This is a genomic window from Ensifer sp. Root423 (assembly GCF_001426275.1).
Lineage (GTDB): Bacteria > Pseudomonadota > Alphaproteobacteria > Rhizobiales > Rhizobiaceae > Ensifer > Ensifer adhaerens.
In genome coordinates, this window is the sequence record NZ_LMEG01000010.1 from 55,090 (window position 1) to 109,108 (window position 54,019).

Consider the following 54,019-nt stretch of genomic DNA (forward strand, 5'->3'; position numbering starts at 1 on the left):
AGCGCTGGCCGCATGTCGATCTGAAGCTCATCCCAATGGACCGGGACGTGCAAGTGGAGGCAATCGCCGCCGGTACGGTCGATATCGGCATCATTCCCGCCCCCTCCCATCTTGCTGCGGCCGTCAAGACGGAGGTGCTGATATCCGCGCCGCTCATGGTCGCGCTACCATCCGCGAACGTGCTGGCATTGAGGTCCAAGGTCGAGATGGCGGAGCTGGCAGCGGAACCCTTCGTGACCTTTCCCTGCAAATGAACAGCCGCATTCTCGATCTGCTGAAGACGGCCTGTGCGGGTGCGGGTTTTGCCCCGCGCGTGACGCAAGAGGGCGGACAATTGCACACGCTGCTCTCGCTCGTCAGCGCCGGACTTGGCGTGACGCTGGTGCCGAAATGGGTGGCGAAGCTTCCCCAGCCAGGCGTCGTGTTTCGCGATCTTGCGGATTTTTCCACGCCCTATGAACTGCTGCTCGCCTGGAAGGACGACGAACCGAACCCGTCGGCCGTCACATTCCGCGAGGGGCACATGATATCGTGCACATGGCACTCAGCGGCACGCCGCGCGCCGGCAGGCTCTGATCTCGAATCCCGATCACGAGGTCATTAATCATCGCCTGCAGACATGCATAGGGGTTGCGGCGGCGGCAATGTCGGGAAGGACGGTAACAATGTGGTTGAGTGCTCCGGCAGGGGCTTCCCCCGTCGATTCCTCAGACGGCCCTCGAGGTCGAGCACGGCGCGGCCGGCATCGATGACATTTGTGCCGGGACCAACGAACCGCCGGATTTCTGGCAATATGTACCGAGCATCAGGGATGAGGCCTTTTTCGGACACCGGCCGACGACGCGGGAATGATCCGAGTCATAGCCGCGATGGGTAGCGAGATCGAAGTCGACCAGGCCGACAACAGCACCAAGCACCACAGCGGCACGCGTTTCAATTCGTCCGCTTTGGCGCCTGTCCGCTGTGGAACGGGCACCAGGCCTTCGAAAATCCCGGCCGAATTTTCGGCCAGCTCGCCGAAACGCCGGACGGGGTGCGTTACTCTGCCTTTCCACGCATGTTTCGCGCGGCGGTCGCCAACACTATGTGCTGGCACTCAGCTGTGAGGTTTCCTGCGCAGACAGTTTCCACGGTTTGAAATTCGACCGCTATTTCCTGGCGCATCTGCGAGCGCACCCAATGCGGCAGCCGCGCCGTGCCACCCTTGAAAGGGCGGCTGGTAATGGAGCACAACAAGCGCCGAGCTATCCCTGCTCAATCCGCCCAGCGGGCGAAAAACTGTCGTCCTTCGTGCTTCCCGAACATTTGCTTCGAGCTACCACGACGGGAGAAAACAATTCGTGCTTGGATTTCAGCGGTCAGCCAGTCGTTTGTGCCCCTAAAGCGAACCGCGCTCATAAAAGCGCAAGAGCCCGATGATGGTAGCAAGCGTGCGAGAGCAGCATTTGTTCGAGGCCCCTAGTCTGGCTGTGTCCGATAAAGGACATTCCAACCAGGAGAGCGAAAATGACTGTGAATCAAGTAAATGAAGTCGAAGGCAAGGTGGCTATCGTAACGGGTGCCGCGAGCGGAATCGGCAAGGCAACTGTCGAACTGCTGCGTGCGCGCGGCGCGAAAGTCATCGCCGAAGATGTCGATCCCGACGTGAGATCGCTAAAAGCGGACGGAATCGTGCCTTTGGTGGCCGATATTTCCAGGGATGGCAGCGCCGAGGAGGCTGTCGCGCTTGCTCTGGAGCATTTCGGAAAGCTCGACTTGCTGGTCAATAATGCGGCCCGCATCGTCTACAAGCCCGTCGTGGAGATGACTCGCCATGATTGGGATTATGTGATGGAGACGAACGTTACCGGTGCTTTCCTTCACTCCCGCGAAGCGGCGAAGGTGATGATCAAGCAGAAGAGCGGAGCGATCGTGAATATCGCGTCCTATGCCTCCTACTTCGCCTTTCCGACAATCGCCGCCTACACGTCGTCCAAAGGCGCGTTGGCACAGTTGACCCGGACGTTGGCGCTGGAGCTTGCCGAGCATGGCATCCGCGTCAATGCGATCGGCTCGGGTGATGTCGTCACCAACTTGCTGAACAGCTTCATGGAAGACGGTCCCGGCTTTCTCACGGAGCATGGCAAGGGTGCGCCGATCGGCCGTGCCGCCCAGCCGTCGGAGATCGCGGAAATTGTGGCGTTCCTCGCGTCCGACCGCGCAAGCTTCATCGTTGGCTCCGTCGTGATGGCCGATGGCGGCTATAGCGTCCAGATCAAGTAAGGAAGGGGCCATTGCCCGAAAATTGTTAGTGGTCCGTAAATTTCGGGGCCTTCGGCAGCTATTTGCCGATGGCCCCGGAAACCTTATGCCTCACGCCACAGACGTGGTGTCCGCTCTGGTTCGGTGTTCCCGTCGAAAGCGCTGAACATGCGCGATAAGCGCCCGCAGCTTGGGCGCCATGTTGCGCCGGCTGGGGAAATAGAGAAAGAGCCCCGGAAAGGGCGGCAGAAAATCCTTCAGCACTGAAATCAATTCGCCCCGTTCGAGATAGGGTCGAAACGTCTCCTCCAGCGCAAATGTGATACCGCCGCCGGAGAGCGCCGTCCGCATCATCAGGCGCAGGTCATTGGTCGTTATCTGGGGTTCGACGGAAACATCGAAGGCTTCTCCCTCCTGCACGAATTCCCACCGATATGGTGCAGTGTCCGGCGCTGGGCGCCACCCGATGCAACGATGATGAATCAAATCCCTTGGGTGGGTCGGCAATCCATTGGCTTCGAAATAGGCCGGGCTCGCCACGACGACTTCCCTTTGTTCGCCCGATAGCGGAATGGCCACCATATCCTGTTCAATGATGTCCCCCAGACGTACCCCCGCATCGAAACCGGCGGAGACGATGTCAAACGTGTCGTCCGTCACCGTCACATCCAAGACAATATTGGGGTAAGCCTCGGCAAACGACGCAATGAGCGGGCCAGAGAGAAATTCTTCGGCAATCGAGGTCGCCGCGATGCGAAGCACGCCGTGGGGGTTGACGTTGCCGCCGACGTCTTCAAGCGCGGACAGGACCTCGGCCAGGGGGCGAGAAAGCGTGTCGCGAAGGCGCTCGCCCGCTTCAGTGAGCCTGACGCTGCGCGTCGTGCGCGTGACGAGCGCGATCCCACAGCCATCTTCCAACCGCCGGATGCCCTGACTGACGGCCGAGCGCGTAACACCGAGGCGAGCAGCGGCGGCCACGAAGTTCGCCTCCTCGGCCACCGCGAGGAAGAGGGGTAACAGGTTTAAGTCGATTGTCATTGTCGCGTCCTGCTAACCAATATGGTTATGTATAATGGGATACCGACGACAATCAACGCCGTCTATCCTTCTTTCATCCCACAACGCACAAGGCGAGTGGAGATCGAAACCCACCCAGGATGAAAGGAAGAACGATGACCTCTTTGAAGCTTATGCTGGCTGCAGCCGCCATTGCTGGCGCATTCACAGCTCCGGCCGCCGCCCGGGACGCCGCTTGCCCCCAGCAGGGCGACAAAGCTCCCTTGTCGCTCCACAAGAGCTGGATCATGACGGGATGGGAACGGCATGAGGGTGATCCCCGCTTCGTATTCGCCGAGAAAATGCGCGCATATTACGACCTGGAGAACACCACCGGCGTTTTCTACGATAATTTTGCGCCCGGTGAGAAACAGCTCTTCCGCAATGCGGCCCGCTACGGTGCAAACTGGGAAGACCTGCAGAATGCGGCACGGTCCGTTGCCCACGGCCTGACCGACGGGCACGATGAGATCATCGGAGACAGCGTTGCCTCGACCACTCTGGGCTTTGTCGGCCGGATCGAACGCCTCGACGGAAAAGTGATTGCTTTCGACGGTCGTTCGCAGTTGGGTTGGCAATGCGTGAAGGGGGCATGGAAGATCCGCCATGAGCTGAACTACGCCTGGACGGTCGAGCCCAAAACAATCGAAAACTTCCTGGGGAAGGCACAATGACCGGGAAAACCTCACCACACCCCTATGCCGGCATGTGGGTCACGGCCGATGGCAACATCCGGCACGCGCTTCTGCCGAACGGCCGCTACGACGAGGCGCGCGGGCAGCGCGAAAGCGCCTATCAGGGGCGCTATGAAGTGACCGGCGACCATATCGAATACTGGGATGATACCGGGTTCACGGCGGATGGCGATTTTGTCGATGGCGTGCTCTATCATGCGGGCATGGTGCTGTATCGCAAACCGTGAAGCATCCCCACGATCAGAAGGCAGCTTCAGCGGGCCGCCTTCTTCGTGCCCGATCCGGGCGTGCGTCAGGGCCTGTTCGGAGCAATCGGCTGGGCCAATGATCAACTTGGATCGGCGCCCATGACTAGTCCCTCGATGTCGTGCTTTTGCGTAATCGGCACGAGCTCGTCCACCACGCGGCAGACGAGGTGCTTCTTGCCGATTTCCGGCAGGGCATCATACCAATCCCGCGTGACCATCATGTCGTGCAACTCTGCATGCCCAGCGCCCGGCCTGTCCACACCCAGCACCATGACGGGTCGTGCAATAGGGGACTGATGCTCCGTGCCTCGGTGCACCGTCAGCGCCGAGCGGCAGGAAATGTCGCCGCGCTGCGGATACTTGCGTGTCGCACGCTCTTGAAACCGGCCCCAGAGCGCCTTGTCCGGGAACATTTCGTGCTTCCATTCCCGGCCATCGTCATATTGCGTTCCCGGCGCCACTTCGAACGGCCCCATATCCTCGGTGACGTCAACGCCGGTGAGGTTGAAGGCAAGCGAGGTAATCTGGTGGTCTCGATAGGTATCTACAGGCGAGGGGAAGTCGCGGTGCCACGGCTGGTATTTCGCGCCCTGGAACGGCACGTCGAGGCCTATCTCCACGATCTGGTAGTCCGATCCAAGCACGTTGGTGCAGACATCCACCACCCATGGATGGGTGATGAGATCGACGAAGCCGCGGAAGGCCTGGGGATGGATTTCGACATACCAGCGGCGCGGTCCCCGGCTGACCGCGCCGCCGGGCCTTTGAATGGCCGACCAGAAGGCCGTCATCATGTCCTCGTGCATATCGTCGGCCCATGCCAGACTGAAAGCACCCTTCAGCCCGATGATGCCGTCTGCCGCCAGCTGCGCCATCTGCGCAGCAATATCGTAGTCGGGTGCTGGCTTCGTTTTCATCCGGTTCTCCTCCCAATTTTCAACAAGGCTACTGCGACTAATAAATATTAGTCAATGGCCGATTTTTATTAGTTGGTGTAGAGAGGGCAAAACGGGGGCGACATGAGCGGTGGAAAAACGAAGACGCGCGTAACCATGATGGATGTGGCCAAGGCGGCCGGCTGTTCGCAGGCGACGGTCTCGGTGGTTCTCAACAATGTCACGGACATCAAGATATCCCCTGAGCTTCGGGCGCGCGTGCTGGATGTCGCGCATAGGCTTGGCTACGGGCTTGCAAGCCCCATCCGTCGCGCGGGCCTTGAGGATCTTCGCGGCGGCTGTATTGGCTTCATCGTTGATCAGCTCGCGACGACCCCGGAAGCCGTCAACGCCATCGAGGGCGCGCGGCACGCTTCCTGGGAGAACGATGTTACAATTCTCGTGGCGCAGACGCAGGGACGGGCCACGCACGAGCGCAAAGCGGTGGCCAGCCTTCTGCAGGCCGGTGCGCAGGGGATCGTCTACATGTCCGTTTTCACCCGCCGCATATCGCTCGACCCGGTCTTCGAGGACCTACCCGTTCCGCTCGTGCTGCTCAACTGCTATACCAGTGATAACCGTTTTCCCGCTGTGGTTCCCGATGAGGTGACCGGCGGGCGCATGGCGACGGCGACCCTTATCAGGAAGGGGCATACACGCATCGCAACGATCGTCGGGGAGAGCTTCATGGAGGCGGCGCAGGATCGCCTCGCGGGCTATCGTGAGGCGCTGGCGGAGGCGGGGCTGCCCTATGATGACGGCCTGGTGGCTGAAGGAAACTGGACACCGACATCCGGTTTCGACGCTACCCAAAAACTCCTGTCGCTTCGAGAGCCGCCTACGGCGATCTTCTGCCAGAACGACAAGATGGCGATGGGCTGCCTAATGGCAATTGGCGAAGCAGGTCTGCGCGTTCCGCGGGACATCTCTGTCGTCGGCTACGATGACGACGAAGTGTCGCGCCATCTGCGACCGCAACTGACTACCCTGGAGCTTCCGCACCGGCCGATGGGCGCCTGGGCGATTGAGCACCTTGCAAAGAAGCCGCGCTCAACGCATCACAGCCTAAAAAAGCTTGGCTGCACGTTGGTCGTCCGGGGCTCGGTCAGTCGTAAATCGGCCTGACAAGATCAAGGCGATGGGTAATTATTTCAGCGGACGAAAATCTTGGAAATTGCGCTCCAAGAGCGCGCGTGTTGCTCACCCGCGTAAGACGGAAATGGCCAAGAGAAATGCATCGCCCCCGAAACCTTACCAGCTATCCCACTCCGAGCCATCGGCGCGCGTCGCCGGTCTTGACGCCTGATCCGGCGGCGCGTGACGTCACGACGTGGCTCTTGTCTATTGCGGTAATCGGAAATGGTCGTCGATGAGACGGCGGTGGCGAGTGTCCTTGTGCCAGCCGATTGCCTTTCGGTAGCTGCCGAAAAGCTGCCTTTCATGCACGCCTTCGACGGTCAGGCCGTGGACGGCCTCAGCATCCGGTTCAACATACAGCGCATCGACGGGGCAGTAGAGTTCGCACATGAAGCAGGTCTGACATGCATCCTGACGCTTGATGAGCGGCGGTCCTTCGCGCTGTGCTTGGAACACGTTGGTGGGGCAGACCTGGACGCAAAGATTGCAGTCGGTGCATGTGTTGGTGTCTAGAACTTCAATCATTATTCTGCTGCTTGCTTGTATACGCCGGGATCGACCGCTTCCTGCCGAACGGCGATGTGGTCGAGGCCGCTGAGGATGAGCCTGTGGTGTTGGGCGGGGTTCTGCGTCGGATAATCCTCCCGTCTGTGCATACCGCGCGTTTCGGTACGAGAAAGCGCCGCGCGATACATGAAACGCGCCGTTGCCAGCATGGCCTGCGCCTGCCGTAGCTTGAGGGAATGATCCTCGTTGAGAGCGGTTGCCCGTCCGACGTTTTCCCAAAGCGCGTCCAGCCGCTTCAGAGATGCCGAAAGGGCCGAATGCGTGCGGAAGTAATTGATGTCGAGGGGGAATACCTCGTTCTGGACAGCCTTGATGATCTCTGCCGGGTCGATGCCCTTCGTGTCAGAGAGCGCGATGCATGCCGGGTCGAAATCGGTAGCGCTTACCCGCTGCAATGAATAGGACGCGGCAGCCGCGCCAGCAAAGGCACCTGTGGCGATCGCCCAGGCCGCGTTGTGGCTGCCACCGCCGGTGAACCCGCCGCAGATCGGCTCGCGGGTGGCGTTGTCGCCAGCGGCGTAAAGCCCCGGAACAGTCGTTGAACAGTCGAGGCCGGTCAGCCTCAATCCACCTGTACCACGGACCGTACCTTCAAGCCTCAGCTTGACTTCGAAGAAATCGGTAAAGGGATTTATGCCGCGCCTATCGAACGGAACGAAGAAGTTCGGCTGCGCGCGCCTGAGGATCGCCTTGACCTCATCAGTCCCGGCAAGGTCCAGCCGCGCAAACACCGGCTCCGAAAGCAAGGTGCGGGCGATGATCGAGCGCCCACGGGCCGAACCCGCTCCCTCGATCAGGCTGTGGTCCTTCCGGTAGAACTGCGCAAAGCGGTAAAGCGCCGTCTTGGTGATCGAGGCGAAGGCGGGCGAAATCGCGTAGGCGGAGGAAAATTCCATGCCCGAGAGTTCGGCGCCAACCTCCGCGCCCATCAGATAGCCGTCTCCGGTCAAGACGTCGCAGCCGAGTGCCTTGCTCATGAAGGCACAGCCGCCAGCGGCAAGAACGACGGCGCCGGCGTTCACCACCCAATGACCGCCGGCCTGGCGCCGCAGGCCGCTTGCGCCGACGACGCGTCCTTCCAGTGTCAGCAGTTGCGTCGCCGGATGATGATCGAGAATGGTGATCCCGGCATTCCTTACCCGGCGCCGCATCAGCCGCATGTATTCCGGCCCCTGGACCGAGATACGCTGCTCTTCCCCGTCGTCGTTACGGGGGAAGGGGTAGCCCCAGTCCGCCAACCGATTAACACTCTCGAACGTCTTGTCGAGGACGGGCACCATCCAGGAACGTTCGGACAGATAACCGCCCATCGCCTCGCGGCTGGCCATGGCTGCCTCCCGTTCCGCCGGGTCCGGCGGCACATACCAGATCTGGGTGCCGGCCGAAGCCGTGGCACCGGAGCTGCCGCAATATCCCTTGTCGACCAGCACGACCTTAGCGTTGCTGGATGCAGCTTCGATGGCGGCCCAGCACCCGGCGGGTCCACCGCCAATCACGAGCACGTCGCAACCGATTTCGACGGCGGCGACGCTTGCCTCACCTGACTGTTGCAATGGCACACTCATGACAGGGATCCTCTCGACCAAGAAATATCGTTGCGATTTAAATCTATGCAATGCATAGATTTTTGAGTCGTTTTTGCCGGAGCCCGCCCATGCCTCTCGCCAGCCTCGCCATGTATGTAAGTCCGCCGCCGATCGAGGAGGCGACGCGGCTTTTCTGGAAAGCATTGGGGGACCGATTGCGTGGGTATGGCCTTGATGCGCCCGGGGCGCTTGACGAGACCGTCGCCTACAACGAGGCGTGGTTTCGTCCGGACCTGCTGTTCGGCCAGACCTGCGGATATCCCTATGTCCAGCACCTTCGCGGGAGGGTTCAACTGGTGGCGACGCCCGTTTACGACTTGCCTGGCTGCGACGGCCCGCACAAATGCAGTTTCATCATCGTCAATGCCCGGTCGTCGGCCAGCTCGCTCGGCGATCTGCGCGGGATGCGTGCGGCGATCAATGAACCGGGCAGCAATTCCGGCTACAACCTGTTTCGAGCTGCGGTGGCGCCACATGCGGTCGACGGCCGCTTTTTCTCGTCGGTCATCGAGACGGGCGGGCACCGAGCAAGCATCGATGCCGTAGCGACTGGCGCGGCCGACGTCGCGGCAATCGACTGCGTTACGTTCGGCAACACACTGCGCTTCGATCCCGATCGCGTGGCCGCGGTCCGTGTTCTTGCTGAGACGACGAAAGGACCCGGACTGCCCTTCATCACATCCGCCTTGACCTCGGCCAAAGACCTCATGATCCTGCGTCGTACACTGGCGGAGACGATCGGCGATCCTGAACTCGGCGGCGTCTGCGACACGCTCTCGCTCAAAGGTATCAGCCTCCTGGGCGATTCCGACTACGAGGCACTGGCCGAGCTTGATCGGGACGCTGCACGCCATGGTTACCCTGCTATCGTCTGAGGGATGACGGCCGGCCTTGCGGCCAGCGGAAAGTGACAGGCGACAGCGCGTCCGTCTTCGCCCGCCCGAAGGGCAGGGGCTTCTGCTGCGCAAATCGGCTGCACCAAGGGACAGCGGCTATGGAACCGGCATCCGGCCGGCGGATGGGCGGGACTCGGCAATTCTCCGGAAAGAACGATTCGTTCGTGTCGGCGGCTGGGATCGAGCGTCAGATTGGCCGAAAGAAGCGCTTGGGTATAGGGATGCGCGGGGCCGCGAAACAAAGCGGCGGTCGGCCCGCTCTCGACGATGCGTCCGAGATACATGACGGCAACCCGGTCCGCGACCCGCCCGACGACATTGAGATTGTGGGAGATCAGCAGATAGCTGAGGCCCAGGTGATCCTTGAGCCCTCGCAGAAGGTTCAAAAGATCGCCTTGTACCGAGATGTCGAGGCCGGCGGTCGGTTCGTCGGCGACGACGATCGACGGTTCGGCTGCAAGCACGCGGATCAGAGCCACGCGCCGCGCCTGCCCGCCACTGAGCTGATGGGGATAGCGAGAGAGAAGCTGCTCGCCAAGCCCGATCCTTTCGGCCAGCCGCATGATCCGCCCCCAGTTCTCGGCCGTGAAGGCGTTGCGGATCTTCAGGGGCTCGCTAAGCAAGGCTCGGACCGTCAGACGAGGCGAAAGGGACGCGACGGGATCCTGAAACAGGAGCTGGATCCGGCGCTGCAGGATGAGGCGGTGTTGCCTGGAGGCATCCTTTAGTGTCTCGCCCTCCACGGCAAGCGTGCCTTCGGAAAGCGGCTGCAGCCCGACGATCGCGCGGGCGATCGAGGACTTGCCGCAACCGCTTTCACCAATGAGTCCCAGGGTTTCGCCACGCCGCAGTTCAAGCGAGACGTTGTCGACCGCGGTGAGCCGATCGTAGCGTACCATCGCGTTATCGAGGGTTAGAATGGGGCGGGCCATTACACAGCCTCCTGCCAGCAGGAATAGGTTCGCCCCTCTCCCGTCTGCCGCCGGGGCGGCCTTTCATTGCAGCGGTCGTGGCGGGCAGGACAACGGCTGGCAAAAATGCAGCCTTGGGGACGGCGTGCAGGATCGGGCACGGTGCCGGGAATGGTTGCCAGATCCTGCGAGGGATCGAAGGCCGCATAGGGATCGATCTCGCAGGCGAGCAGCGCGCGGGTGTAAGGATGGCGCGGGCGGCTGAAGACGACGCGCACGGGTCCGTGTTCCACCACCGTGCCTGCATACATGACGATTACGCTGTCGCAGAGTTCGGCGATCAGGCCCATGCTATGGCTGATCACCAGCATGGAGGCGGACGTGCGCTGTCGTAGCCGGTCCAGCACCTCGACCACTTGCGCTTCGATCGTCGCGTCGAGCGCGGTTGTCGGCTCGTCGGCAATCAACAGCTTCGGTTCAACCAGGAGTGCCATGGCGATCACCACGCGTTGGCGCATGCCGCCGGAGAACTCGTGCGGATAGCGGTGCATGCGCGCTGCCGCATCCGGCACGCCGACATCGACAAGCATTGCTTGCGCGCGGCCCCAGAGCCTGTTGCGGCTCTCCCGGGGGAAGCGCCGCCGCTGGATATCGACGAGCTGCGTTCCGATGGTAAACATCGGATTGAGCGCGGTCATGGGATCCTGGAAGATCATTGCGATGTCGGTCCCTCGCAACGCCCTGGTTTCGTCTACGCCAAAGCGCATTTCGCGCCCATCGAAGGCGGCCCGACGCGTGGAAACCTGCGCGTTGCCGTCAAGCAGCCCGAGCAGGGCGAAGGCGACCGTTGACTTGCCGCTGCCGCTTTCGCCAACGAGACCGACGGACTGTCCGCGACCAATGGTTATATCGACGCCGTCGAGGATGTGAGCCGTGCTTTCGTGACCCCGGTAGGACACGTGCAGGTCTTCGATGGTGAGAAGGGCGTCAGTCAAAGGGCTTTCCTCAGCTTCGGGTCGAGCGTGTCGCGCAAGGCCTCGCCGAGAAGCGCGAAGCCGAGGGTCGCAAGGACGAGCGCCAGTCCGGAAAAGGTCGCGAGCCAAACCGACTGGTCCAGATAGGTATAGCCGTCATTCAAGAGGTTGCCCCAGCTTGCCAGCGGCGGACGCACGCCAAGCCCGAGAAAACTCAGGCCCGCCTCGATGGTGATGACAACAGGGATATCCATGCAGGCCAGCACGAAGATCGGACCAATGATGTTCGGGGTTACGTGATGCAGCACGACCCGCCAGGTCTCTGCCCCAAGCACTTTTTCGGCCTCGATGAAGGGACTGTTGCGAATGGCGATCGTCTGGGCGCGGGCAACTCGGCCGAAATGGGGAATGAAAACAATGCTGACAAGCAGCACGACATTACCGAGGCCAGGGCCGAACACGGCCACCAATGCCAAGGCCAGTATAATGCTGGGAAACGAAGTGACGATGTCGAAGACGCCGACCACGGCGAGATCGATTGCACGCGGCGAAAGGGCGGCCGCAATCCCGAAAGTGACGCCGGCGCTCAAGGAAATGGCAATGACCGAGAGTGAAATGCCGAGCGCCACCCGTGCTCCATAGATCAGCCGGCTGAGGATGTCGCGACCGAGATGGTCCGTTCCAAGCAGGTGCTGCCACGACGGCTCCATCAACCGGTTCGCCGGCGCTATTGCGTTCGGGCCATAGGGCGCAATCACCGGTGCGGCGATCGCCACCAGACAGAGAAGCGTCACCGCAAGCATTGCAAACGTGCCACCCGGGCGACGGGAAAGAGCGATGAAGGCTTGCATCTCAGTGTCCCTGACCAGATGTAAGGCGGGCGCGCTCGCGTGGATCGATCAGGCTCTGGGAGAGGTCGGCGATCAGATTGGTCAGCACATAGAGCATGACGATGACGAAGACGCCGCCCTGGACGACCGGATAGTTGCGTGTGCGAATGGCGTCGTAGATCAGCGAGCCGAGGCCCGGGCGGTTGAAGATCACTTCGGCAAAGACGGCGCCGCCGAGGAGTTCGCCGAAACCCATGCCAAGCACCGCCAGGGTCGGCAGGATTGCCGGCTTGAGTGCGTATTTCATCATGATCTTGGTTTGGCTGACACCATAGGCACGCAACGTGCGAACGTGGTTTTCCCCGAGGACCTCGAGCAGCGATGAGCGCAGGAGCCGGGCGATGTAGCCGGCCCAGCCGGCCGCGAGCGCCGCCGTCGGCAATACGAGGTGCCAAAGCTGGTCGCCGAGGTTGCCGCTTTCCCCGGCGCCCAGCACCGGAAACGAGCGCAGATGCACGGAAAACACCATCAGCAGGAAGACCGATACGACGAAACTCGGCGTCGAAATGAATCCGACACTCAGGAACGCGACCATTCGATCTGTCTTGCCGCCCGGCCAGCGGGCGCTGAAAAGCGCCAACGGCACGCCGAGGGCTACGGCGCACAGCATTGATGCGACCGCAAGCGCGGCCGTGTTCGGCAGCGCATTCAGAACCAGGCTGAGGACCGGCCGCCCGTTGAAGACATCCTCTCCGAGATCGCCGGAGGCGAGCCTGCCGAAGAAGGTGAAAACCCGTTCGATCAGCGGCTTGTCGAGGCCGATGCGGGCATTGAGTGTCGCGACCGCTTCAGGCGTTGCGCGCGACCCAAGGATCACGGTCGCGGGATCCCCGGGGATTAGCCGCGTCAGGGCCATCAGGAGCACGACTGAACCGGCCACGGCAAGTGCCGCCGTCGCCAGCTTGAAGCCAAGATGGATTTGAAGGGACGCGCTCCTCATTGCAGCGCATCCTCTTCTGTCGCAACGCAGGCTGCCATCAGGTCAAGCCGTCGCTTGCGTAAAGGCGGTGTAAAGCCAGTTATTGCCGTTCGGCAGGACGCCGGGCTTCAGCCACTTTCGCGAAGCGAACGCGTTGAGGTTGTGGGTGATCCAGATAAAGGCAGCCGATTCGTCGAGCAGCTTCTGCGCTTCGATGTAGATCTTCTCGCGCTCGGCCGGATCGACCGTGACGCCGCCTTTCTCGTGCAAGGCATCGAAATCGGCATTCTTCCAGCGTTGCCAGTTCCACTGACCGACTTGTGCCGAGGTGAACCATTGTGTCTGGAAGCCGGGGTCGAACTTGCCGTTGAATTTGATGAGCGAAAGTTCGAGGTCCTTGCTGGCGTCGTTTTCGCCGAGCGCCCAGTAGGCGGCCGATTCTAACGCCTCGATCTCGACCTCGATACCCACTTCGGCAAAGTTTGCCTGGATGATCTGGGCGATCGCCTCATAGCGGGCATTGGCCTCGATGGTGAGCTTCGTCTTGAAACCGTCGGCGTGACCCGCCTCTCTAAGCAGCGCCTGCGCCTTATCGAGGTCACGGGCATGGACCGGCGCGTCCTTCCAGTAGCCCAGCAGGCTCGGGGCAAGCAGAGCGTTAGCGCGCGGATAAAGGCCGGAATAGGCGCCTTGCAGGATGGCATCGATATCGACGGCATAGCGGATGGCCTGACGCACGCGGATATCGTCGAACGGCGCCTTCTCGATGTTCGGGCCGAACCAGACATAGTCGATCGCCGGGATCTCGGTGATGCTTGCATCCGGCAGCGCCGCCATCGACTTTCCGTTTTCGGGATCGATCGCGGTGAAGTCGATCTCGCCGGACTTAAAGGCGATTTCGGCGGTGTTCTGCTCGCCGATCGGCTTGCCGACGATCTGATGGAAATGCGCCTTGATCGGTCCCTTGTAGTCCGGGTTGATCTCAAGCACGAACTGTTCACGCGGCGTCCATTCCTTGAGCACGTAGGGTCCACTTCCGACGAGCTTGGTGGCGATATCCTTGCCGAGCGCCTCGAAAGCCTTCTTCGAGACGATGCGGCCGGAACCGTCGGCGAGCGCGATCGTATAGAGCGCCGGCGCCGGATTCTTGAGGATGATCCGACCCTCGAGCGGCGCGGTTACCTCCACGCGATCGAGCGCTGACCAGTCCTTCGCGTAGGTGACGGGCTTGCCTTCCGCGTCTGGCGTGATGAAGCGTTCGAAAGAGAACTTCACGTCTTCCGCTGTCAGGTCGCCGTAGCCGCCGGTGAAGGCGAGGCCACTGCGCAGCTTGAAGCGGATTTCAGTATCACTCACCTGTTCCAGTTCTTCGGCCGCATCCAATTCCCATTCGGTCGAGCCGGGCTTGAAGGAGATCAGCCCCTGCTGCACCGACCAGATGACGTTGAGGTCGATCGGACCGGATCGATTGGCCGGATCGAGGTTCGAGAGATCCTTTTCGACGCGCACGGTGATCTTGGTGCGATCGGCGCCGGCAAAGGCCGGATGGACGCCACCAAGCGCAACGATCGTCGCGAGGGAAGCGCCGCCGACAAGTACCTGCCGTCGCGTGGGGTTGAATGTCATGGCATGTCCTCCAGGATTGGCGCTCCCCAGGGCAGGGCAGCGCGTCAATTCGATGGGCGCATTAGAGCTAATAATACATCAATTACATAGAATAAATATTTTACGTTTCGTTCTTCTGACGCAACCAGTTTTCCGTTTTTCAGCGCCGTCTTGCAAAGACATGCGGCGCGGGTTCCGGTGCAGCGCGATTATATTGGCGGTTGAATTCTATTGCTTTTTTCGCTTTCCGGGTAACACGACATGTCCAATTCTCGGTCTTCAGAAGACCTTCCGTCACAATCGTCCCTCTCCAGCATCACCCGTATTGAGTGGCAGACCGTCGTTCTCGCGCTCGTCATTTATGGCGGCTTTCTTGGGCTTACCTGGTTTTGGCAATCGCTCCCCCTTGCGGTTGTCATCGCGCTCGGCGGATGGCTGATTGCCTGGCATGGATCGCTGCAACACGAGGTCATCCATGGCCATCCAACCCGAAATCGGAGCATCAACGACGCCATCGGCTGGCCGCCGCTGTCGCTTTGGCTGCCCTACGCGATCTACCGCGAGGGACACTTGACCCATCACCGCGATGAACATCTGACGGATCCCATAGAGGACCCGGAGTCATCCTATCTCACCCAGGCAGGCTGGGATCGGCTGGGTCTCGTCGGGCGGTCTCTGGCCAGGTGGAACAGCACCCTGTTCGGGCGCTTGATCCTGGGTCCGCTGGTGATGATCGTCAGTTTCTTGGCGCAGGAGGCAGCACTCCTCCTCGAAGGGGACCGAGCCCGCAGCAACTTCTGGATCCGTCACGCGATCGGCGTAGCCGCCGTTCTGGTCTGGGTCATCGCCGTCTGCGGCATGCCTCTGTGGCTCTACCTCTTCGGCTTTGTCTATGTCGGCGCGGCCCTGACCCGGTTGCGCTCCTATGCGGAGCACCGTTACGCCGATCATCACGACGAGCGCACAGCGATCGTCGAAAACAGCACGCTCTTTGGTTTGTTGTTTCTCTACAACAACCTGCATGTCCTCCACCACCAGCGGCCGGGTGTTCCCTGGTACCGGATCCCGGCGCTTTACCAACGGCACAAGCAGACGCTTGTGTTGATCAATGGCGGGCTCATCTATGACGGCTATCTCGACGTGGCGCGCCGCTACTTCTTCCGGCCGCATGACGACCTGCGTCATCCCCTTCACAGAAGCTCGTCGTCAATGATCTCTAGCGAGTATCTGTAGAGGAGAGGATTGCACGAGAGATCTTCGGCGGCGGGATTCCAGTGTGCACGGCCGGAATGCTGGTGGGTATTTCCGATGCGCAGAGCATTCTATATCGCTTAAATATTGGTGGTTTCGCAGAAACCGCATGCCGGCAGGGTTTCAACCTTCACGGCCGTTGCCGACAAAGCCTCAGCGAGCGGCCGTCGCGCATAGGGCTTTGCAAGTGGCCGGAAACGTGACGTGGCGCCGATGCGTTCGACGTCCGCGTAGCCGGTCGCCAGGACAACCGGGAGGTTCGGATACGGCGCCATGATCGTGGTCGCCAATCCTCGGTTCAGCCGTAGGTGTCATGCGTATGGTGACGACTCGCCTGTTGCCTTCGCTCCGCTCGACACTAGTTACCTGTGATCAACGGAGGGCAAAAATGGACACAAGCGTTATGTCGAAGGCCAAAACAGGTGTCGAAGGGCTGGACGACATCCTTTCGGGCGGTTTGTCACGTCGACACGTATTCCTTCTCGAGGGGGCGCCGGGCACGGGGAAGACCACGATCGCCATGCAGTTTGTTCAGCAGGGCGCCGCGCTCGGTGAGAAATGTCTCTATATCACGTTGTCCGAGACCGAGGATGAGCTACGCGACAGTGCGCTCTCGCACGGGATGGAAATCCATAGAAATATCGAAATATTCGAGCTCGTTCCGCCTGAGAGCCTGTTGAACGCCGAACAACAGCAGAGCTTGCTCTACTCGTCGGATCTGGAACTCGGCGAGACCACCAAAATGATATTTGAGGTTTTCGAAAGGGTTCAGCCGAACCGCGTCGTGCTCGACAGCCTGTCGGAAATCAGGCTGCTTGCCCAAAGCTCCCTTCGCTATCGCCGGCAAATTCTGGCTTTGAAGCACTTCTTTTCGTCTACAGGCGCCACGGTCTTGCTTCTCGACGACATGACCTCCGACAGTCTCGACAAGACGGTTCACAGCGTAGTGCACGGGGTTATTCACCTTGAACAACTGGCGCCGAGCTATGGTTCGGAAAGACGCCGCCTGAGGATTACCAAGTACCGCGGTCAGGCATTCCGCGGTGGTTATCACGACTTCATCATCAAGACTGGAGGTGTTTCCGTCTTTCCGCGATTGCGAGCGATCGAGCACCGCACGGAGTTCGAGCGCTCTACGTTAAAGAGCGGGATCGCTGAACTTGACGCGTTGCTGGGTGGCGGCATCGAGCGGGGATCGAGCACGCTGTTGATCGGTCCTGCGGGCATGGGTAAAAGTCTCTTTGCGCTTCAATTCGTCGAAGCGGCCGTCAAGCGTGGCGAAAAGGCCGCCCTCTTCATCTTCGATGAAGAACTGGGGCTGCTGTTCCGGCGCATGAAAGACCTTGGCTTTGACTTGGAAAACTACCAGCGGGACGGCTCGATTCACATCGAGCAGTTGGATGCAGCTGAGGTTTCACCTGGCGAGTTCGCCCAGCGTGTGCGCGAGCACGTTACCAGATTTGACGCAAAGACGGTCGTCATAGACAGCATCAACGGCTATCAGGCCTCCATGCCGGAGGAAAGCGCGCTCGTCCTCCACATCCACGAGCTGCTGCAGTATCTGAACCGCCAGGGCGCAAACACCTTCGTAACGGTGGCGCAGCATGGGCTGGTCGGTGACATGAAGTCGCCGGTAGACGTGACCTATCTCGCCGACACCGTCGTTCTGCTGCGCTACTTCGAGGCGGTCGGCAAGGTCAGGAGGGCGATCTCCGTCGTGAAAAAGCGGACCGGCAAACACGAGGACACGATAAGGGAGTTTACGATCGGCCAGGGCGGCCTTTCGCTTGGAGATCCTCTTTCGGATTTCCAGGGCGTGTTACGCGGCGTCCCGACCTTTGTCGGTGAAAACCAACCGCTGCTGAAGTCAAGTGAGGGCGAGGACGATTCCAAATAGAGACGCCATTGCTCTGATCCATGCCCCTTTGGGAAGGGACGCGCAGATCGCGGCCGCGCTTTTGTCGGAAGCCGGCATTCGGCCGAAAATCGGCAAGGACGTTGCCGCTTTCGTCTCGGCTCTGGATGAGGATGTTGCTTTTGCTGTCGTGACGGAGGAGGCCTTGCGCTCGGCCGACCTTCGCCCACTTTCGGCGTGGATCAAATCGCAACCGAGCTGGTCCGACCTTCCCTTTATCATCTTGACCCATCGAGGAGGTGGGCCTGAGCGTAACCCTTCCGCGAGCCGCCTGTTGGAGGTGCTGGGGAACGTCAGCTTTGTAGAACGACCATTTCATGCCACGACGTTCATCAGCGTTGCGAGGTCGGCGCTGCGGGGCCGCCGACGCCAGTACGAAGCTCGACTCCGGATCGAGGCGCTGGACGAGGGGGAACGGCGGCTAAAGACGGCGCTTGAGGCAGGCCATCTGGGTGCGTGGGAACTCGACCTCACCACCTATGCTCTCACCACATCGATCACCTGTCGGGGGGTGTTCGGCAGGAGCGCTGGCGGGGCATTCACCTATGGCGACCTCCTTGCCGCTACTCATCCTGACGATGTGGAGAGGATGAAAACGGCGATGCAGGCCACCATCGAGAGCGGGGCCGACTATGCAATCGAATATCGTACCGTCTGGCCCGACAGGTCCATTCATTGGGCGGAAATGCGCGCGCAGCTCTATCGCGACCGGAGAGGGAACGCGGTCAAGTTGGTTGGCGTCTCTTCTGATATCACCGCCAGGGTATCGTCCGAAGAGCAGCAAAAGCGATTGAACGAGATCCTTGAAGAGCGTGTCGCCGAGCGGACGGCTGAACTGCACAAGGCTCACGGAACCGTCATGGCGGAAGTGGCCCAGCGCGAGCGTGCCGAGGCGCAGCTTCGGCAGGCCCAGAAGATGGAAGCTATCGGTCAGCTGACAGGTGGAGTCGCTCACGATTTCAACAATCTTTTGATGGCGGTGCTAGGAAACCTGGAGCTCCTGCGCAAACACACTGGTGGTGACGCGAAAGCCGAGCGTTTGATCGATGGTGCGCTTCAGGGCGCAAAGCGCGGTGCGTCGCTAACACAGCGGCTTTTGGCATTCGCGCGCCGGCAGGACCTCAGTGTAGATCCAGTAGATCTGGGCGAGTTGGTGAGGGAGATGACGGATCTCCTTAATCGATCAGTCGGCACGGGCATTGTGATCGAAATTCGCATTCCCGATCGAATGGATCCGGTACTTGCTGACTCCAACCAGTTGGAGCTCGCCCTTCTCAACCTCGTGGTGAATGCCCGAGATGCTATGCCGAACGGCGGGACGATCTGCATATCGCTTCAGGTGGAGAATGTGGCGAAGCCGGAGGGCGAGCTCGCGGCGGGTCGGTACGGCGTGCTCTCCGTTGCCGACGAGGGCCACGGCATGGATGACAACACGCTGCAAAAGGCGATAGAGCCGTTCTTCTCGACCAAGGAACTTGGCAAGGGGACGGGTTTGGGCTTGTCGATGATTCATGGCCTCGCCCTTCAGTTGCAAGGAGCGCTGCGGCTCACTAGCACGCCAGGGAAAGGCACCAGAGCCGAGCTCTGGATTCCGGTTTCGGACGAAAGCCCAGTTGTGTCAAAGGACACAGAGGTTTCGGAACCGGACCAAAGGGTAAAACCGCTACGCGTTCTTCTGGTGGACGATGATTTCCTGATCGCCATGAGTTCGGTCGACATGCTCGTCGATCTGGGCCACGAGGTCGTCGAGGCGCATTCTGGAAAGGAGGCACTCGCTCATCTTAAGGACGATGGCCGCTTCGACCTGCTCATCACGGATTATTCTATGCCGGAAATGACGGGGGGAGACCTCGCAAATGCCGCGCGGGACCTATTTCCGGATCTTCCGATTCTCATTGCATCGGGATATGCCGAGCTGCCACCCGGCATCGATTTCGACGTGGCGAGGCTCGCAAAGCCCTACAGTCAGCAACAACTCGCCGTGGAGATCGAGAGTGTCCTCAGGGGTCTAAGTTAGACCAACGCGATAGGTTATGAATGGCTTTGGCACGGTGCCGATCGTCACGTCCTCTTGTTAGACGCCACCCCAGCTTGGGTGGCGCGCCATTGCTTCTAGTTGATCAAGCTCAAGCGACTGCGGGCGGTTTGACAACGAACGGATGCCGGCCGTGGCGGACACCCTCACGCGCCATCGCTTCTTCAAATAGCTCCGCCTCGTCGCTGACGCCGCCACGAAACTCATCCATCAGAAAGCCCGCAAAGGGATCGGCAAGCGAAGCAGCTGAGTGCTCTGTGTTTTGCTGCAGGACCTTACCCAGCGCCGAAGCAAGAGGCCGCTGGCGGCGGCGTTTAGAACTGCCTTATTGATCCGGTCGTACCTCATTGTCATCGCTGTTACCCCGCGCGCATCCATCGCGCTGGGAAGGTTGAGCCTGCGCGGACCGGCCTTCCTGCTCGGAGTGCGTGCCTCGCGCCACAAGGGTCAAACCAACGCCTGGGCGCCCGAGAACTTGGACGGGTGGTTGGGCAAGGACTGGCAGCGATTGAGGATCTACACACGTTTCTGGCCGGCCGCGAACAAAGAGGCATTGTCAAAGGCAGTACGATTGCCGGAAACTTGAAATCCGAAAGCAGAAAACCAGAATTCCGCTCAATATGTCAAAGTTACTTTCAATTGAGCCTTCAGAGGCGCACAATGTGATCATCGCTGGACTTTAAGAAGGGCTCCGGCGGCTGGAAGATCAAAAAGCGCTTTCGCCCCAACTGGAGGAGATTGCGCCATGTTTGTTCCGCAACAATCCGGATACATACTTCCTGAAGATTTCACTGTAATTGCCACGGTCTATGAGAAGATCGTGAGTGCTCGCGCGATAAACCGCCAAAGCGACGAGGGAGAGTGGCTGGCCCGATACACCCTTGAATTGTTCATGAGCGGCACGCGTGATGCGCGGGAACTCGAAACGCGTTTGGAGGAGTTCAGCCTCCCCATGAGCGGCGACGGGAACTCCCGCGTAGTAGATTTGTTGCCTGATTTGTCAGCATGGGCGCGGAGCCTGACTGCCTCGCCGAGTGAGGCGACTGCCCTGACTGAACAAACGCTCGATTACGCGATCGAACATGTAGAAGAATTTATTGCGACCTCGGATGTCAGAAGATGGTTGGTGCGTCTAATGGTGGAGCTCCGCCTGGGGCGTCGACCGCGGTAGAGATCGATTGAGCTGGTAAACGTATCGTTTCGCTCGCCGACCCTCTTAAATGACGGATGACGCAGGTTGCGGTCATGGGGCCATGCTTCAGCGACAGCTATAGGTAGCAGAAATGGCGCGCCCCTTCGTTTCAGCACAACTGGCGGGCGGATCGCCGGCATGATGTCGAGAGGCTCGCGAAGCTGCACGGATTCCTTGTTCCATCCGGCACCGTACAAGTTCCGCGCCCTTCTTCGCCGCCAGCAGCAGTCGGTCAATGGCGCCAGTTACTGTCGCGCCCCCATAACCTCCGATCACAAAGGTGTCGCGAGGCACGCATTTAATCTTCTGACGCTCCGGCCAGCGCCCCGATCGATAGGGCGGGTCCCCCTGCTTGGCTTGATCCCTTCGTGCCCGTGTTCGCACGCGGCGCGGAAGAACTCGGCGCCGTAAGCGTGCATTTCCTTGCAGAAGCGGATCGCGCCAGTCCTGCCAGAGACGATCGGTTATGAGCAGTTGCTGTTGTTCGGCAAGTGGCATCATCCCGAGATAGATGCGGAACAACGAAGGCAAAGAAGATGATTTCGGCGGCATCGTGCAGGCTCGGATGCCTGCCAACCGCTGCGCTGAAGCAGGCCGAAGTCGGACCCTGGTCGTCGAGAACAACCGCCTCGCCAGATGGCCGTACTCGCGAGGCTCGGCGACCCGAACTTTTCGTCGTCGTGACCGCCACGGGTGATTGCCCTCACGTTGCCCGCTTCAGCATGGTGAGGCGATAGCCGTGCCACCTCGAAGGCCATTCAGGACCTCGCGGCGGCCCGTTGCACCGCGGCGTTGCAGGGTCAAAAGAGGAGGAGGAGGGAACTGCTTGGGCCTCGTTGAACCGATTCAAGCCAGACTATGGTCTGGGCGGGGGCAAGACCTAAGTCGAAGTGCGTGCGACTGAAGTCTGACCCTGGAACGCTAATTGCCCAAGAACGTTTGCAAAGTGTTCCCGCTTTGAGAGCAGGGAATTCAAAACAGATGGAGACGTACATGAAGAAGGTTGTCAGTTCTGCCCTTGCAGGTTTGTTTCTGCTCGGGGCTTCCGGCTTTGGTTTTGCTCAAACGGTCCTAGTCACGCCAGAGCAGGAAACGGTCGTTCGCGAATACGTGAAGAAGAAACCCCTCGCTTCCATCAATCTTCCGGGCGTTGAGCTGAATGTGGGCTCCGCACTCCCCGAGACGGTGGAATTGCACACCATTGATGCGCCGGACATCAAATACCGCTATGTGGTCATCGATAATCGCACCGTGCTGGTAGATCCAGGCACTCGCAAGATCGTTCGCGTTATCGAATGACTGAAGACACGTCCCTTCCTTTCGGGGAAGGGACGTCTTCGCGAGCTACGCGAGGAAGAACGGCGATTGGACTTTAGTCCCATGATCTGGCCGCAAAGGTCCTAATCCGTAGCGGTCCCATATCGTCGCGTTATTTTAGCTTTAGCCTGTGGACAATCCATCCAGTGCTCCATAGCGACAACGACGCCGAGGCAGCCTACCCGCCCTTCGGTTCGTTCTGGTGTCGTTGCCGACAGGAGGATCGAGAATGTACGAACCATACTGCTGCGGCGAGCCACCGCGCAAATTGTCTAGAGGGTTGCCGATCGGCATCACGCTCTTGGCGATAGTTGTCATCGGAGCCTATCTCTTCGTGGGCAGCGCGCTCTCGAACGATCCTCACCAAACCAGTGCCATCCTTCCCCCCCCCCGCCCCAACGTCAAAATAGCCTTGAGCTTTAGCGAGGGAGCAACCATGAGATTGATGCATTTAGGTCGAGCCCGTCTGGGGATGGCTTTACCTCGGTATCGCCCTCAGCTGCGCCAAGCCAGAGAACCTTGCCTCCTAGATTTTTTCGAGGCGTACGGGCTCGCCGCGACGACTCTCGACGACCTGATGCAGGAGTACCCGGCGCGCGTAGAGGCTCGGACTTGCAGGCAGAGGTCGTGGTCCTCCTCACGCTCACAGATGAGCGACTATTTTCATGAGATTGAGGGCGCTCGGCTCTTGCAACCCTTTTTTCGACTAGAATGTGGATTCAATTGTCTTTAGCGAACGAGAAGCGCCGATGAAGTTCCGCCTCTCCGCCGGTGAGAGTTTCTTCTTGCTTGGGGAACGGAAGACTATCTTTGACGAAGCGTCCCAGCAGATTTTCCAACTGGATGAGTTGAGCGCCTTTCTTACCTGCCTCCTCGCCGAGGCCGCGCCGGCGCATCAGTTGGAAGGCGCCCTGGTGGCCCGGGGCGTAAGCCGAGCGCGTGCGCACGCGTCGGTGCAAGACTATCTGGCCCATTTGTCACGATGGAATCTGCTGGAGATCATGTTTGATGAGAACGAGGGCACTGCGTTAGACACCAGACATTTGATTTCGAAGGTACCGCCGTATCGCTCGCCTTTTATGATCGAGAGCTTCGCGACCTCGTTGTCCCGATTTTCGCCCACAATGGGGCTGCTGCCGCTACGTCACACACGGCTGCGTACGACGTGGCGCGTTTTGGCGAGCGCGTATGCATCAGCCGACATCGTTCCTCGGGTATGATTCTCGCTGACTTGGAGGTTGCCCCAGCGATCAAGGCGCTTGTGGCAGACGACATTCTTGCCAACCTTGGCCTGAATGTCGCACTTCACGCGGCATTGCTCGTCAAGAACGGAAAAGGCCTCCTGATATGTGGCGCGGCGGGGGCCGGCAAGACGACACTCGCCGTGGCATTGCTCGCGGCAGGCTTCACCTACGGCGGAGATGATATCGCGCTGATGGATGAGGATGGACTGCTTGTGGGAGTGCCCTTCTCGCCCGCATTGAAGCAGGGGTCTTGGGGGCTGCTCGGCCACATGTCAGATGCAATTCTGGCAGCGCCAATCCATAGTCGGCTCGACAATAAGCGTGTGCGCTATCCGACAGGGCTGCCCTATGCTGCACGCGTGCGGGTTCAGCCTGAAGCTGTCGTGCTGATCCGCCGTCGTCGCACCGGGCCAGTCTTTTGCGACGTTGAGCCCATGCGTGCCCTTTCGGAACTACTGGCCGGTGCGCACACGCCAGAGCGTCGCCTCGCCTTGCCGCAGTTTCAGCGGCTCCTCGATATGGTTTCACAGGCGCGCACCGTCGAGCTTACCTACTCTTCCCTCGACAGAGCCGTAGAGACATTGAGGCGCCTTCATGACAGGCAATAGTTGGCGCGATCTGGTTACGCTCGCCTCCTGCCTCAACGGGCACATACCGAAAGAGGCGAACTGGGACGGGATCGTAGCCCTTGCGAACAGAAGCCTGACGATCACCTCACTTGCAGGCGCGGTGAAGGAAGCCAACCCGCACTTGCCGGAGGATCTCTCCAACTATCTATCGATGATATATCGGCGGAACACTGACCGAAATTGCAGACTGAAAGCTCAGCTGGGCGAGGCGGCCGCATCGCTGAACGAGATCGGTATAGAGCCCATCGTGCTGAAGGGGACAGCCATCCTTGCGAGTGCTGTCCCTGAAGCGCTTGGTGCACGGCTTCTGACCGATTTGGACATTCTTGTCCGCCCCCAGGATATGCGAGAGGCATCAAACGCACTGTGCCGTCAGGGATATGAGGTTGCGCTATCTTCCGGTGAAGGTTCCTGGCCAGGGAATGCGGAATACCATCTCCCAGTCGTCCTGATCCGTCCAACGGATGTCGGAAGCATTGATCTTCAGTGTCGACCGAAAGGGCCGGCCTCCTTCGGAGACGCGGAATGGCTTTATGGCGATAGTTGCGTGGTCGATATTGGCGGAGGCCGTGTACGCGTTCCAACGGCCTTTGCGCAGATCATTCTTTTCATTCTTCACGATCAGTTTCAAGATGGTGACTATTGGCGCGGGCTACTCGACCTGCGCCATCTGCTGGACATAGCAACGCTCGCCCGCGCGTCCTCGGTCGACTGGAACGGACTTAGAGCGCTTTTTGCGAGCGGCTATGAGAGGAACGCGGTCGAGACCCAAATCGTAACAGCTGCCGCGCTTCTCGGCCTAGACCGAACGGCGATTAGGGGAGTGGGATCGACGGCCAGGATCCAGTTTGCCCGGCGGCGACTTCAGCTCGGCTGTGACTACCTGCGGGCTCCGCTCACGCTCCTGACTCTCATCTCGGAAGTTGCCCACTATCGCTCCTGGGATCGTTTTGGGGGCGAGCCTTATCCTTCTAAGCGCCGGGAGCTTGTGCGAAAGGCTCGCGAATTGCGGCGGAACTTCCGCGCCAAGCCTCCCGGAAAACTGTAGCCGATTGGGAAGCCTTCGAGTTTGCAACCGAGCATTGACCTCGGGCGCATATGCGGAGGGCACCCCAGCTACATCTAAAGATATATGGATAACTCGTAGCTTTTAATGTAAAAGTAGTTAGTGCTAATATATCTAACATCCGTTGGACGGGTGGGAGGGCAGATGGCCGAAGAATTCAACCAATCACGAAGCGACCATGATCGGCGCGAGTTTCTGAAGAGCTGCGGTCGATTTGCGGTCGTAACCCACCAGTCGTCACAATGCTTCTGTCAACCAGCCTGACGTCGCAAGCGATTGCCTCTTCCGGTGGTGGCGGTGGCGGCAGCAAAGGAAACAATGGTTGGGGTAACGGGCCGAGTTCGACAAATAGAGGAAGTAGCCACGGGCGTGGTGTTTCGCGCGGAGGACCGGGTGCCGGTCAATCGCAGAGCAGCAGCAAAATGAACGGACGCCCTTAGACCACATTTGGCTCGTCGCCCAGTGGCTCACCACATGAGAAGCAGCCGAAACTCAATGGAAGCTCCGGGAGCTCACCTTGAACGGATCTATGTCCAAGTCCTGTTTGTAGATATCCGCACGGCGGCCTTGCGATTGTCGCGCCGCTGACGAGAATCAAGCTGCTGCCCCCCGACAGTCGCGTTCACCCTTGGCCTCCGCGCGCGAAACGGTCCGCTTCGCGTTAGGTCTGCACGGAGGAGCGACAGCGGAGCGCCCTAAGCGTCAGCCGGTACGGGAATAGGTCCTCGACGACCCGACCTCGCCTGCGGCATGGATTCCAGCGCGACCTCGGGCTCTTGCATTTCGCAGACTCAGCGGGCTGTCAAACGAAGTGAGGATCTGACCCCGCCTATTGCCTCACCCAGGAATGTTACTGACGCTGAGGGCAATGAGACGGCCCGTATCTCCTCCCGCCGTTAGCGTGAGGAGATACGGGCGCGCGCTTCATCCAGTACAGAGCCACCAGTCCTTCCCGAACCTAGAGACCATACCGGACAGCATATTGCCAAGTGCAAGGCGGCGTCAGAGCCTGTCACAGCCTTAAGCGTGGACGTCGCCTTAGGGGGCGGACAGACCGGGCTCCCACGAGCCGGCTACGGCTTGTTGCTGTAAATTTACGTTTTGGGTTTCCAAATCGCATGATGTATCGACTGGAAGCGGATCTTTGCGGGTTTCGGTAATTCGCGGATAGGGTTTCCATTAAATCCCGGACAGTCTTTCGGCGATTAAAACATCGACTTTCGCACGCGCCGTTTTGCCATTCTGGACCCCGATTTGAGAGGGGTGCGGGGAATGGCGAGACGGAAGCAGGCGAGACTTACTGACGTGAAGGACATTCGATCGATATTGCGACTGACGCACGAACAGGGGCTTTCGGTTCGTGCGATATCGGAACGGCTGAAGATCAGCAAAACGACCATTTCGACCTACCTGCTGCGGGCGCGTGAGGCCGGGCTGACGGGCTGGCCGTTGCCGCCTGGGCTTGACGAGGACGCTGTGTTGCAGCGTCGCCTGTTCCATCGTCGCGGCCGCCCGCCCCAGGATATGCACGCGCCCGACTGGAGCCAGATCGCCAGTGAACTGAAGCGAAAGGGCGTGACGCTGACGCTGTTGTGGCAGGAATATCGCGAGCGGCACCCGAACGGTTATGGATACACTTGGTTCTGTGAGCGCTTCGCCGCTTTCGAACAGCGCGCCAGCGCCACTTTCCGCAATCGCCACACCGCTGGCGCGGCGATGCAGACCGACTATGCTGGTCACACCGTCCCCGTCATTGATCCGGCGACGGGCGAGATCCGGCCGGCGCAGATCTTCGTCGCGGTTCTGCCGGCCTCTTTGTACACCTTCGCCTATGCGAGCTTCACTCAACGGCTGCCAGACTGGATCGAGGGTCAGCAACGGGCTTTGAGCTTCTTCGGGGGCGTAACGAAAGCGATCGTCTGCGACAACCTCAAGGCCGGCGTTGCCAAGCCCTTGTGGTTCGAGCCGACCATCAACGCCACTTTTGCGGCATTCGCCGAACATTACGACACGACGATCCTGCCGACCCGCCCAAAACGGCCGAAGGACAAAGCCAAGGTCGAAGGCAGCGTTCTGATCGTTGAGCGCTGGATCCTGGCGCGACTGAGGAATGAGCGCTTCTTCAGCCTCGTTGATCTCAACGTGCGGATCAACCAGCTCCTCGGCGATCTCAATAACCGGCCGATGCGGCGTGTTGGCAAATCCCGACATCAACTCTTCGAGGCGATCGAACGCGAAGCGCTCGCCCCCTTGCCAGCAACGCCATTCGAATATTCCGAATGGAAATCGGCAAAGGTTCATCCCGACTATCATGTCGAGGTCAATAAGGCCGTCTACTCCGTGCCGCACCGCCTGATTGGCCGCCAGGTCGATGTCCGGCTCACAAGCCGGATCGTCGAGGTCTTCCATGATCACCAACGCGTCGCCAGTCACCGCCGGACGTCGCAGCGGGCTGGTCACGTCACCGTCAACGAACACATGCCGAAGACGCATCAGCACTATGCCAACACCACCCCGGCGAGCCTGATCAAGCAGGCCGCAAAGATTGGCCGCAACGCTGCGATCCTGATCGAACGGCTGATGCGCGACAGGCCCCATCCCCAGCAGGGATACCGCGCCGCTCAAGGCGTTCTATCACTCGCGCGCCGGTACGGACCTGAGCGTCTTGAAGCCGCGTGCGATCGGGCGCTGATGATCAATGCGACCAGCTATTCCTCCGTCAGCACCATCCTCAAATCCGGCCTCGATCAAGCTCCACCAGCCGCCGAGCCGGTCAAGCCAGCCCCGCCGCATGGCAACATCCGCGGCAGTTCCTATTACCAGTGAAGAAAGGAAGACACTTGAATGCTCACAACAGATGCTGAATGTCGCGATGGAAATCGTCCGCAATCAGGGTGCGGATGAACTGACGCTCGGGACCTTGGCCGGAAAAGCAGGGGTCAGTCGCCCAATTGCTTACGAACACTTTTCTACCCGGGCCGGCCTCTTGGTGGCGCTGTTCAAGCGGTTGGAGGACAACTATTGTCCACTGGCTCCGCTCTGCTCTCCGTGAAGCGCCAACTGACCTCACCGCCGTAGCTGACGTCATCAGCGATGCGTATTTCAAGTGCCTTGCCCAGTTTGGTCCAGAAGCTCTCGCAATCTCCGCCGCACTAAAAGGGACAGAGGAGATGGCCGCATAGCAACGGCTCATGCTCAACGTATACGTCGAGCTGATGTGTGACGCGCTTCGGCCGTTCTCCGGCCTAGAAGATGAGCACTTGCGCCCCGTGTGCGTCGGTCTTCTAGGCGCAGCGGAGGCCCTTGCCTCCGAGGCACAAGCCGGGGCGATATCCCAGCAAATCGCCACGTCCGTATTAACGTCACTCATCGTAAAGGCTGTGGCTGATGGCCCCCACAAAGCTGGGTAACGTTCCTGTCGCAAAGCCCGGGAAAGGACGATGAACTTTGACAAGGTTCTCAGGAGGGCACGCAGGGTGCGCCCGATCCCTGGCGCGGCCGGGCAGGTGAGACGTAGGCGCTGCATGAAGGCCGCACGACCAGTCCGCAGCGCCGTCTCCTAAGACAGCATTTCGAGACCGTGTTTCCGGACGATCGAGAGCAGCTTCAATGCGGGGCCGCTCGGCCGCTTGGCGCCGGTTTCCCACTTTTGTACGGTGGACCCGCTGGTATTGAGATAGCGCGCGAAGACTGGCTGGCTGACATGATTGTTCTCGCGTAATGCCTTGATCTCAGCCGGCGTCATTTCCTGGGGGATGGACAGGCAAGTCTCATCGAAGGTCCTCATGGTTTCCTTGTCGATGGTACCTGCCGCAGACATGTCTTCGACGGCGCTATGGATCGCATCAAAGACATCGCTCTTGAACTTGCGCTTGGTCGCCATTGCAAATCTCCTCTAGGGCGCCGGTCCCGATTTCGGCATCAAGCTCCGCCTGCGTCTTGCGCCGCTAGAGTTCGGCGAGCTTCCGAAAAGCCAGGAGCTTGTCGTCATCGATGTTTGCGCGGTCCTTCTTCGCGAACAGATAGGCGAACAACCTTCACCGGGTTTCGCCAGAACGAACGAACGGTGCAGGTTATCGTTGAGCGCTTCTTGAACACGCCGCCACCGAGATCGTCAGCCTGTGCGCGCGGCCTGCTCAATCGCCTTGCGGAGGGCCTTGTCTGAGATCCGCGCTTTCTTCGCTGCCTTGAAAAATCATGCTGTTCTGAAAGTCCGTCTGCATCGCTTCATATAGCACTAGGTGCTACACCTATCAAGTTGTCGGGAAAAATCGCGGAGACTTGCCGCCTCCCACCCTTGGTTCAAGATCCTGGCAGCAAGCGCCGCGTCGTCCTGCGGCAAGGAACGGCCGTAGTGGTTCGCAACCATCTCCCGTGTGTCCTACTCTCAAGCAACGTCGGCCCTTGAAACGCGCGCTTTTCTCACCTACCTCATTTTTGCCGGATGCCCTCTCGGATCCTGGCACGGGAACGATGGTCCATTTATGCGTTGGACTGGTTCGGTTCATATCTCTTCGCAAGGAGGATATGGTCCGGCGTCTGCCCGACCCCCTTGCGTAGCTGTTGTGCGATCGACCGTCTCGGTCTTCTGATCGTCAGTTCCGTCCGTCTCCGATCCTGCGGCCTCCGGCATGCACGTACTTGGCGCGTTTTAAGCAACAACAACGGCTGATTATGAAACGAAGGAGGATGCACATGCTGATATCGGATTTTGGCCGCATGGGATTCGACCCATTTCTGGAAATGCGGCGAATGCAGCAGGAAATGAATCAGCGTTTGTCCGACATGACTGCCAAAGCCGCCCACGAGTTTCCACCCGTCAACCTCTGGATGGGTGAGGGCAGCGTAGCGGTGACTGCTGAATTGCCTGGGATCGCGCCTGAAGAGGTCGATCTGACGGTTCGCGAGAACACGTTGACATTGAGGGGCGAACGCGGATCCCCGACGGAGGACGAGAGATCCGTCTGGCACCGGCGCGAACGAGTGCACGGAAACTTCTCTCGAACGGTGCAATTGCCTTTCCGCGTCGATCCGGAACAGGTCGAGGCGCGTTTCGCAAACGGGCTTCTTGAAGTCGAACTACACCGGCCCGAGACGGATCGACCGAAGAAGATCCAGATCAAAGGATAGGAGGCCAAAATGGCTCAGGAACTGAAAACGACTGAACGCCGGGCTCCAAGCAAGCTTGACGGTGGCGAACCGACCCGTTCGCGCCCGGTGTTTGCCCCGCGCACCGATATCTATGAGACAGAGGACAATGTCGTTGTTCTCGTGGACATGCCGGGCGTCGCTTCAGAGGGTGTCGACATCACACTCGAGAAGCGGACGCTGGCGATTCGGGGCTACGCGACGGACGAACAGCACGACAACTATCGCCAAATCTATGCCGAATACGGCGCGGGCAATTATGAGCGCGTCTTCACCCTGTCCGAAGATATCGATCGGGACAGTATCGAGGCATCGCAGAAGAACGGCGTCCTGCGGTTGGTCCTGCCCAAGGTCGCGCCGGCAAAGGCGAGAAAGATCAAGCTGAAGATGGCGTAATTCGTGCGGAGAAAGGAGGTTGACCATGCAGATTAGAGATCTGATCCCCTGGGGCAGTAACAAGGGAAGCGAAATTGCGAAGTCAGACCAGGGAAATCCCGTCTTTTCCTTGCAGCGCGACGTGAACCGTATTTTCGAAGATTTCTGGAAGCGGCTCGATCAACCGTTCGGTGCCTTCGGGCGCTGGGATACCGGCGGGCCGCGAATGGACGTCACCGAAACCGAGAGTGCGATTGAGGTTTCGGTGGAGCTTCCTGGAATCGACCAGAAGGACGTCGATGTCTCCCTGACGGACAGCGCGCTCACGATCAAAGGAGAAAAGAAAAGTGAGCAGGAAGAGAGCAAGAAGGGGTATCACTTGTTGGAACGCTCCTACGGGTCGTTCTACCGCTCGATCCCGTTACCATCGGGCGTCGACGCGGACAAAGCCGCCGCCCAGTTCAAGAACGGCGTCCTGACCGTGACGCTTCCAAAAACGGAGGAAGCGTTGTCGCGTGTTAGGAAGATCGAGGTGAAGGCGAGTTGACATCGACTTCACGGTCGTGACATGCGGCGGGCGAAACCGCCGCATATGTTAGCGATTACTGCAGAGGTCTCGTCCGTGGATAGGCCATCAAAGAAGCGCGGGCGCGGGCGAGATCTGCTCGGGCGACGGTCAGCATCTCGTCTGCCCTATCCAGAGCGCCGAAAGCAGCGGCAGTCGGATTGGGCCGTTCCGCAGTGATGCGAACCCAAGCGCGATCGATTTCAACAAGAGCCGCGCGAACATTCGCGATCGCTCGTTCGATGGCATCGTAGAGAGCGATCTCCTCTTCGGAGACGATTGGCGAATTGTCACCGCTCATCGATCTCTTCCGGTCACACGGGTCCCTGGTGCAGGCTCGAATTGCAAAATACCACGAAGAGTACCCTTCTTAAACAGTCAGCGTGGCGCCGTTGGGATGGCAATCGCCAGAACCCGTGGGCATCGATGTGCTAAAGGCATCAAGGGGTGAAGTCGCGACCATTGAAACGCCTGATGAACGCGAGTTCAACTGCCAATTCTTCCCTCTGTCTCCAACATCCGTTTTCCTGAACGGGCACACCATTCTGATGAAACCAAAATGCAGCGTCGGCCGGCTTCGTTTCCTCCCGATAGATGTATGCGCCGATGATTACGGCGACAATCACGCCGCCGATGATCAGGTCAGGGTGTTGAGTCGGGATGGTGGCAGCATCGTCAAATCAGCAGTCGCTGTGTATGGCACGCTTGCGGATCTCTGGCCCAGCCAGGTCGTTTTCCACGCTAAGTTTCGGATTCGATTTCCCTCCCGTTATGAGTTAGCATCTCGCCGCTAATACACATCCTGTTCGGAGGGGAACATGAATATTTCGCGTCGGGCATTTACGACATCGACCTGTGCGGGACTAGCCATGGGGATGATTGCGGGACCCGCTGTTGCGCAGGACGGATCGATTGGCGACGAGTTGCTAGGACGGACAGACTTCTGGACAGCACTTGAAGCTTACATTTATGCCTATCCGTTAGTCACCATGGAGTACACGCGGCGCGTGATCACGAACGTCGCCGAACCCCAAGGCACGAAGGCGCCGATGGGCCAGATTGGTCGACTGCGCGCCTACCCCGACGCATCGTTTCGCGACGTGACCGCTCCTAATGCCGATACTCTCTACACCTATGCTTTCTTTGATGTCGCCAAGGAACCCTATGTCTTGAGCCTTCCAGATCTTGGCGATCGTTATGCGCTTTTCCCGATGCTCGATGGTTGGACCAACGTCTTTGAAGTACCCGGAAAGAGAACTACGGGACCGGGTGCGCAGACATATGCGATCACCGGCCCGGGCTGGACGGGGGCGCTGCCTGAAGGCGTGACTGAATACAAATCACCCACCAGCATGGTGTGGCTGCTCGGGCGTATCTATTGCACCGGAACGCCTGAGGACTATGCCGAAGTCCACAGGCTTCAGGATGAGGTGAAGCTCGTTCCCTTGAGTGGCTTCGGGACGGACTACACCCCACCTGCCGGCAAGACCGATCCAGCTATTGACATGAAGACTGCAGTTCGTGAGCAGGTCAACGCGCTGGATGCGGTCGCCTACTTCAAACTGTTCTGCGACCTGCTGAAGACTAATCCCCCCGCCGCGGCCGATGCTCCATTGTTGGAGCAGTTGGCCACCATAGGGATTGTTCCTGGCAAGGATTTCGACGAGAGCAAACTCGATGTCGTCCTCCAGAAGCGGCTTCCACAGATTGCGTACGCGCGAATTATGTTGCACTTCAAGGATAGCGGGGGCGACGTCGAGGACATCAACGGGTGGGCATACACGACAAAAACCGGTCTCTATGGTACGGATTATCTGCAACGCGCTCTGATCACCGCCATCGGACTTGGCGCCAATCGCCCTCAGGATGCGATTTATCCAACGAGTACGAAGTCGGGCAGTGGCCTTTTTACTCGCGACTATAACGGCTCGGAAAACTATGTAATCAACTTTGCCAAGGGACATCTGCCTCCGGTAAACGGGTTCTGGTCGATAACGATGTATGACGCGGGATACTTCTTCGTGGACAACCCGCTGAACCGCTATTCAATTAGCGCCCGTCAGGAGCTCAAAGCCAATGCTGACGGGACGACCGATATCTACATCCAGTACGAATCTCCTGGCGCAGACAAGGAGTCAAACTGGCTGCCTTCCCCGAAGGGTAAGTTTATCCTGATGATGCGGCTGTACTGGCCGAAGGAAGGAAACCCGTCGATCCTCGACGGATCGTGGGTTCTGCCGGCGGCGACGAAGACGGGTTGACGTCCAAGGCCATAGTGAATCGGCCGTAACCGGGGATCTGGCAGTTGCAGCCTCAACGGGCGCAGCTTTGAAAAAGCACGGTGTTTATCTCGGCCGCGACTCGTTCACCACCGACAGCGATTTCCACAAAGCGGTCCACTCGCCCGTTGGTGTTGGAATCGTTGCTGTCCATGGCCTTCCTGAGTCGATTGTTGCGCTGAAGTTAAATCGCACCGTCTCTTAATAAACGAAACGGAAGTTTTGTTTATTACCGTACTCGCTTAATAAACGGTGGGCACAAAAGTTCGCTCGATTCTCATCAAGGCGAAGAGTCCGCAGCCGACTTACCGCCGTGCGGCTTGGGCAAGCGGTAAATGTGAAGAGCGGGCATTAATTACAACCGTGCCAAACGACGGCACTGCGACAAAACAGGACAAGGGAAAGTCCAGCGCCTGCTTGCCCAGTCGGGTCCGATCGCGATGGTCTTGACCTGCTCCTCGGCCATGACAGCAGCGTGGCATCCGATAGAGTTGCTGAGCGCAGATCGAAACTCTTGCTACGCAGACGACGGATCTCGTCGCTCGGATTGAAGCCCTCGAGGCTCTCATAGCGCCGGGCGGCGTGGGCCAACCCGCATAACGGTTACAGCGATCGGGTCACCACCTCGGTCGCGACGGACACCAGCAGGGCCGCTAGCGCGACGGCCGTTCCAATTCGCGCGATCTTCATGCGGCGCCCGCGAGCGCCATCCCAATCATAGCCTATCGTGTTCCCCCAGCCGGCATCATGCCGTGCGTGGATGGTGGCGCGTTTTCCTGACAAAGAGGTAAATCCGATGAGCGCCATCGCCGCTAGCGGGTTCGCGATGCCTCGTCGGGCAACCGGAATGTCGTGAAACCCCATTCGTGCTCGCGCGTTATCCCCCCGACCAAGCGGTGAGGAATCAAATGTCTATTCATATGCGAGATCTCGGCGAGGCCGTTCTTGATTTGCTCTATTGGCGTCCGACAGAGCAGGCGCCTGAATTGAACGACGATCGGCATTTGCTCATTCAGGCATACCGAACGAACCAGGCCCCTGAGGCCGCTCGGCAAGAGCATCTAACGATTGACCCTGAGCTTGCAGTCTATGGGCGATCAAACCCCTGACACTGACCGAGCGTACCGATTGCGTCCCAACTGGTTGGCGGCGTAAAATGTTGTGTCTGTAGAAGTCGAACGCTCAGACGGAAAGGCCCCGGATCACCCTCGTGGGACTCTGGGGCCTTTTTGCGTCTCGGAGCGATGCAACAGGAATGGTGGTGTTCGCGGCATTGCCCTGGATAGCAGTCAGGAGGCGGGATACCTCCTCTTGTATCCCTCTGCTTGCCACCTCGTACTCGAATACAAGACGTTGATCTGGCTGTTCTGCTTCTCGGAATTCTTCTAACCGTTCGGCTGCGAGTGCATACGCCTCGAAAAGGTCATCCAGCTCCGCCGGACAGACATCACCTTCGAGCGCCCGTCGGAATTTCGGTAGTCTCACCGATAAACGGCGCCGTCCTAGTTCTCTGAGTTTCTGCATTTTCTCCCCCATTTCAGGGCAATCTAAGATGGCGCAGCCAAGGAAGGGTTAAATCGAAATTTCAATTGCGAGCGACCTCGCTAAAGCGACGAGCTCTCCTGCCGATTTTTCCCCGCGCCCAACGGCAAAACCGCAACCCCGAGGTCGGTGGCTGCGGTTCTGAGTGCCAGTTGTAACGTGCAGGGACAATGGCAACCGACCGTAGATTGCGCGGGAGCGGGTTAATTTAGTGTTTCCACACGGACGTGATCATGGGGGCGTTTCAAGCCGTTGCCGCGTCTTTCGCTGACAAGGCTACGAGACAAAAAAAGGGTGAAGCGCCCAGAACTCTTTCGCTTCACCCTACAGGTCCAGCTTATCGCATCGTGAATACAACATATCAACTGCCTCCGGTCGCATGCAAATCACCATAGCGCGAGCGCCTTTCGGCTCTGCTTCACGTCAATGTGGGCGCCGGTTACTCCCGCGGCCAAAGCGACGCTCCATCATCAGCCGGACGAGCCACTCTCGTAGATCGGGGTTTTTGCGAAACTCGTCGAAATGCTCGATGGCGTAACCGAGTGTCTGTTCGGCGAGAGCGTCCGCCTCAACCGGTGAGGTCGTTAGGCTGCGCGCCCATGCCAGTAGCTCAGGCAGAAAAGCCGAGAACTCGTCGTCGCGAGGGGCAGGTTGCGGCGGACGATTGACGAACACACAAACGGTCTTGAGCCTCTGTTCAAGTTCCCACGCATCCCCCGTGCCGTTCATGCAAAACTTGAGCGCATATCGCGCCAGGCACTCACTTTCCTTACTGTGCCGAGAAATATGTCGGCTGTCAGAGGCTGTTTTACAGTCCGGCGATGGGCTGAGTATGCACCTCTGGAGGCGGGCTGGCTATCCTTCAAAACCTCGGGTTCGGGATTGAGGTGCCGCTAGCTCAATTTGCTTCAGCAGCGCGATGACTTCGGCCTGCATGTCCAGGCACAGCGCCTGATACTCGTTGATCAATTCCTCGCGGCGGCGGTGCTCCGTCAGCAGTCTGTCGAGGGTCTGCGCGGCCAACGCGTAGGACTCGAACAGATCGTACAGAGTCGGATTCCTGGCTGCTCGCAACTGTTCACGGTGATAAGGCAATACCAAGGAGAGCCGCGCCCGTCCGAGCTTGACCAACGACATTTGTCACAGCCTTTGTCGCGTCATATTTGCCGCGTCACGACAGATTTCCAGAATGTCTTCTTTTTGCATGCTGCGGGCAGCGCCGCAATGGGTGCGCTGAACCCGCTCCCTGGTCTCCATCTGAGCGAAAGTGAACCTCTCCCGCCCACTGCCCGTCAGGCACTGAATATCGAAGGTGTCTGAGCAATCCACGGCTGCCTCCGCGCATACACCACAACTATTTATCACTCTCCCAACCGAAGGAAAACCCGATGAACAGAACGACGTTGCTCGCCTATGCGAGGCGCGCGCCTTTTAGTGAGCGCCTGAACAGAGCCAAATCGACGGCATCAATGCCCTAACGCTTCTTAGCATTATCGAACGCGGTCGCTCGGCGATCGGCGGCTCCGGATAGAAGCTCATCAATACGGTTATGGTTCTCGTCGTGCAAATCGGAGAACGCCGCGTCGATCATCAGCCGGTCCCATACCACACAACCATCGATGCGCTTCGGCCTCGGCATTCGCCGGTCCGAAACCATCTGGTCGAACTTTGTCACACTCACGTCGGCATTCGGGCCCTTCACTGTCAAATCGTGAAAAATAGCAAGGCGCCAGCAACGCGCCACTGTTCACGACAACGATCAATACCAGATCCAGATCCCAGGTTCGCTTCGGCAATGGAGCGCCGGCGCCTATCGAGCATCCGATCTCGACAAGGAGCATTACTACTTCATCGTCGAGGGCTCCGGCAACGTGGTCCGCGGTGATCACACGATCGCCGACAACGTGAGCACTGCCGATGACGACTACGCCGCCCATACGCGGGGCTGCAACACCGGTTCGATCGGCGTCTCGCTGGCCTGCATGGCCGGCGCGATCGAAAGTCCATCCCATGCGGGCAAATATCCCATGACGGAAACGCAGTGGCATTGCGCCATGGACGTCATCGCGCACCTGGCCGAGTTCTACAAAATCCCGGTCACCTCGAAGACGATCCTTTCCCATGCCGAGGTTCAAACGAATCTGGGCATCAAACAGGCCGGGAAGTAGGATTTCACCCGGCTCCCGTTCGCGACGAACGTCATCGGCGCCAAAGCATGCGGCGATAAGATGCGCGCCGACGTCAAAGCACGCCTCTAACCCTCTCCAACATCGAAGGAAACGAACATGCGTTCGCTGATCATCGTATCGGCGGCGGCCCTTGTGCTGTCCGCTTGCACCGCCACTGGTTCGATCGACACTGCGATCAAGACCAGCGTTCCGAAGACCTGCGCTCTGCTCGAGACGGCGCACGCCGCGTTCATCGCGGCCTCGGTCTCGGGCAACATCAAGGCTTCGACCATCGCCAAGGAAAAGGCCGCCTACGACGGCGTTCGCGTCAGCTGCGCCGATCCGGGAAGCGTCACGGCTGCCAACGCGCTCGTCGTCGCTGCGACCGCATACGCGACCATATCTCTCGCACTGAAGGAAGCACAATAATGGGTAGCATCTCGAAAGCTCTTGGCGTTCATGCCCGAGGGCACGCCCTGGTACGGCTATCTGGCGCTCTACGCGCTCACGATCGGCCTGCCGGGGTCCTGACCTATCTGGCCCGAAGAACCAGCAGAAAGCATCATCTTGGCCGTCTCTCATCCTCGGGAGCCGGCTCGACCAAGCTACCGACGCCTCCGGCAACAGCGCCAATCAGCCCGACAAGTTCCGTTCCCAGTTCGGGCATACCCATGCCGGCGCCGAAGCCAGTGAGATAACCCACAATTGCGCCGGATAGTAGGCCGAGGCAGCACGCCCACGTTGGCTTGAACGGCAACTCTCCCTCCCCACGGATGCCCTTCTCGTAGTGACCGTACCGCAACCACTGCTCGATTTCACTTACTCCAAATTGAGTAGGGAAGCCTGTTACGGGGGCTTTATAACTGGTTCCCGCAGGGGCGACGTTTATGAACCGTCCGATCGACAGAGATAGGCGACGATCTCCAGCTTCAGCGGATCACGGTCGCCGTACTTCTCCCTGATCCGCTCAAGCTCCTCGATCGCGGCATGTTGCTCGTCTATATCCCCGAGCACGTAGCTTTCATGCCCGACTGCGCAGATGTTGCACCCGGCTTCGATCACGTCGACGACGAATGCGGGGGTCTCGCTGGCGTTCATTTGGCGGCGGTCATTCTCCGTCATGTCAGGTCCTCCGTTGACGTTATGACGAGACCTGCCATGGCCGACAGGAGCAAGAATACTCCCCGGAAATTTTGGGGGCTTGAAAAGAAATGGCCCCGTCGGGCGGCGACGAGGCCATCGGCACTGAGCAAGCTTCACTTCCGGAGGGATTGTGAAGGTGTCACCCTGATCGGGGAAAGGGTTCCACAAAGCCAGAAACGCAAACGGCGGTACTGAGTTCCGTCTCTGCAAAAAAATGGCCCCAAATTGCAGCCAACGGGCCACGAAAAAGCGTGTGCGTCATCTACTCGCACGCACTTAAACGAATGAAGCCCCGCAGGGGATGCGGGGCTTCATCGTGGAAGGTCGTCAAACCATAAAAAACGCAATGCGTACATTAATTCAGTGATCGCACGGCAATGAGAAGTACAACCATGGATTATTTCTGTTGCGCGATCACGGTTGTATCGTCGCAAAAATGGGGACCGATCGCAACCATGCGAAAGGGGTAGTCGCGTAATCAATTTGGGGGGCGCGAACTGCTTTGCTGGCGCTGCGGGGGATTTCATCTTTCGGGCCGCCATCACCGAATAATGCAGGTGCCCGGCCAATCCCGGCAAGAGCGACCCGCACAGCTCGCCAGAGCTAATCCAGTAGCCACAATGCAGGCGATGACGGCGATCTTTCGGGCCATTGGTTCGTTCCAGCTATGGCGTTAACGCGAGGGCGATAAGCCAAGCGGCCAAGGCGATCAGAAGCCAAATCCGAGCGCCCTTGTACCTTTGTCGTCTTGCCCCTTCCCAATCGTAAGACATCAGTGCCTCCCTCTCGGTGGCGCACAATGCACGATTGCACATATGACGAAAAGTCCATTTTCCTCATATACACAGCGCTGCTTGTCTGTTGTCCCTACCACTGGCTAGGACGCAGTCAATGCCGCGTCCCTTCGATCTCCAGTTCTATGTATCGGCCGATGGACCAGAGATAGGCGACGATCTGCAGCTTCAGGTGATCGCGCTCGCCGAATTTGTCGCCGATCCGGTCAAGATCCTCAAGCGCTGCATCCTGCTCCTCGATATCACCAAGTACGTACTTGTCATGCCCTATGGCGGTGATATCGCAACCGGCCGCAATAATCTCAGACACGAAATCCGGTATTTCGCTCGGCTTCATCTTTCGCGGCTTGCTTTGGGCCATATTAATCCTCCTTTGATCGAGCAGGAAGGGTAGGGATTCGGGAGATCCGCTAGGCTATTGCGCTGAAGCGAGAGCGACCAGTCATGCTGCTAAGGCAATCAAAGCCCGAGCCGCGCGTGCCTGTACCGTCGACGCCTGGCACGTTCCCAATCGTAGGACATGAGGTTCCCCCTCTCGGCCGCGCACAATGCCAGATTGTGGGTGGGTGGGAAAGGCGCTTCCTCAGAGGAGCAAAGCGGTCCCCGCCAAAAAGTATGGCCTCGCCGGGGAGAGCGAGGCCATGGGGCACTTTCATGAGTTTCAGATCCGGGCGGATCGTGAAGGCGTCATCCTGATCGGGGGACTCAGGGCTGCCACAGGCGAGAAACGCCGACGGCGTTATTGAGTTCCTGCCTTCGCAAAAAAAAATGGCCCCAAAGTGCGGGGCCGAATTGTGTGCTGTGCCAAGAAGCCCGAGCAGGCGAAAGGGATCACTCGGGCTCGTTCTAAGACTATCACGTGCGGCGACAAATTCCGAGCCCTTTGGAGAATCCTACAAATTGCGCGTCGGGCGAAAGCCTGATCTGATGCGGGCATGACCACGAAGCTTTCAGACTTGAGGCTGAGAAACCCAAAGCTCCTCGGCGAGCTCAAACGACGGGGGTTTGAGACCGTCGATGACATGAAGCACGTTCCCACGACGGACGCGTTGCGGATGAAGGGAATGGGCGCAAAATCGTGGCAGAAAATCTGTGATGCATTGGGCAGAGACCCTGCAAAGACGTGAGGCCTGAAAGCCATTACCGGGCCACCTCCTTCGAAATCAGTTCATTGAACTTCTCGATATTCGCCCGCGGCTATAAAGACTTTGAGCATTCTCTTCACCTGCGTGGAAAAGCTCCTCTACCGCTGCGTCCTGGCGGTGGTATCGCCAATCCGGGCGCTAACTGGGTGGCGATGGCATGTTCGGGAGCGTGTCTAGCCCTGGCTTTTGGGCACGCCGGTTTTGCGCAAGCCCGCCCGACCTCTAGCCTCTCTCGTCGCTGCAACTTGGGTGTCGCTGGGTGATCTGTCCTCAGTTGCTAAGGGAATGCGGGCGGTACCGAACCAGATAGCGCACTCTAGAAGGGAAGTTTCATCCTTGTTCCCAAGCCGGTATTCATCAGCGATGAAGCTTGCTAGGCGGACGGCTCGCTTGCTGAGATGTGGAATGCGAGTTTTGGCACAGGCCGTTTCGAAGACTTTTCGTATCAAGGCAAGATCTCGGGGACCAAGATGTTGAATTGCGAGTTTGGGCGGTATGTGCACTGACACCTCCTATGAATGAAGGGGGTGCGCGTCGAACCGGACTTGGAGGAAGCTCAAAAGGTGAACCTGCGATTGCGCCACCTTCATTCTCCCACCGATTGATGGCTTCCGTTTTCGTTTGGGCTGCAATTTGATTTTGTCCGCCTGGCGCGCCGCTCTTCCCAAGAAAGGCGGTCAGTTGCGCCTTTGTCAGTTCGCCCCGCTGAATGGCGGCCGTCAGGAATCGCGCCAGAGCAAGCTTTTCTGCGCGTTCATCTCTTTCTTTGGCTTCGAGATAACCAGCGGCTTTTAGTATTTCAACCAAAAGGCTGATGTCTTCGGCGTCTATATCTAGATCTGGATCCTTGGAAGACATGCGGCCTCCTTCGCGTGGGGCGGCAGGCGGCCCGCGCTAGTTCTAACGCGCTATACTATGCGCCCAATGGTTCAGAGATTCTACGGGTGTGCTCGGAAAGGCGACTCTAAGAAACGGCCTCGTCGTGGGGGGCGACGAGGCCGGCTACACGACTTCACTAATGGTGAAGCCGTCAGGCGCCTTCAGTCTCCGAAGGGCGGGGATCTAAATGCGCATTAGCTTATATAGGAGGCGTAGAATTCGCTTCCAAGGGCAGGCCAGAAAAAGAATGGCCCCGAAAGGCGATTAAGGGGCCATGAGAGTGTCGTCCTTCTGCCGGGCCGGCAGGATGGAACTCGCCAGCCCACCTATTCAATCTCTGAGGTTGAATAGGTGGGCTGGCTTGATTTTCTCCTCGTAGCCGTCGCATCGTAACCCATGGCCGAGCCCTACCAGCCCCGTTACATAGGACATGCTATCCCTCTATTCGATTGATGAGCATCCAGACCGCCATAGCAATCAACATTAGGTTTTCAGTGAGTGAGATAAGGCCCAACGGGACATTGCTGTCGCCGCCGACGCAAGCACATTTCAGCTTACGGCGGTCAATGTATACGGCCTTGAAAACGGAAATGGCACCAATGGTGCCGACTACGAACGCAACCGGAATTGCAAGCCACAACCATACGCCAGCGATCATCAGGATACCTGCAAGGGCTTCGCCGAAGGGGTAGAGGTAGGCATGAAGCGTTTTCTTATTGGTGCATTTGCCGTCGTCACGGCCATCGGCCTTGCCGGCACTGCGCTTGCGCAGGAATTCACGTTCCGCTTCCAGTCTTCGGACCCGGCGGGCAACCCGAACTTCGAATATCAGAAAGGTTGGACCGACCTCGTCGCCGAGCGCTCCGGCGGCAAGGTGAAGATCGAGCTTCTGCCGGTCGGTTCGGTCGTGGAATATAACGAAACGCTTGATGCGGTTGCAGGCGGCATTCTCGATGGTCAGATCTGCGATTCGTCCTATTGGGCCGGCAAGGATCCGGCTTTCGGCCTGATCTCCAATCCGGTCGGCGCCTGGTCCGATCCGGCGCAGATGATCGACTTCGTGGAGAACGGCGGTGGCAAGGAGATCATGCAGGAATTGCTGGGCTCCTACGGCCTGCATTTTATCGGCGTTTCCACTCCGGGGTTGGAAGCGTTCGTCTCGCGTGTGCCGCTTGATGGTGTCGATGATCTCAAGGGGCTGAAGATGCGCGCCCCGGAAGGTCCGATTGCCAACGTGTTTGCAGCCGCTGGCGCTGCCCCGGTCAATCTGCCGTCCTCCGAAGTCTATACGTCGATCGACAAGGGCGTCGTCGATGCGGCCGATTATTCCGCATTCTCGGTCAATCAGGCGCAGGGCCTCAATGGCGTTGCGAAACATCCGGTGTATCCAGGCTTCCACTCGCTGCCACTCGTCGAGGGTCTCCATGAACATGGCGAAATGGGAAGCGCTGCCGGATGACCTCAAGAAAATCCTTGAGGAAACTGTCAAGGAATTCCAGCAGACCCAGAACAACGGTCTCAAGGCCGCCGACCAGAAGGCGGTGGAGGCGGCCAAGGCCGAAGGCTCGATTACGATCCACGATTGGTCGGCCGAGGAGCGTGCCAAGTTTCGCAAGCTTGGGGTCGCCGAATGGGAGAATATCGCGAAGCGTTCGCCAATGGCCCAGAAGGTGTTCGACACGCTGACGGCCTACCTGAAGGAAAAGGGCTTGCTCTGACCCAACCATGCGGCGGCCCGCTCCGGGCCGTCGTTTTCTCGTGCCGAGGGAGAGGGGCATGACAAGAGACACGTTTTCAGAGGACGCCGGGGCCGCCATGGGCGCCGAGGTCGTCGGGGCCGTTCCCGAAGCCGGCATGCTCGGCCGTCTCATCGAGAAGCCGGCTATGTTTTTGCCGTCGGCATCGTGCTCGCAGCGCTCATACTGCTTGTGGAAGTATTCCTGCGATACGTGTTGAACAGCCCGACGATCTGGGCACATGAGACGACGGTATTCCTTTGCGGCGTCGCTTTCATCTTCGGCGGCCTCTATTGCACCGCCCGCAACACCCATATCCGCGTCGTTCTGCTCTATGATCATTTCTCTCCCCGCGCGCGCCGGATCGCCGACATCGTCATCTCCCTTGTTAGCGCCCTTGCCAGCGGCTTCTTCGCCTTTGCCGCCTATCACATGGTCGAACGGGCCGTGGTCACTCCTTCCGGCGAGGTCCGCCTGGAGACGACCGGTAGTGCCTGGAGCCCGCCGACGCCGGCCCTGATCAAGATCTTTATCCTCTTGGTTATGATCCTGCTCGTCGTTCAGTTTCTGATTCTTGCCGTCAACTACGCCAAGCGAGCTTCAAAGGACTGAACGATGACCGATCTGTTTGATTTCAGCATCAATCTGCAGGCGCTCGGCATCGGTTGGGGCACCCTGCTTATGTTCGTGATGATGGTAGGGCTGCTACTCTCCGGCATGCCGCTCGCCTTTGTCACACTTCTCGTAGCACTTATCTTCGCGCTCGGTTGGTTCGGGCCCATGTCGATCCCGCTCATTACGAGCCGCGTTTATTCCTTTGTGATGAACTTCGTATTCGTTTCGGTGCCGATGTTCGTCCTTATGGCCGCGATACTCGACCGCTCCGGCATCGCACGCGACCTCTTCGATGCCATGAAGCTTTTTGCCGGCCGAATACGCGGCGGCGTTGCGGTTCAAACCGTCTTTGTGTCGGTGATCCTCGCTGCCATGCGCGGTATCATCGGCGGCGAGATCGTTCTTCTCGGCCTTATCGCGCTGCCGCAGATGCTGCGTCTCGGATATGATCGCAACCTGGCGATCGGCGTCGTCTGCGCGGGCGGTTCGCTCGGCACGATGATCCCGCCTTCCATCGTCCTGATCATCTATGGCCTGACGGCGAACGTTTCTATCGGTGATTTGTTCACGGCAGCCTTCTTGCCTGGCTTCATGCTGGCGATGTTCTATGTAGCCTATATTCTCGTGCGCGCCTACTTTACGCCCGGCGTTGTGCCGCCGGTAGATATGACGCCGATCCCAACAGAAGAGAAACTCCGGCTCCTTAAGGGTCTTGCCCTGCCGGTGCTTGTCGTCTTCGTTGTTCTCGGCTCGATATACGGCGGCATCGCGTCCGTAACTGAAGCCTCCGCAATCGGAGTCGGTGGGGTCATCCTTTCGACCATTCTGCGGGGGGAGTTCTCATATAGACTGCTGCGCGATGCGGCGATGCAGACGCTATCGACTGTGGGCATGATCGTCTGGATCGGCATAGGTGCCACGGCCATCGTGGGCGTCTACAACTTGATGGGCGGCGTGAATTTCGTTTCTGGCATGATCACCGGCATTTCCGATAGTCCGACTGTGATCGTGCTGGTGATGATGTTGATCCTGTTCGTGCTGGGCGCCTTTCTGGATTGGGTCGGGATAGCCCTTCTCACGATGCCGATCTTCGTACCGATCATCAAGTCGCTCGGCATGGACCCGGTCTGGTTCGGCGTTCTCTTCTGCATGAACATGCAGGTGTCGTTCCTGTCGCCGCCCTTTGGGCCGGCCGCCTTCTACCTGAAGTCAGTGGCCCCTCCGGGCATTACGCTGGGGATCATCTTCCGGGCTCTTGTTCCGTTCATCATGTTACAGATCCTCGCCGTCTCCATGTTGATCGCGTTCCCGGGCATTACCGGACGATAACTAACCCATATTTCCTTCAATCGTAGTCGATTGACGGTGTCGTTTGGCTGTTATCCGTCAGGACCATACAACTGGCCGGTACGTAGACCTCGCTCCCGAGGAACTGCGGCATTAAAGCCTTAGCCAGGCTCGTTGGGGAGGAGAGCTGGGCGTGACCGTGGTTCCGCCAAGACGAAGAACATCGAGCGGCTCTCTGTTCGTCGAACATAGCTTCGATGCGGAATAAGATCCGAGGGTCTCAGTTATCACAGCGGCTCTGGTTGCCAATGCCTCCAGGTCCAATGTTAACCCTGGAGAATCTAGTCCAAGTGCAACATTGCCGTGTGAAGGGTAGGGCATCACGCGCAGTCTCGCAAATGCGCTATGAAGACCTCGGCGGGTGTGCGGTAACCCAGGCACTTGCGTGGCAGCGCGTTCAGATGGTGGACGAGCGCGACGAGCTATTGCTGGGTGACGGCGGTGAGATCGGTATCGCTGGGCGTGAAGCGGCGGCTGCGCTTGTTGGCGTTTTTCCACCGCACCTTTCCGCCACGGCGCACTGGGGTCGCAGAACCAGCTCCGCGCGCCGATGCCATCTTCCAAAGCCCTAAAGCGGCGAACTCCGTGCCGCGATCAAAGGTGAAACTCTGCCGGGCAAAGGCTGGCAAAGGTGAGAACGTTTCGATGATCTTGTCCATGATCGGTCTCGAGCGCCGGCTCGGATTCTTGATCATCACGGTGTAGAGGCTTTTGCGCTCGGCCAACGAGATCAGGTTGGCGTTGCCGAAATCACGTTCGAAGATCAACAAGTCGCCCTCCCAATGCCCGAACTGCGAACGATCACCATGAAATCAGGGCGTTGCGATATCCTGCAGGCAGCCGGAAAAGTGCCGTCACGGGGTTTCCTCGAGCTGCGGGGGGCGGCGTTTGCTGCGGCCTTCCGCCAGATGCTGATGGAGTTCCAGCGCCTGATCTTCCTTGCCATAGATGAAGCGATAGATCGTCTCGCTGCAGACCCGCACGGCGCTGACGCCATCGGCGAGCAGACGACCGGCAATCTGTTCCGGTGACCAAGGTGTCTTCAGCTGCTCGATCACAAGCTCGCGCAATTGCGGGTGCCGCACAAGCTTCCTCAGGCGCTGCCGCCGCTCTTTGTGGATGTCGTACGCCAACGAAAGCCCCTTCAGAAAAGGCTCCTGCTTAGCCGAAATTTCTTACCCCCACCTTTTTCCCACTCCCCTTTCATGGCCTGTGGCTTCCCTCATGCCGCAATCTGACATGCTACCCACTTCTGGTTTCGAGTTTCAATCAGTCGCCACGGAGATTTCAAACCGTCACTCCTTGACTTTCAATTGGTCATCGTCGTAGTTTCAAACAGTCATCAAAGGAATGAAGCTGTGGCGCTGTATCCAAGGCTCGTTGAGCAACGCGTTGCCGACGCCCTGTCAGACACGCGAGTCGTACTGATCGTAGGTCCCAGACAATCAGGAAAAACGACGTTGGCTAAGAAGATGGCCAACGAGGGGATGGAGTATTACACGCTGGATAATGCAACCATCCTGGACGCAGCGCGACAGGATCCCGTTGGCTTTGTAAGAGGTATGGATCGCGCCATCATCGATGAAATTCAGCGCGCGCCCGAACTGCTGTTGGCCATCAAGGAAAGCGTGGATACCGACCAGCGCCCAGGGCGGTTCCTTCTGACCGGTTCAGCCAATCTCATGACGTTGCCACGCGTGGCAGACTCGCTCGCAGGGCGAATGGAGGTTGTTCGATTGCTGCCGCTTGCGCAAAGCGAGATCAGAACCGCCGGCAGCAGCTTCCTGCGCGACGCCTTTCAAAACGAAGCCAAGGCCGGAGAGCCATTCTTCGGAGACGACCTCATGGCTGCGGTTCTGGCCGGTGGATATCCCGAGGCGCTGGCCCGCAAAACCTTGAACCGCAGACAGGACTGGTATGCGGATTATATCCAGGCGATCGTTCAACGCGACGTTCGCGATGTCGCGCAAATCGAGCAGATTGCTCAAATGCCGCGCCTCCTACGCATCCTGGCAGAGCATTCGGGACAGCTCGTCAACTATTCTGGAATTGGCGCGGCCATTGGGATGAACCACATTACAACGCAAAAATATGTCGGCATCTTCGAGAGCCTGTTCCTCGCTCGAACCGTACAACCCTGGTTTTCGAACAAACTAAAACGCCTCACGAAAACACCGAAAATACATTTCCTCGATTCTGGTCTTCTCGCATCCCTTCGTGACCTCTCTCTCGACCGTCTCCACGGCGACAGGGGTCAGTTCGGGGCATTGCTGGAGACTTTCGTTTTTGCCGAGATCCTTAAACTCGCCAGCGGCGGGCAAACCCGCTTCGAGTTTTCGCATTTTCGAGACAAGCAGCAGAACGAAGTCGATATCGTCATCGAAGATACAAGGGGGCGGATCGTCGGTATCGAAATAAAGGCGGCAGCATCCGTCTCGAATTCCGATTTTTCCGGATTGCGAATTTTGGCCGAAGCATCCGGAGAACGGTTTGTTTCGGGCGTGGTCTTGTATGACCACCACAAAGTGGTCCCTTTCGGAGAACGTTTGTCCGCTGTGCCAATATCGGCGTTGTGGCGGTAGCGCGTGAGAATTTCGCTCAGTATTCAGACCCGAGCATTTTTGAGACTTCCAAGGTCTCGATAACCAATAGGCCTCAGGTTCGATTCCCTTCAAGGCGAGGGAATCGTCCGCAGACGCTGAGAAACGTGCCAAGCAGCAAATCGGTCAACCTCCTATGACGGAAGTTGCCTTATCCAATCGTCGAATCCAGCGTGTGGGGCCTGTACCGCCAGACCCGTATTCGGTCGTCCGTCTGATTTCACCGATTGCCTAAGCTCCCGTGCGCTTTGCCTGTACTGCTGTTTGAAGGCGCGGGCGAAATGATCGCCTCTCAAAAATCCGAAGTCGGCCGCAATGTCGGAGATGCGGCGCATATCCCTGGGATTGGCCAAAATAGACCTAATCCGCTCGAGCCGACGGCTCTGGATGTAATGGACAACGCCACCTTCCGTTTCGAACAAGCGATAAAGCGTCCGGCGGGATACGGCGACAATGTTGCAGATCGCAACGATGTTCAGCGTGCTGGCGTCGAGGCGAGCCTCGATATAACGTTTCGCGTGACGCAGTAGCACGAGCTCGAGGCCGGGGCGCGCAGCCCTCCTGAGCGCTTCCAGGAAAGCGGCTGGGCGAAGCCCGGGTTTGCCGCCTTCGTCTCCTCGATCATCGAAAGTGGCTACGATCCAGCGAAGATGGACGGTGTGCGCGCGCGGCTGCGCGAGCTAAGACTTGAACCCTATGATTGCCTCAACCCGGTCCTGATGGATGTCGCCACATGGGCAGCCAAGAAGAGCGGCGCGCTCCCCAATTGATCGAAGAGACGCTCTTCAAACTCGATCCGTGTTCGGCTCGTTTGGAACTCGCCAGCTTCCGTAGCATTGTGTGCTCGGCGAAGTTCGCCGAGCACTTCTAAAGCTTGCCGCGTTTATGGACGACGCGGCCGGTGTAGATTGTGTTCCGAGGCGCTGACGGTGCGGGGTGCCAAGAGAGGTCATCAGGCGCAGGATGTCGTCACAGTGCCCACGAAAAAGATCGGCGTCGATGCGGTCACCCGTTACGTTCTGAAGGATGCCATACTGCTTTGCGGGACCGCAGCCATAGAGACATCGCCCATCCCGGTCCACTAGGAAACGACTGACAAGCTCAGGGGTCATTGCCGAAAAAATTGGAACCAATCCGGCCACCCGAAGGTTTGATTTGTGGGTGTCAACACTTCACCCGCTTTCAGAAGCAGCGGGAATCCGATCGGCGCCTTTAGATCCGTCCTTAACGCACTTTCAGCAGTGACCGTTTTGGTCTCGGCGGCGGTCTTTACCCAGCCGGCGAACGCTGAGGACAAGGATCGTTGTCGCGTTGCTTCGGGCGACGACACGAACCAGAAGAATCTCTCAGAAAAACTGGACGATTGCGATGGGGTGTTGAAGCCCCCTCGCGTCGGCGACACTGAAATCAAAACACCGGCGCCTGATGTCGGGAAAACGCGGGTGATCCGCCCCGGCGAATTGCAATAGAGCGTCGCCGATGGCGGGTAAGCCTGGCTCAAAATGCTAAGAGTTCTGTGGCCGCTATATCCGACTAAAGTCGGCTTACGGCGGGCGGCGTGAAACGGCGTTGAGCACCGGGATCCAGCCACAGGCTCTCCAGCGGAGCCGTCGGCGGGTGCAAATCGGACCACACATCCGCCGCCGGCGACGCGGCAATTCCAGATGAAGCCTTCAGCATCCACACAGGAGCCGTCCGGCAGACCTCGCTCAAAACCAGCCGATGCCGGTTCTGAGCCAGCGTGAAATCGAGAGGGGGCCTTGGCGGATTTCGATCCGCCAAGTTTTCTGGCCCTCCATAAGCCGGCGGAGGTTGACACGAAAATCGTATCCGTTATTCTGGATGTATGGATAGCAATACAGCAATCGCGGCGCTTGCCGCACTCGCCCAGTCTACCAGGCTCGAGACGTTTCGACTTCTCGTCCGACACGAACCCGACGGCATTCCTGCCGGCGAACTCGCCCGGCTTCTCGACGTACCGCAAAACACCATGTCGGCGCACCTTGCGACGCTGTCGCGTGCGGGCCTGGTTTCAAGCGAGCGGCAGAGCCGTTCAATTATCTATCGGGCGGACCTTCAGGGGCTGCGCGACCTGACCCTCTTCCTGCTGAAAGACTGCTGCGGCGGCTCGGCGGAACTCTGCGCGCCGCTCATCGCAGAACTCACACCCTGCTGTGCTCCCGAGGTGAAGCTGTCATGAGCGACATCAGGCTAGAGCCAGTCACGGGGAGCGATCCCGAACTGAAACTGGCGCTGTCGGCTTCCGGTCTTCCAACCGAAGACCTCGAAGACACTGGGCGCTCGTTTTTCAGGGCGGTTTCCTCAGATCGAAGCACGGTTGGCTATGCTGGCATTGAGGCGTGCGGTGACGACGTGCTTCTCAGGTCGATAGTCATCTTGCCCGAGCATCGTGGCAAGGCGCTTGGAAAATCGCTGACCAGGGAAACGCTGAAGGCCGTCGATGTAAGCTCGGCAGTCTTCCTTGCGACGACCTCCGCCGCACCGTTCTTCGAAAGGCTTGGCTTCATTGTGGTCGAGCGGGCCGATGTGCCGCCCGCCGTTCTCGCAACCCGTCAACTGTCGGGCATCTGCCCGGCATCGGCAACGATCATGAAACTCGACAGAGCTCCGACCTAACCACGGAACACAACCATGACCGACAAGACTTACAACGTGCTCTTCTTGTGCACGGGCAATTCCGCTCGTTCTATTCTCGCCGAATCCATCCTCAACAAGGAAGGCGGCGGGCGCTTCCGGGCGTTTTCCGCGGGCAGCCAGCCCAAGGGCGAAGTCAATCCACATGCCCTGAAGGAACTGGACGTCCTCGGTTATCCGGCGACTGGCTTCTCTTCGAAGAGCTGGGACGTTTTCGCACAGCCGGGCGCGCCCGAAATGGACTTCATCTTTACCGTCTGTGATAGCGCGCACGGCGAGGCCTGCCCCGTATGGATCGGTCATCCGATGACCGCGCATTGGGGTGTCGAGGACCCCGCGGCTGTGGTGGGTTCTGAGGTCGAAATCCAGCGCGCCTTTGCACAGGCCGCTCGCTTCCTCAAGAACCGCATCATGGCCTTCATCAGCCTTCCGCTGGCATCGATCGACCGCCTGGCGCTCGAAACGAAACTCCGCCAAATCGGCGCGATGGAAGGTTCGACGGCACCCCAGGGAAAGACGGCCTGATGTCTACCTTCGAACGCTACCTCACCATCTGGGTCTTCCTTTGTATCGTCGTCGGCGTCGCCCTCGGTCATTTGATGCCCGGCGTTTTCCAGGTCATCGGCGCGGCAGAGGTCGCGAAAGTGAACTTGCCCGTCGCCATCCTGATCTGGCTGATGATCATCCCGATGCTCATCAAGATCGACTTCCGCTCGTTGGCGCAGGTCAGCACGTATTGGCGTGGCATCGGCGTGACCCTGTTCATCAACTGGGCCATCAAACCGTTCTCCATGGCGCTGCTGGGATGGCTATTTGTGGGTTGGCTCTTCCGTCCGTATCTGCCGGCCGACCAGATTGACTCCTATATCGCTGGCCTCATCATCCTCGCGGCAGCACCTTGTACCGCGATGGTGTTCGTCTGGAGTAACCTGACGCGCGGCGAGCCGCTGTTCACGCTTTCCCAGGTAGCGCTCAACGATGCGATCATGGTCGTCGCCTTTGCGCCGATCGTCGGACTGCTTCTCGGATTGTCGGCTATCACCGTACCGTGGGACACGCTCGTTCTGTCGGTCGTTCTTTATATCGTCGTCCCGGTCATCATCGCTCAGGTCCTGAGAGCGCGGCTGACCGCCGACGGCACGACCAAAGCGCTGGACGCCATGCTGACGAAACTCCAGCCGCTTTCGCTCCTCGCCCTGCTCGCGACGCTTGTTCTCCTCTTTGGCTTCCAGGGCGAGCAGATCATCGCACAGCCGACCATCATCGCACTGCTGGCCGTTCCCATCCTGATCCAGGTCTATTTCAACTCAGGCCTGGCCTATCTCCTGAACCGGATGTCGGGAGAGCGCCATTGCGTCGCCGGGCCTTCAGCACTGATCGGAGCCAGCAACTTCTTCGAACTTGCGGTTGCCGCGGCCATCAGCCTGTTCGGCTTCCAGTCAGGTGCTGCGCTGGCAACCGTCGTCGGCGTGCTCATCGAAGTTCCCGTGATGCTCACGGTCGTCTGGGCCGTGAACCGCACCAAGGGCTGGTACGAGGCAGCTCCCGCTGTCTCCCGGAACACCATCACTGAAAGGACATGACAATGGACGCCACCATCTATCACAACCCCGCCTGCGGCACGTCCCGCAACACGCTGGAGATGATCCGCGCAGCCGGGATCGAACCTGATATCATCGAGTATCTCAAGTCACCGCCGTCGCGCGACGCGTTGGCAAGGATGATCTCCGATGCCGGACTGACCGTCCGACAGGCGATCCGCGAGAAGGGCACGCCTTACGCGGTACTGGGTCTCAACGACCCGAACCTGACGGACGACCAGCTGCTCGACGCGATGCTGAAGGACCCGATCCTCATCAATCGTCCGTTCGTCGTCACGCCGCTCGGCACCAGGCTTGCGCGACCCTCCGAGGCCGTGCTCGACATCCTGCCGGATGCCTTCAAGGGTGCCTTCTTCAAGGAAGACGGCGAGCAGGTCCTCGATCAGGAGGGCAAGCGCGTTGTCTGAAATTTTTCCCGCCTTGCAGGAGCGGCATCTTCGCCAACCTGACATTGACGCGTTGCGTCCGGCGTTCTCGACGCACAAGCCGCGCATCCTGATCCTCTACGGCTCGCTCCGGGAGGTTTCCTACAGTCGGCTGCTCGCGCACGAAGCCAGACGCCTTCTCGAGCGGTTGGGGTGCGAGGTGCGGATGTTCGATCCGAGGGGGCTGCCGCTTCCCGACGAGGCGCCGGTCAGCCATCCGAAAGTGCAGGAGCTGCGCGACCTGTCGCAATGGTCGGAAGGCCAAGTCTGGGTTAGCCCCGAGCGCCACGGCGCGATGACGGGCATCATGAAGGCCCAGATCGACTGGATTCCCCTGTCCCTGGGATCGATCCGGCCGACGCAAGGCAAGACGCTGGCGATCATGGAAGTCTCCGGCGGCAGCCAGTCCTTCAACGCCCTGAACCAGATGCGCGTGCTCGGCCGCTGGATGCGGATGATCACGATCCCCAACCAGTCGTCGGTCGCCAAGGCCTACCAGGAGTTCGACGCCGACGGCCGCATGAAGCCGTCGTCCTACTACGACCGCGTCGTGGATGTCTGCGAGGAACTGGTGAAGTTCACGCTGCTGACACGGGACGCCTCGGCCCACCTTACAGACCGCTACAGCGAGCGGAAGGAGCACGCGGCCGAGTTGGAGAAGCGAGTGTCACTGAGATCGATTTAGTCAAAGGCCATCGGCAATGTTCCGATAGCGGCCATCTTGCAATCGCAATGGCCGCGCCAAAGCGAACCAACGCCTTGTCCGCTTGTGGCGGCCCATTGCAGCCTTTCGAAAGACGGACCTAGCGCTCATGACGCAAAACTATGCACGAGGCGATATTTCCAATAGGCTATTTAGCAATGGATGACGGGCGTCATCTGAAAGCATTCGTTGCCGAGGCACAAAGTGTGACCATACAGCTTCGATCAACCCTCAGCTGTCCCAATTGCGGCCAGCGGGCTACGGAAACGATGCCCACCGACGCCTGTCAGTTTTTCTATGATTGCAATGGATGCGGTATGATGCTCCGGCCAAAATCCGGGGACTGCTGTGTGTTCTGTTCCTTTGGCGACGTGCCTTGCGCGCCAATCCAGGAGGCCAAACATAACAACGGAGCCGCAAGTTGTTGCGTCGGTTCCTAACGTGGGATGAGAGGCAAGGCTGACATCCCATTGGGCTATGCCGGCGCATTCCGGGCGATAGACAAGCGCCCACGCTGCTCCCTCACGGACGCCGAGGAGTTCCACGATGAGCGAAGACGCCTTCAACATGTCGATCCGCAAGTTCCTGAAAGAAGTCGGTATCACCTCGCAGCGTAAGATCGAAGAGGCCGTGCGCGGGGGGCAGTTCGGCGGCGAGAAGCTGAAGGTGCGCATGACGCTGACGGCGGAGGGCACTGGTCTCAACCACGTGGTGAACGGTGAGATCGAACTTCCATAGGTCTGGCGAAAGCATGGATCGAAACGCCCAGGCCGATACTCATCAATGAGACCAAGATCGGTCAGGCATCGCGCCCGCACTAAGCCGGAAGCTTCTATCTCCCCACCGAGCCAAGCCTAGAGCCCGCGCACCTCTGCCACAAGATCGTTCTCGACGAGCATGACGTTCGTCGGACGGACTTCACGTGCGCGACATGAGCAGAACAACTGGCATCCGCACGCCGACGCTGCAATAATTGAGCTTCATCGAGGG

General features: G+C 59.1%; 61 protein-coding genes and 7 pseudogenes (1 of these 68 cut by a window edge). 42 read left to right on the forward strand and 26 right to left on the reverse strand.

Annotated elements, in window-relative coordinates:
* The 4 genes and pseudogenes from ASD01_RS37230 to ASD01_RS11675 all read left to right on the forward strand — a co-directional run.
* Positions 1 to 254: the final stretch of a LysR family transcriptional regulator gene (locus ASD01_RS37230; protein WP_210173930.1), read on the forward strand. The gene continues 334 nt to the left of window position 1, outside the view; the window shows 254 of its 588 coding nt (coding positions 335-588); its start codon lies beyond the left edge, outside the window; its stop codon occupies positions 252 to 254.
* Positions 251 to 604 carry a LysR family substrate-binding domain-containing protein gene (locus ASD01_RS37235; RefSeq protein WP_060644019.1) on the forward strand — a complete coding sequence of 118 codons (354 nt, stop codon included), beginning with the start codon at positions 251 to 253 and terminating at the stop codon, positions 602 to 604. Before ASD01_RS37230 ends, ASD01_RS37235 begins: the two co-directional genes overlap by 4 nt.
* A gap of 283 nt (positions 605 to 887) precedes the next feature.
* Positions 888 to 1,252 (forward strand): annotated as a pseudogene (locus ASD01_RS37555) (short-chain fatty acyl-CoA regulator family protein); the annotation flags it as partial.
* A gap of 254 nt (positions 1,253 to 1,506) precedes the next feature.
* Positions 1,507 to 2,262, forward strand: coding sequence for an SDR family NAD(P)-dependent oxidoreductase (locus tag ASD01_RS11675; protein ID WP_034799873.1), 756 nt, complete (start codon positions 1,507 to 1,509; stop codon positions 2,260 to 2,262).
* Positions 2,263 to 2,352: 90 nt separating this feature from the next.
* Here ASD01_RS11675 and ASD01_RS11680 read toward each other — a convergent pair whose 3' ends face one another.
* Complete coding sequence (locus ASD01_RS11680) at positions 2,353 to 3,279, reverse strand: LysR family transcriptional regulator (protein WP_034799874.1); 927 nt, start codon at positions 3,277 to 3,279, stop codon at positions 2,353 to 2,355.
* A 134-nt stretch (positions 3,280 to 3,413) separates the two neighbouring features.
* On the opposite strand from ASD01_RS11680, the gene ASD01_RS11685 reads away from it, so the two are divergent.
* Positions 3,414 to 3,971, forward strand: coding sequence for a hypothetical protein (locus tag ASD01_RS11685; RefSeq protein ID WP_060644020.1), 558 nt, complete (start codon positions 3,414 to 3,416; stop codon positions 3,969 to 3,971).
* A complete protein-coding gene (locus ASD01_RS11690; protein WP_060644021.1) occupies positions 3,968 to 4,219 on the forward strand; it encodes an Atu4866 domain-containing protein in 252 nt (83 codons plus the stop codon). The genes ASD01_RS11685 and ASD01_RS11690 overlap by 4 nt, the downstream gene beginning before the upstream one ends.
* A gap of 101 nt (positions 4,220 to 4,320) precedes the next feature.
* On the opposite strand, the gene ASD01_RS11695 is transcribed toward ASD01_RS11690, so the two are convergent.
* Positions 4,321 to 5,157, reverse strand: a complete 837-nt coding sequence (locus tag ASD01_RS11695; protein ID WP_060644022.1) for a phytanoyl-CoA dioxygenase family protein — start codon at positions 5,155 to 5,157, stop codon at positions 4,321 to 4,323.
* A gap of 102 nt (positions 5,158 to 5,259) precedes the next feature.
* On the opposite strand from ASD01_RS11695, the gene ASD01_RS11700 reads away from it, so the two are divergent.
* Positions 5,260 to 6,300 (forward strand): LacI family DNA-binding transcriptional regulator, encoded by a 1,041-nt coding sequence (locus ASD01_RS11700; protein ID WP_060644023.1) that lies wholly within the window; start codon positions 5,260 to 5,262, stop codon positions 6,298 to 6,300.
* Positions 6,301 to 6,516: 216 nt separating this feature from the next.
* Here ASD01_RS11700 and ASD01_RS11705 read toward each other — a convergent pair whose 3' ends face one another.
* Positions 6,517 to 6,837, reverse strand: coding sequence for a 4Fe-4S dicluster domain-containing protein (locus tag ASD01_RS11705; RefSeq protein ID WP_034799884.1), 321 nt, complete (start codon positions 6,835 to 6,837; stop codon positions 6,517 to 6,519).
* On the reverse strand, positions 6,837 to 8,444 hold the full coding sequence (locus tag ASD01_RS11710; RefSeq protein ID WP_060644024.1) for an FAD-dependent oxidoreductase: 1,608 nt from the start codon (positions 8,442 to 8,444) through the stop codon (positions 6,837 to 6,839). Before ASD01_RS11710 ends, ASD01_RS11705 begins: the two co-directional genes overlap by 1 nt.
* 89 nt (positions 8,445 to 8,533) lie before the next feature.
* On the opposite strand from ASD01_RS11710, the gene ASD01_RS11715 reads away from it, so the two are divergent.
* On the forward strand, positions 8,534 to 9,340 hold the full coding sequence (locus tag ASD01_RS11715) for a phosphate/phosphite/phosphonate ABC transporter substrate-binding protein (RefSeq protein WP_034799887.1): 807 nt from the start codon (positions 8,534 to 8,536) through the stop codon (positions 9,338 to 9,340).
* On the opposite strand, the gene ASD01_RS11720 is transcribed toward ASD01_RS11715, so the two are convergent.
* Genes ASD01_RS11720 through ASD01_RS11740 form a run of 5 tightly spaced genes read right to left on the reverse strand, consistent with a single transcriptional unit; the run spans position 9,322 to position 14,681 of the window.
* The gene (locus ASD01_RS11720) at positions 9,322 to 10,293 is read right to left on the reverse strand and encodes an oligopeptide/dipeptide ABC transporter ATP-binding protein (RefSeq protein WP_034799888.1); all 972 of its coding nucleotides are present in this window, start codon (positions 10,291 to 10,293) and stop codon (positions 9,322 to 9,324) included. The genes ASD01_RS11715 and ASD01_RS11720 overlap by 19 nt on opposite strands.
* A complete protein-coding gene (locus ASD01_RS11725; RefSeq protein ID WP_060644025.1) occupies positions 10,293 to 11,267 on the reverse strand; it encodes an ABC transporter ATP-binding protein in 975 nt (324 codons plus the stop codon). Before ASD01_RS11725 ends, ASD01_RS11720 begins: the two co-directional genes overlap by 1 nt.
* Complete coding sequence (locus ASD01_RS11730) at positions 11,264 to 12,097, reverse strand: ABC transporter permease (RefSeq protein ID WP_034799891.1); 834 nt, start codon at positions 12,095 to 12,097, stop codon at positions 11,264 to 11,266. Before ASD01_RS11730 ends, ASD01_RS11725 begins: the two co-directional genes overlap by 4 nt.
* 1 nt (position 12,098) lies before the next feature.
* Positions 12,099 to 13,076: an ABC transporter permease gene (locus ASD01_RS11735; RefSeq protein ID WP_060644026.1), complete on the reverse strand. Its 978-nt coding sequence runs from the start codon at positions 13,074 to 13,076 to the stop codon at positions 12,099 to 12,101.
* 42 nt (positions 13,077 to 13,118) lie between these two features.
* Positions 13,119 to 14,681 carry an ABC transporter substrate-binding protein gene (locus ASD01_RS11740; RefSeq protein WP_060644027.1) on the reverse strand — a complete coding sequence of 521 codons (1,563 nt, stop codon included), beginning with the start codon at positions 14,679 to 14,681 and terminating at the stop codon, positions 13,119 to 13,121.
* A gap of 240 nt (positions 14,682 to 14,921) precedes the next feature.
* Here ASD01_RS11740 and ASD01_RS11745 point away from each other — a divergent pair, with 240 nt between their 5' ends.
* Positions 14,922 to 15,893: a fatty acid desaturase gene (locus ASD01_RS11745; RefSeq protein WP_060644028.1), complete on the forward strand. Its 972-nt coding sequence runs from the start codon at positions 14,922 to 14,924 to the stop codon at positions 15,891 to 15,893.
* 98 nt (positions 15,894 to 15,991) lie between these two features.
* Here ASD01_RS11745 and ASD01_RS11750 read toward each other — a convergent pair whose 3' ends face one another.
* Complete coding sequence (locus ASD01_RS11750; RefSeq protein ID WP_060644029.1) at positions 15,992 to 16,186, reverse strand: hypothetical protein; 195 nt, start codon at positions 16,184 to 16,186, stop codon at positions 15,992 to 15,994.
* Between the two features lie 113 nt (positions 16,187 to 16,299).
* On the opposite strand from ASD01_RS11750, the gene ASD01_RS11755 reads away from it, so the two are divergent.
* The 10 genes and pseudogenes from ASD01_RS11755 to ASD01_RS36670 all read left to right on the forward strand — a co-directional run bounded on the left by ASD01_RS11755 (position 16,300) and on the right by ASD01_RS36670 (position 28,361).
* Positions 16,300 to 17,808 carry an ATPase domain-containing protein gene (locus ASD01_RS11755; protein WP_034799898.1) on the forward strand — a complete coding sequence of 503 codons (1,509 nt, stop codon included), beginning with the start codon at positions 16,300 to 16,302 and terminating at the stop codon, positions 17,806 to 17,808.
* The gene (locus tag ASD01_RS11760) at positions 17,783 to 19,843 is read left to right on the forward strand and encodes an ATP-binding protein (RefSeq protein WP_244495232.1); all 2,061 of its coding nucleotides are present in this window, start codon (positions 17,783 to 17,785) and stop codon (positions 19,841 to 19,843) included. The genes ASD01_RS11755 and ASD01_RS11760 overlap by 26 nt, the downstream gene beginning before the upstream one ends.
* A 763-nt stretch (positions 19,844 to 20,606) precedes the next feature.
* Entirely contained in the window at positions 20,607 to 21,032 is a 426-nt protein-coding gene (locus tag ASD01_RS35530; RefSeq protein ID WP_060528835.1) for a hypothetical protein, read from the forward strand.
* A 1,014-nt stretch (positions 21,033 to 22,046) separates the two neighbouring features.
* Positions 22,047 to 22,352 (forward strand): DUF1236 domain-containing protein, encoded by a 306-nt coding sequence (locus tag ASD01_RS11775; protein ID WP_034799902.1) that lies wholly within the window; start codon positions 22,047 to 22,049, stop codon positions 22,350 to 22,352.
* Positions 22,353 to 23,119: 767 nt separating this feature from the next.
* Complete coding sequence (locus ASD01_RS36655; protein WP_234798863.1) at positions 23,120 to 23,590, forward strand: hypothetical protein; 471 nt, start codon at positions 23,120 to 23,122, stop codon at positions 23,588 to 23,590.
* 41 nt (positions 23,591 to 23,631) lie between these two features.
* Entirely contained in the window at positions 23,632 to 24,222 is a 591-nt protein-coding gene (locus ASD01_RS36660) for a phosphoenolpyruvate carboxykinase (ATP) (protein WP_234798864.1), read from the forward strand.
* Positions 24,209 to 25,291, forward strand: coding sequence for a nucleotidyltransferase family protein (locus ASD01_RS11790; RefSeq protein WP_060644031.1), 1,083 nt, complete (start codon positions 24,209 to 24,211; stop codon positions 25,289 to 25,291). The genes ASD01_RS36660 and ASD01_RS11790 overlap by 14 nt, the downstream gene beginning before the upstream one ends.
* A 162-nt stretch (positions 25,292 to 25,453) precedes the next feature.
* A pseudogene (locus ASD01_RS36665) lies at positions 25,454 to 25,749 on the forward strand (hypothetical protein).
* Positions 25,750 to 26,581: 832 nt separating this feature from the next.
* Positions 26,582 to 28,135 carry an IS21 family transposase gene (gene istA / locus ASD01_RS11795; RefSeq protein WP_060644032.1) on the forward strand — a complete coding sequence of 518 codons (1,554 nt, stop codon included), beginning with the start codon at positions 26,582 to 26,584 and terminating at the stop codon, positions 28,133 to 28,135.
* 31 nt (positions 28,136 to 28,166) lie between these two features.
* Positions 28,167 to 28,361: a TetR/AcrR family transcriptional regulator gene (locus tag ASD01_RS36670; RefSeq protein WP_244495233.1), complete on the forward strand. Its 195-nt coding sequence runs from the start codon at positions 28,167 to 28,169 to the stop codon at positions 28,359 to 28,361.
* 507 nt (positions 28,362 to 28,868) lie between these two features.
* On the opposite strand, the gene ASD01_RS11805 is transcribed toward ASD01_RS36670, so the two are convergent.
* Positions 28,869 to 29,192, reverse strand: coding sequence for a helix-turn-helix domain-containing protein (locus tag ASD01_RS11805; RefSeq protein ID WP_034803512.1), 324 nt, complete (start codon positions 29,190 to 29,192; stop codon positions 28,869 to 28,871).
* A pseudogene (locus ASD01_RS36675) lies at positions 29,155 to 29,477 on the reverse strand (type II toxin-antitoxin system RelE/ParE family toxin). Before ASD01_RS36675 ends, ASD01_RS11805 begins: the two are co-directional and overlap by 38 nt.
* Positions 29,478 to 30,004: 527 nt before the next feature.
* On the opposite strand from ASD01_RS36675, the gene ASD01_RS11815 reads away from it, so the two are divergent.
* From ASD01_RS11815 to ASD01_RS11825, 3 genes are read left to right on the forward strand one after another with little or no spacing between them, the layout of a single operon-like run.
* On the forward strand, positions 30,005 to 30,439 hold the full coding sequence (locus ASD01_RS11815; protein WP_063979514.1) for an Hsp20/alpha crystallin family protein: 435 nt from the start codon (positions 30,005 to 30,007) through the stop codon (positions 30,437 to 30,439).
* Positions 30,440 to 30,448: 9 nt separating this feature from the next.
* Positions 30,449 to 30,853 (forward strand): Hsp20/alpha crystallin family protein, encoded by a 405-nt coding sequence (locus tag ASD01_RS11820; protein ID WP_034803516.1) that lies wholly within the window; start codon positions 30,449 to 30,451, stop codon positions 30,851 to 30,853.
* 25 nt (positions 30,854 to 30,878) lie between these two features.
* Positions 30,879 to 31,379, forward strand: a complete 501-nt coding sequence (locus ASD01_RS11825) for an Hsp20/alpha crystallin family protein (RefSeq protein ID WP_034803519.1) — start codon at positions 30,879 to 30,881, stop codon at positions 31,377 to 31,379.
* 55 nt (positions 31,380 to 31,434) lie between these two features.
* Here ASD01_RS11825 and ASD01_RS11830 read toward each other — a convergent pair whose 3' ends face one another.
* On the reverse strand, positions 31,435 to 31,698 hold the full coding sequence (locus ASD01_RS11830; RefSeq protein WP_034803523.1) for a hypothetical protein: 264 nt from the start codon (positions 31,696 to 31,698) through the stop codon (positions 31,435 to 31,437).
* A 115-nt stretch (positions 31,699 to 31,813) separates the two neighbouring features.
* On the opposite strand from ASD01_RS11830, the gene ASD01_RS35535 reads away from it, so the two are divergent.
* Together ASD01_RS35535 and ASD01_RS11840 are read left to right on the forward strand one after the other, a co-directional pair.
* The gene (locus ASD01_RS35535; RefSeq protein ID WP_060644034.1) at positions 31,814 to 32,191 is read left to right on the forward strand and encodes a hypothetical protein; all 378 of its coding nucleotides are present in this window, start codon (positions 31,814 to 31,816) and stop codon (positions 32,189 to 32,191) included.
* A 24-nt stretch (positions 32,192 to 32,215) separates the two neighbouring features.
* A complete protein-coding gene (locus ASD01_RS11840) occupies positions 32,216 to 33,658 on the forward strand; it encodes a DUF1254 domain-containing protein (protein ID WP_034803526.1) in 1,443 nt (480 codons plus the stop codon).
* A gap of 621 nt (positions 33,659 to 34,279) precedes the next feature.
* On the opposite strand, the gene ASD01_RS11845 is transcribed toward ASD01_RS11840, so the two are convergent.
* The 4 genes from ASD01_RS11845 to ASD01_RS11870 form a co-directional block, all read right to left on the reverse strand.
* Complete coding sequence (locus ASD01_RS11845) at positions 34,280 to 34,540, reverse strand: hypothetical protein (RefSeq protein ID WP_034803529.1); 261 nt, start codon at positions 34,538 to 34,540, stop codon at positions 34,280 to 34,282.
* A gap of 1,101 nt (positions 34,541 to 35,641) precedes the next feature.
* Entirely contained in the window at positions 35,642 to 35,947 is a 306-nt protein-coding gene (locus tag ASD01_RS11860; RefSeq protein ID WP_060644035.1) for a hypothetical protein, read from the reverse strand.
* Between the two features lie 126 nt (positions 35,948 to 36,073).
* Entirely contained in the window at positions 36,074 to 36,355 is a 282-nt protein-coding gene (locus ASD01_RS11865) for a hypothetical protein (RefSeq protein ID WP_051659584.1), read from the reverse strand.
* Between the two features lie 337 nt (positions 36,356 to 36,692).
* Complete coding sequence (locus ASD01_RS11870) at positions 36,693 to 36,899, reverse strand: hypothetical protein (RefSeq protein WP_143106294.1); 207 nt, start codon at positions 36,897 to 36,899, stop codon at positions 36,693 to 36,695.
* Between the two features lie 190 nt (positions 36,900 to 37,089).
* Between ASD01_RS11870 and ASD01_RS11875 the strand changes: the two genes are divergently transcribed.
* The gene (locus tag ASD01_RS11875; RefSeq protein WP_051659586.1) at positions 37,090 to 37,386 is read left to right on the forward strand and encodes a peptidoglycan recognition protein family protein; all 297 of its coding nucleotides are present in this window, start codon (positions 37,090 to 37,092) and stop codon (positions 37,384 to 37,386) included.
* Positions 37,387 to 37,503: 117 nt separating this feature from the next.
* Positions 37,504 to 37,815 (forward strand): hypothetical protein, encoded by a 312-nt coding sequence (locus ASD01_RS11880; RefSeq protein ID WP_060644036.1) that lies wholly within the window; start codon positions 37,504 to 37,506, stop codon positions 37,813 to 37,815.
* Between the two features lie 456 nt (positions 37,816 to 38,271).
* Here ASD01_RS11880 and ASD01_RS11885 read toward each other — a convergent pair whose 3' ends face one another.
* Complete coding sequence (locus ASD01_RS11885) at positions 38,272 to 38,508, reverse strand: hypothetical protein (RefSeq protein WP_335669428.1); 237 nt, start codon at positions 38,506 to 38,508, stop codon at positions 38,272 to 38,274.
* Positions 38,509 to 39,417: 909 nt separating this feature from the next.
* Positions 39,418 to 39,684 carry a hypothetical protein gene (locus ASD01_RS34650; protein WP_034801529.1) on the reverse strand — a complete coding sequence of 89 codons (267 nt, stop codon included), beginning with the start codon at positions 39,682 to 39,684 and terminating at the stop codon, positions 39,418 to 39,420.
* Between the two features lie 574 nt (positions 39,685 to 40,258).
* Between ASD01_RS34650 and ASD01_RS11900 the strand changes: the two genes are divergently transcribed.
* Positions 40,259 to 40,450: a helix-hairpin-helix domain-containing protein gene (locus tag ASD01_RS11900; protein WP_034801532.1), complete on the forward strand. Its 192-nt coding sequence runs from the start codon at positions 40,259 to 40,261 to the stop codon at positions 40,448 to 40,450.
* A gap of 375 nt (positions 40,451 to 40,825) precedes the next feature.
* On the opposite strand, the gene ASD01_RS36680 is transcribed toward ASD01_RS11900, so the two are convergent.
* The gene (locus ASD01_RS36680; protein WP_244495234.1) at positions 40,826 to 41,326 is read right to left on the reverse strand and encodes a hypothetical protein; all 501 of its coding nucleotides are present in this window, start codon (positions 41,324 to 41,326) and stop codon (positions 40,826 to 40,828) included.
* A gap of 454 nt (positions 41,327 to 41,780) precedes the next feature.
* Positions 41,781 to 42,050, reverse strand: a pseudogene (locus tag ASD01_RS35975) (MauE/DoxX family redox-associated membrane protein); the annotation flags it as partial.
* On the opposite strand from ASD01_RS35975, the gene dctP reads away from it, so the two are divergent.
* The 4 genes from dctP (at position 42,048) to ASD01_RS11920 (ending at position 45,027) form a co-directional block, all read left to right on the forward strand.
* Positions 42,048 to 42,806, forward strand: coding sequence for a TRAP transporter substrate-binding protein DctP (dctP, locus tag ASD01_RS11910; protein WP_200953433.1), 759 nt, complete (start codon positions 42,048 to 42,050; stop codon positions 42,804 to 42,806). The pseudogene ASD01_RS35975 and the gene dctP overlap by 3 nt on opposite strands.
* Positions 42,772 to 43,065 carry a type 2 periplasmic-binding domain-containing protein gene (locus tag ASD01_RS37240; protein WP_200953434.1) on the forward strand — a complete coding sequence of 98 codons (294 nt, stop codon included), beginning with the start codon at positions 42,772 to 42,774 and terminating at the stop codon, positions 43,063 to 43,065. Before dctP ends, ASD01_RS37240 begins: the two co-directional genes overlap by 35 nt.
* A 231-nt stretch (positions 43,066 to 43,296) precedes the next feature.
* Positions 43,297 to 43,695 carry a TRAP transporter small permease subunit gene (locus ASD01_RS11915; protein ID WP_200953435.1) on the forward strand — a complete coding sequence of 133 codons (399 nt, stop codon included), beginning with the start codon at positions 43,297 to 43,299 and terminating at the stop codon, positions 43,693 to 43,695.
* Between the two features lie 3 nt (positions 43,696 to 43,698).
* Positions 43,699 to 45,027 (forward strand): TRAP transporter large permease, encoded by a 1,329-nt coding sequence (locus ASD01_RS11920; RefSeq protein WP_034801534.1) that lies wholly within the window; start codon positions 43,699 to 43,701, stop codon positions 45,025 to 45,027.
* A 440-nt stretch (positions 45,028 to 45,467) separates the two neighbouring features.
* Here the strand turns inward: ASD01_RS11920 and ASD01_RS35545 are convergent, their stop codons facing one another.
* Both ASD01_RS35545 and ASD01_RS35550 read right to left on the reverse strand, forming a co-directional pair.
* Positions 45,468 to 45,815 carry an IS30 family transposase gene (locus ASD01_RS35545; protein WP_143106295.1) on the reverse strand — a complete coding sequence of 116 codons (348 nt, stop codon included), beginning with the start codon at positions 45,813 to 45,815 and terminating at the stop codon, positions 45,468 to 45,470.
* Positions 45,816 to 45,899: 84 nt separating this feature from the next.
* Complete coding sequence (locus tag ASD01_RS35550) at positions 45,900 to 46,178, reverse strand: hypothetical protein (protein WP_156553107.1); 279 nt, start codon at positions 46,176 to 46,178, stop codon at positions 45,900 to 45,902.
* Between the two features lie 225 nt (positions 46,179 to 46,403).
* Here ASD01_RS35550 and ASD01_RS11935 point away from each other — a divergent pair, with 225 nt between their 5' ends.
* The gene (locus tag ASD01_RS11935; protein ID WP_060644049.1) at positions 46,404 to 47,627 is read left to right on the forward strand and encodes an ATP-binding protein; all 1,224 of its coding nucleotides are present in this window, start codon (positions 46,404 to 46,406) and stop codon (positions 47,625 to 47,627) included.
* 152 nt (positions 47,628 to 47,779) lie between these two features.
* On the opposite strand, the gene ASD01_RS34665 is transcribed toward ASD01_RS11935, so the two are convergent.
* Complete coding sequence (locus tag ASD01_RS34665) at positions 47,780 to 48,178, reverse strand: helix-turn-helix domain-containing protein (RefSeq protein WP_051659587.1); 399 nt, start codon at positions 48,176 to 48,178, stop codon at positions 47,780 to 47,782.
* Positions 48,179 to 48,205: 27 nt separating this feature from the next.
* Here ASD01_RS34665 and ASD01_RS34670 point away from each other — a divergent pair.
* Positions 48,206 to 48,415 (forward strand): annotated as a pseudogene (locus ASD01_RS34670) (S-(hydroxymethyl)glutathione synthase); the annotation flags it as partial.
* A gap of 146 nt (positions 48,416 to 48,561) precedes the next feature.
* Here the strand turns inward: ASD01_RS34670 and ASD01_RS37560 are convergent.
* A pseudogene (locus tag ASD01_RS37560) lies at positions 48,562 to 48,724 on the reverse strand (Tn3 family transposase); the annotation flags it as partial.
* A gap of 78 nt (positions 48,725 to 48,802) precedes the next feature.
* Between ASD01_RS37560 and ASD01_RS11945 the strand changes: the two are divergent.
* On the forward strand, positions 48,803 to 49,114 hold the full coding sequence (locus tag ASD01_RS11945) for a hypothetical protein (protein WP_234798867.1): 312 nt from the start codon (positions 48,803 to 48,805) through the stop codon (positions 49,112 to 49,114).
* A 146-nt stretch (positions 49,115 to 49,260) separates the two neighbouring features.
* Here ASD01_RS11945 and ASD01_RS37565 read toward each other — a convergent pair.
* A pseudogene (locus tag ASD01_RS37565) lies at positions 49,261 to 49,575 on the reverse strand (SMP-30/gluconolactonase/LRE family protein); the annotation flags it as partial.
* On the opposite strand from ASD01_RS37565, the gene ASD01_RS11950 reads away from it, so the two are divergent.
* The 8 genes from ASD01_RS11950 (at position 49,492) to ASD01_RS11980 (ending at position 53,767) form a co-directional block, all read left to right on the forward strand.
* A complete protein-coding gene (locus tag ASD01_RS11950; protein ID WP_034801535.1) occupies positions 49,492 to 49,845 on the forward strand; it encodes an ArsR/SmtB family transcription factor in 354 nt (117 codons plus the stop codon). The pseudogene ASD01_RS37565 and the gene ASD01_RS11950 sit on opposite strands and share 84 nt — an antisense overlap.
* Positions 49,842 to 50,282 carry an arsenic resistance N-acetyltransferase ArsN2 gene (gene arsN2, locus ASD01_RS11955; RefSeq protein ID WP_034801537.1) on the forward strand — a complete coding sequence of 147 codons (441 nt, stop codon included), beginning with the start codon at positions 49,842 to 49,844 and terminating at the stop codon, positions 50,280 to 50,282. Before ASD01_RS11950 ends, arsN2 begins: the two co-directional genes overlap by 4 nt.
* A gap of 15 nt (positions 50,283 to 50,297) precedes the next feature.
* On the forward strand, positions 50,298 to 50,825 hold the full coding sequence (locus tag ASD01_RS11960; RefSeq protein ID WP_034801538.1) for an arsenate reductase ArsC: 528 nt from the start codon (positions 50,298 to 50,300) through the stop codon (positions 50,823 to 50,825).
* Positions 50,825 to 51,883, forward strand: coding sequence for an ACR3 family arsenite efflux transporter (arsB, locus tag ASD01_RS11965; RefSeq protein ID WP_034801539.1), 1,059 nt, complete (start codon positions 50,825 to 50,827; stop codon positions 51,881 to 51,883). Before ASD01_RS11960 ends, arsB begins: the two co-directional genes overlap by 1 nt.
* A gap of 2 nt (positions 51,884 to 51,885) precedes the next feature.
* A complete protein-coding gene (arsC, locus tag ASD01_RS11970; RefSeq protein WP_034801540.1) occupies positions 51,886 to 52,308 on the forward strand; it encodes an arsenate reductase (glutaredoxin) in 423 nt (140 codons plus the stop codon).
* A complete protein-coding gene (gene arsH, locus ASD01_RS11975; RefSeq protein ID WP_034801596.1) occupies positions 52,283 to 53,011 on the forward strand; it encodes an arsenical resistance protein ArsH in 729 nt (242 codons plus the stop codon). Before arsC ends, arsH begins: the two co-directional genes overlap by 26 nt.
* Positions 53,012 to 53,241: 230 nt before the next feature.
* Complete coding sequence (locus tag ASD01_RS36685; protein ID WP_082584620.1) at positions 53,242 to 53,469, forward strand: GDCCVxC domain-containing (seleno)protein; 228 nt, start codon at positions 53,242 to 53,244, stop codon at positions 53,467 to 53,469.
* A 106-nt stretch (positions 53,470 to 53,575) separates the two neighbouring features.
* Entirely contained in the window at positions 53,576 to 53,767 is a 192-nt protein-coding gene (locus ASD01_RS11980) for a DUF6494 family protein (protein WP_034801541.1), read from the forward strand.
* The last annotated feature ends 252 nt before the right edge of the window (positions 53,768 to 54,019 follow it).

Coding starts and splice junctions, on each gene's coding strand:
- ASD01_RS37235 (WP_060644019.1), top strand. CDS start 251: ATGAACAGCCGCATTCTCGATCTGCTGAAGACGGCCTGTGCGGGTGCG.
- ASD01_RS11675 (WP_034799873.1), top strand. CDS start 1,507: ATGACTGTGAATCAAGTAAATGAAGTCGAAGGCAAGGTGGCTATCGTA.
- ASD01_RS11680 (WP_034799874.1), bottom strand. CDS start 3,279: ATGACAATCGACTTAAACCTGTTACCCCTCTTCCTCGCGGTGGCCGAG.
- ASD01_RS11685 (WP_060644020.1), top strand. CDS start 3,414: ATGACCTCTTTGAAGCTTATGCTGGCTGCAGCCGCCATTGCTGGCGCA.
- ASD01_RS11690 (WP_060644021.1), top strand. CDS start 3,968: ATGACCGGGAAAACCTCACCACACCCCTATGCCGGCATGTGGGTCACG.
- ASD01_RS11695 (WP_060644022.1), bottom strand. CDS start 5,157: ATGAAAACGAAGCCAGCACCCGACTACGATATTGCTGCGCAGATGGCG.
- ASD01_RS11700 (WP_060644023.1), top strand. CDS start 5,260: ATGAGCGGTGGAAAAACGAAGACGCGCGTAACCATGATGGATGTGGCC.
- ASD01_RS11705 (WP_034799884.1), bottom strand. CDS start 6,837: ATGATTGAAGTTCTAGACACCAACACATGCACCGACTGCAATCTTTGC.
- ASD01_RS11710 (WP_060644024.1), bottom strand. CDS start 8,444: ATGAGTGTGCCATTGCAACAGTCAGGTGAGGCAAGCGTCGCCGCCGTC.
- ASD01_RS11715 (WP_034799887.1), top strand. CDS start 8,534: ATGCCTCTCGCCAGCCTCGCCATGTATGTAAGTCCGCCGCCGATCGAG.
- ASD01_RS11720 (WP_034799888.1), bottom strand. CDS start 10,293: ATGGCCCGCCCCATTCTAACCCTCGATAACGCGATGGTACGCTACGAT.
- ASD01_RS11730 (WP_034799891.1), bottom strand. CDS start 12,097: ATGCAAGCCTTCATCGCTCTTTCCCGTCGCCCGGGTGGCACGTTTGCA.
- ASD01_RS11735 (WP_060644026.1), bottom strand. CDS start 13,076: ATGAGGAGCGCGTCCCTTCAAATCCATCTTGGCTTCAAGCTGGCGACG.
- ASD01_RS11740 (WP_060644027.1), bottom strand. CDS start 14,681: ATGACATTCAACCCCACGCGACGGCAGGTACTTGTCGGCGGCGCTTCC.
- ASD01_RS11745 (WP_060644028.1), top strand. CDS start 14,922: ATGTCCAATTCTCGGTCTTCAGAAGACCTTCCGTCACAATCGTCCCTC.
- ASD01_RS11750 (WP_060644029.1), bottom strand. CDS start 16,186: ATGGCGCCGTATCCGAACCTCCCGGTTGTCCTGGCGACCGGCTACGCG.
- ASD01_RS11755 (WP_034799898.1), top strand. CDS start 16,300: ATGGACACAAGCGTTATGTCGAAGGCCAAAACAGGTGTCGAAGGGCTG.
- ASD01_RS35530 (WP_060528835.1), top strand. CDS start 20,607: ATGTTTGTTCCGCAACAATCCGGATACATACTTCCTGAAGATTTCACT.
- ASD01_RS11775 (WP_034799902.1), top strand. CDS start 22,047: ATGAAGAAGGTTGTCAGTTCTGCCCTTGCAGGTTTGTTTCTGCTCGGG.
- ASD01_RS36655 (WP_234798863.1), top strand. CDS start 23,120: ATGAAGTTCCGCCTCTCCGCCGGTGAGAGTTTCTTCTTGCTTGGGGAA.
- ASD01_RS11790 (WP_060644031.1), top strand. CDS start 24,209: ATGACAGGCAATAGTTGGCGCGATCTGGTTACGCTCGCCTCCTGCCTC.
- istA (WP_060644032.1), top strand. CDS start 26,582: ATGGCGAGACGGAAGCAGGCGAGACTTACTGACGTGAAGGACATTCGA.
- ASD01_RS36670 (WP_244495233.1), top strand. CDS start 28,167: ATGCTGAATGTCGCGATGGAAATCGTCCGCAATCAGGGTGCGGATGAA.
- ASD01_RS11805 (WP_034803512.1), bottom strand. CDS start 29,192: ATGGCGACCAAGCGCAAGTTCAAGAGCGATGTCTTTGATGCGATCCAT.
- ASD01_RS11815 (WP_063979514.1), top strand. CDS start 30,005: ATGCTGATATCGGATTTTGGCCGCATGGGATTCGACCCATTTCTGGAA.
- ASD01_RS11820 (WP_034803516.1), top strand. CDS start 30,449: ATGGCTCAGGAACTGAAAACGACTGAACGCCGGGCTCCAAGCAAGCTT.
- ASD01_RS11825 (WP_034803519.1), top strand. CDS start 30,879: ATGCAGATTAGAGATCTGATCCCCTGGGGCAGTAACAAGGGAAGCGAA.
- ASD01_RS11830 (WP_034803523.1), bottom strand. CDS start 31,698: ATGAGCGGTGACAATTCGCCAATCGTCTCCGAAGAGGAGATCGCTCTC.
- ASD01_RS11840 (WP_034803526.1), top strand. CDS start 32,216: ATGAATATTTCGCGTCGGGCATTTACGACATCGACCTGTGCGGGACTA.
- ASD01_RS11845 (WP_034803529.1), bottom strand. CDS start 34,540: ATGGGGTTTCACGACATTCCGGTTGCCCGACGAGGCATCGCGAACCCG.
- ASD01_RS11860 (WP_060644035.1), bottom strand. CDS start 35,947: ATGAACGGCACGGGGGATGCGTGGGAACTTGAACAGAGGCTCAAGACC.
- ASD01_RS11865 (WP_051659584.1), bottom strand. CDS start 36,355: ATGTCGTTGGTCAAGCTCGGACGGGCGCGGCTCTCCTTGGTATTGCCT.
- ASD01_RS11880 (WP_060644036.1), top strand. CDS start 37,504: ATGCGTTCGCTGATCATCGTATCGGCGGCGGCCCTTGTGCTGTCCGCT.
- ASD01_RS11885 (WP_335669428.1), bottom strand. CDS start 38,508: ATGACGGAGAATGACCGCCGCCAAATGAACGCCAGCGAGACCCCCGCA.
- ASD01_RS34650 (WP_034801529.1), bottom strand. CDS start 39,684: ATGGCCCAAAGCAAGCCGCGAAAGATGAAGCCGAGCGAAATACCGGAT.
- ASD01_RS11900 (WP_034801532.1), top strand. CDS start 40,259: ATGACCACGAAGCTTTCAGACTTGAGGCTGAGAAACCCAAAGCTCCTC.
- ASD01_RS36680 (WP_244495234.1), bottom strand. CDS start 41,326: ATGTCTTCCAAGGATCCAGATCTAGATATAGACGCCGAAGACATCAGC.
- dctP (WP_200953433.1), top strand. CDS start 42,048: ATGAAGCGTTTTCTTATTGGTGCATTTGCCGTCGTCACGGCCATCGGC.
- ASD01_RS37240 (WP_200953434.1), top strand. CDS start 42,772: ATGAACATGGCGAAATGGGAAGCGCTGCCGGATGACCTCAAGAAAATC.
- ASD01_RS11920 (WP_034801534.1), top strand. CDS start 43,699: ATGACCGATCTGTTTGATTTCAGCATCAATCTGCAGGCGCTCGGCATC.
- ASD01_RS11950 (WP_034801535.1), top strand. CDS start 49,492: ATGGATAGCAATACAGCAATCGCGGCGCTTGCCGCACTCGCCCAGTCT.
- arsN2 (WP_034801537.1), top strand. CDS start 49,842: ATGAGCGACATCAGGCTAGAGCCAGTCACGGGGAGCGATCCCGAACTG.
- ASD01_RS11960 (WP_034801538.1), top strand. CDS start 50,298: ATGACCGACAAGACTTACAACGTGCTCTTCTTGTGCACGGGCAATTCC.
- arsB (WP_034801539.1), top strand. CDS start 50,825: ATGTCTACCTTCGAACGCTACCTCACCATCTGGGTCTTCCTTTGTATC.
- arsC (WP_034801540.1), top strand. CDS start 51,886: ATGGACGCCACCATCTATCACAACCCCGCCTGCGGCACGTCCCGCAAC.
- ASD01_RS11980 (WP_034801541.1), top strand. CDS start 53,576: ATGAGCGAAGACGCCTTCAACATGTCGATCCGCAAGTTCCTGAAAGAA.